Source organism: Candidatus Zymogenus saltonus (genome assembly GCA_016929395.1).
GTDB lineage: Bacteria > Desulfobacterota > Zymogenia > Zymogenales > Zymogenaceae > Zymogenus > Zymogenus saltonus.
Genome location: JAFGIX010000085.1, coordinates 1 through 57671, shown reverse-complemented (window position 1 = coordinate 57671; position 57671 = coordinate 1). Strand labels below are relative to the sequence as shown.

44 protein-coding genes and 1 pseudogene (1 of these 45 running past the window's edge) are annotated in these 57671 nt (G+C 52.1%); 29 read left to right on the top strand and 16 right to left on the bottom strand.

All coding sequences use genetic code 11. The features are described from left to right. The 8 genes and pseudogenes from nadC to JW984_15670 all read left to right on the top strand — a co-directional run. Nucleotides 1-481, top strand: partial view of a carboxylating nicotinate-nucleotide diphosphorylase gene (gene nadC / locus JW984_15705; GenBank protein MBN1574642.1) — the 3' portion only. Its footprint begins 377 nt before the window's first position; only the last 481 of its 858 coding nucleotides appear in the window; its start codon lies beyond the left edge, outside the window; the stop codon is at nucleotides 479-481. Continuing rightward, nucleotides 478-1272, top strand: coding sequence for a biotin--[acetyl-CoA-carboxylase] ligase (locus JW984_15700; protein ID MBN1574641.1), 795 nt, complete (start codon nucleotides 478-480; stop codon nucleotides 1270-1272). The genes nadC and JW984_15700 overlap by 4 nt, the downstream gene beginning before the upstream one ends. Nucleotides 1273-1279: 7 nt before the next feature. Further along, nucleotides 1280-2062: a type III pantothenate kinase gene (locus JW984_15695; GenBank protein ID MBN1574640.1), complete on the top strand. Its 783-nt coding sequence runs from the start codon at nucleotides 1280-1282 to the stop codon at nucleotides 2060-2062. A gap of 118 nt (nucleotides 2063-2180) precedes the next feature. Further along, the gene (fusA, locus tag JW984_15690; GenBank protein ID MBN1574639.1) at nucleotides 2181-4262 is read left to right on the top strand and encodes an elongation factor G; all 2082 of its coding nucleotides are present in this window, start codon (nucleotides 2181-2183) and stop codon (nucleotides 4260-4262) included. Between the two features lie 476 nt (nucleotides 4263-4738). Beyond that, nucleotides 4739-5398 (top strand): SPOR domain-containing protein, encoded by a 660-nt coding sequence (locus JW984_15685; protein MBN1574638.1) that lies wholly within the window; start codon nucleotides 4739-4741, stop codon nucleotides 5396-5398. Continuing rightward, the gene (locus tag JW984_15680) at nucleotides 5395-6480 is read left to right on the top strand and encodes a hypothetical protein (GenBank protein ID MBN1574637.1); all 1086 of its coding nucleotides are present in this window, start codon (nucleotides 5395-5397) and stop codon (nucleotides 6478-6480) included. The genes JW984_15685 and JW984_15680 overlap by 4 nt, the downstream gene beginning before the upstream one ends. A 13-nt stretch (nucleotides 6481-6493) precedes the next feature. Beyond that, nucleotides 6494-7069: pseudogene (locus JW984_15675) on the top strand (GTPase domain-containing protein). A 1156-nt stretch (nucleotides 7070-8225) separates the two neighbouring features. Beyond that, entirely contained in the window at nucleotides 8226-11159 is a 2934-nt protein-coding gene (locus tag JW984_15670) for a PAS domain S-box protein (protein MBN1574636.1), read from the top strand. A 250-nt stretch (nucleotides 11160-11409) separates the two neighbouring features. Here the strand turns inward: JW984_15670 and JW984_15665 are convergent, their stop codons facing one another. Next, nucleotides 11410-12906 (bottom strand): aldehyde dehydrogenase, encoded by a 1497-nt coding sequence (locus JW984_15665; protein ID MBN1574635.1) that lies wholly within the window; start codon nucleotides 12904-12906, stop codon nucleotides 11410-11412. A 747-nt stretch (nucleotides 12907-13653) separates the two neighbouring features. Beyond that, nucleotides 13654-15189, bottom strand: a complete 1536-nt coding sequence (locus tag JW984_15660) for an NAD(P)/FAD-dependent oxidoreductase (GenBank protein MBN1574634.1) — start codon at nucleotides 15187-15189, stop codon at nucleotides 13654-13656. Between the two features lie 218 nt (nucleotides 15190-15407). Here JW984_15660 and JW984_15655 point away from each other — a divergent pair, with 218 nt between their 5' ends. Continuing rightward, nucleotides 15408-16136, top strand: a complete 729-nt coding sequence (locus JW984_15655) for a DUF2461 domain-containing protein (GenBank protein MBN1574633.1) — start codon at nucleotides 15408-15410, stop codon at nucleotides 16134-16136. 53 nt (nucleotides 16137-16189) lie between these two features. Continuing rightward, nucleotides 16190-16675 (top strand): HD domain-containing protein, encoded by a 486-nt coding sequence (locus JW984_15650; protein MBN1574632.1) that lies wholly within the window; start codon nucleotides 16190-16192, stop codon nucleotides 16673-16675. 104 nt (nucleotides 16676-16779) lie between these two features. Here the strand turns inward: JW984_15650 and JW984_15645 are convergent, their stop codons facing one another. Next, a complete protein-coding gene (locus JW984_15645; GenBank protein ID MBN1574631.1) occupies nucleotides 16780-17856 on the bottom strand; it encodes an SMP-30/gluconolactonase/LRE family protein in 1077 nt (358 codons plus the stop codon). Nucleotides 17857-18111: 255 nt separating this feature from the next. On the opposite strand from JW984_15645, the gene JW984_15640 reads away from it, so the two are divergent. Continuing rightward, nucleotides 18112-18912, top strand: a complete 801-nt coding sequence (locus tag JW984_15640) for a hypothetical protein (GenBank protein ID MBN1574630.1) — start codon at nucleotides 18112-18114, stop codon at nucleotides 18910-18912. A 105-nt stretch (nucleotides 18913-19017) separates the two neighbouring features. On the opposite strand, the gene JW984_15635 is transcribed toward JW984_15640, so the two are convergent. From JW984_15635 to JW984_15625, 3 genes are all read right to left on the bottom strand, one after another. Further along, complete coding sequence (locus tag JW984_15635; protein MBN1574629.1) at nucleotides 19018-20184, bottom strand: VWA domain-containing protein; 1167 nt, start codon at nucleotides 20182-20184, stop codon at nucleotides 19018-19020. Then, entirely contained in the window at nucleotides 20185-21042 is an 858-nt protein-coding gene (locus JW984_15630) for a MoxR family ATPase (GenBank protein MBN1574628.1), read from the bottom strand. A 172-nt stretch (nucleotides 21043-21214) separates the two neighbouring features. Next, nucleotides 21215-22066 (bottom strand): glucosamine-6-phosphate isomerase, encoded by an 852-nt coding sequence (locus JW984_15625; GenBank protein MBN1574627.1) that lies wholly within the window; start codon nucleotides 22064-22066, stop codon nucleotides 21215-21217. A gap of 208 nt (nucleotides 22067-22274) precedes the next feature. Between JW984_15625 and JW984_15620 the strand changes: the two genes are divergently transcribed. Further along, on the top strand, nucleotides 22275-23894 hold the full coding sequence (locus JW984_15620; GenBank protein ID MBN1574626.1) for a sulfatase: 1620 nt from the start codon (nucleotides 22275-22277) through the stop codon (nucleotides 23892-23894). A gap of 395 nt (nucleotides 23895-24289) precedes the next feature. On the opposite strand, the gene JW984_15615 is transcribed toward JW984_15620, so the two are convergent. Then, nucleotides 24290-25063: a hypothetical protein gene (locus JW984_15615; GenBank protein MBN1574625.1), complete on the bottom strand. Its 774-nt coding sequence runs from the start codon at nucleotides 25061-25063 to the stop codon at nucleotides 24290-24292. A 476-nt stretch (nucleotides 25064-25539) separates the two neighbouring features. Between JW984_15615 and JW984_15610 the strand changes: the two genes are divergently transcribed. The 7 genes from JW984_15610 to JW984_15580 all read left to right on the top strand — a co-directional run bounded on the left by JW984_15610 (nucleotide 25540) and on the right by JW984_15580 (nucleotide 34065). After that, nucleotides 25540-26514, top strand: a complete 975-nt coding sequence (locus JW984_15610; GenBank protein MBN1574624.1) for a nitronate monooxygenase — start codon at nucleotides 25540-25542, stop codon at nucleotides 26512-26514. A 47-nt stretch (nucleotides 26515-26561) separates the two neighbouring features. Beyond that, on the top strand, nucleotides 26562-27554 hold the full coding sequence (locus tag JW984_15605) for a nitronate monooxygenase (protein ID MBN1574623.1): 993 nt from the start codon (nucleotides 26562-26564) through the stop codon (nucleotides 27552-27554). A 61-nt stretch (nucleotides 27555-27615) separates the two neighbouring features. After that, on the top strand, nucleotides 27616-28425 hold the full coding sequence (locus JW984_15600) for an enoyl-CoA hydratase/isomerase family protein (GenBank protein ID MBN1574622.1): 810 nt from the start codon (nucleotides 27616-27618) through the stop codon (nucleotides 28423-28425). 58 nt (nucleotides 28426-28483) lie between these two features. Continuing rightward, nucleotides 28484-28963 (top strand): YiiD C-terminal domain-containing protein, encoded by a 480-nt coding sequence (locus JW984_15595; GenBank protein ID MBN1574621.1) that lies wholly within the window; start codon nucleotides 28484-28486, stop codon nucleotides 28961-28963. A gap of 102 nt (nucleotides 28964-29065) precedes the next feature. Continuing rightward, complete coding sequence (locus tag JW984_15590) at nucleotides 29066-31111, top strand: FAD-dependent oxidoreductase (GenBank protein ID MBN1574620.1); 2046 nt, start codon at nucleotides 29066-29068, stop codon at nucleotides 31109-31111. Between the two features lie 271 nt (nucleotides 31112-31382). Beyond that, nucleotides 31383-32891 carry an NAD(P)/FAD-dependent oxidoreductase gene (locus tag JW984_15585; protein MBN1574619.1) on the top strand — a complete coding sequence of 503 codons (1509 nt, stop codon included), beginning with the start codon at nucleotides 31383-31385 and terminating at the stop codon, nucleotides 32889-32891. Between the two features lie 13 nt (nucleotides 32892-32904). Then, complete coding sequence (locus JW984_15580; GenBank protein MBN1574618.1) at nucleotides 32905-34065, top strand: 2Fe-2S iron-sulfur cluster binding domain-containing protein; 1161 nt, start codon at nucleotides 32905-32907, stop codon at nucleotides 34063-34065. A gap of 485 nt (nucleotides 34066-34550) precedes the next feature. On the opposite strand, the gene nagA is transcribed toward JW984_15580, so the two are convergent. The 7 genes from nagA to JW984_15545 all read right to left on the bottom strand — a co-directional run bounded on the left by nagA (nucleotide 34551) and on the right by JW984_15545 (nucleotide 41916). Then, the gene (gene nagA, locus JW984_15575; GenBank protein ID MBN1574617.1) at nucleotides 34551-35711 is read right to left on the bottom strand and encodes an N-acetylglucosamine-6-phosphate deacetylase; all 1161 of its coding nucleotides are present in this window, start codon (nucleotides 35709-35711) and stop codon (nucleotides 34551-34553) included. After that, nucleotides 35692-37002 (bottom strand): hypothetical protein, encoded by a 1311-nt coding sequence (locus JW984_15570; GenBank protein MBN1574616.1) that lies wholly within the window; start codon nucleotides 37000-37002, stop codon nucleotides 35692-35694. Before JW984_15570 ends, nagA begins: the two co-directional genes overlap by 20 nt. Beyond that, entirely contained in the window at nucleotides 37002-38066 is a 1065-nt protein-coding gene (locus JW984_15565; protein MBN1574615.1) for a hypothetical protein, read from the bottom strand. Before JW984_15565 ends, JW984_15570 begins: the two co-directional genes overlap by 1 nt. A gap of 6 nt (nucleotides 38067-38072) precedes the next feature. Continuing rightward, on the bottom strand, nucleotides 38073-39419 hold the full coding sequence (locus tag JW984_15560; protein MBN1574614.1) for an MFS transporter: 1347 nt from the start codon (nucleotides 39417-39419) through the stop codon (nucleotides 38073-38075). A gap of 47 nt (nucleotides 39420-39466) precedes the next feature. After that, entirely contained in the window at nucleotides 39467-40267 is an 801-nt protein-coding gene (locus tag JW984_15555; GenBank protein ID MBN1574613.1) for a hypothetical protein, read from the bottom strand. An 85-nt stretch (nucleotides 40268-40352) separates the two neighbouring features. After that, nucleotides 40353-41087, bottom strand: coding sequence for an SIS domain-containing protein (locus JW984_15550; protein MBN1574612.1), 735 nt, complete (start codon nucleotides 41085-41087; stop codon nucleotides 40353-40355). A gap of 19 nt (nucleotides 41088-41106) precedes the next feature. After that, complete coding sequence (locus JW984_15545) at nucleotides 41107-41916, bottom strand: AAC(3) family N-acetyltransferase (protein ID MBN1574611.1); 810 nt, start codon at nucleotides 41914-41916, stop codon at nucleotides 41107-41109. A 487-nt stretch (nucleotides 41917-42403) separates the two neighbouring features. Here JW984_15545 and JW984_15540 point away from each other — a divergent pair, with 487 nt between their 5' ends. Continuing rightward, the gene (locus JW984_15540; protein MBN1574610.1) at nucleotides 42404-43087 is read left to right on the top strand and encodes a PHP domain-containing protein; all 684 of its coding nucleotides are present in this window, start codon (nucleotides 42404-42406) and stop codon (nucleotides 43085-43087) included. Between the two features lie 183 nt (nucleotides 43088-43270). Here JW984_15540 and JW984_15535 read toward each other — a convergent pair whose 3' ends face one another. Beyond that, a complete protein-coding gene (locus JW984_15535) occupies nucleotides 43271-44848 on the bottom strand; it encodes a DUF2330 domain-containing protein (GenBank protein ID MBN1574609.1) in 1578 nt (525 codons plus the stop codon). A 209-nt stretch (nucleotides 44849-45057) separates the two neighbouring features. Here JW984_15535 and JW984_15530 point away from each other — a divergent pair, with 209 nt between their 5' ends. Continuing rightward, nucleotides 45058-46713 (top strand): thiamine pyrophosphate-binding protein, encoded by a 1656-nt coding sequence (locus JW984_15530; GenBank protein ID MBN1574608.1) that lies wholly within the window; start codon nucleotides 45058-45060, stop codon nucleotides 46711-46713. A 234-nt stretch (nucleotides 46714-46947) separates the two neighbouring features. Then, nucleotides 46948-48264, top strand: a complete 1317-nt coding sequence (locus JW984_15525) for a TIGR00341 family protein (protein MBN1574607.1) — start codon at nucleotides 46948-46950, stop codon at nucleotides 48262-48264. A gap of 262 nt (nucleotides 48265-48526) precedes the next feature. Here JW984_15525 and JW984_15520 read toward each other — a convergent pair whose 3' ends face one another. After that, nucleotides 48527-49276 (bottom strand): response regulator, encoded by a 750-nt coding sequence (locus JW984_15520; protein ID MBN1574606.1) that lies wholly within the window; start codon nucleotides 49274-49276, stop codon nucleotides 48527-48529. A 128-nt stretch (nucleotides 49277-49404) separates the two neighbouring features. Between JW984_15520 and JW984_15515 the strand changes: the two genes are divergently transcribed. From JW984_15515 to JW984_15485, 7 genes are all read left to right on the top strand, one after another. Next, nucleotides 49405-50346: a lysophospholipid acyltransferase family protein gene (locus tag JW984_15515; protein MBN1574605.1), complete on the top strand. Its 942-nt coding sequence runs from the start codon at nucleotides 49405-49407 to the stop codon at nucleotides 50344-50346. A gap of 55 nt (nucleotides 50347-50401) precedes the next feature. Next, nucleotides 50402-51847: a B12-binding domain-containing radical SAM protein gene (locus JW984_15510; GenBank protein MBN1574604.1), complete on the top strand. Its 1446-nt coding sequence runs from the start codon at nucleotides 50402-50404 to the stop codon at nucleotides 51845-51847. Nucleotides 51848-52182: 335 nt separating this feature from the next. Then, nucleotides 52183-53346 carry an aminotransferase class I/II-fold pyridoxal phosphate-dependent enzyme gene (locus JW984_15505; GenBank protein MBN1574603.1) on the top strand — a complete coding sequence of 388 codons (1164 nt, stop codon included), beginning with the start codon at nucleotides 52183-52185 and terminating at the stop codon, nucleotides 53344-53346. Between the two features lie 61 nt (nucleotides 53347-53407). Then, the gene (locus JW984_15500; protein ID MBN1574602.1) at nucleotides 53408-54751 is read left to right on the top strand and encodes a homoserine dehydrogenase; all 1344 of its coding nucleotides are present in this window, start codon (nucleotides 53408-53410) and stop codon (nucleotides 54749-54751) included. Beyond that, nucleotides 54738-55808 (top strand): threonine synthase, encoded by a 1071-nt coding sequence (locus JW984_15495; GenBank protein MBN1574601.1) that lies wholly within the window; start codon nucleotides 54738-54740, stop codon nucleotides 55806-55808. Before JW984_15500 ends, JW984_15495 begins: the two co-directional genes overlap by 14 nt. 97 nt (nucleotides 55809-55905) lie before the next feature. Further along, the gene (locus JW984_15490; protein MBN1574600.1) at nucleotides 55906-57105 is read left to right on the top strand and encodes a cofactor-independent phosphoglycerate mutase; all 1200 of its coding nucleotides are present in this window, start codon (nucleotides 55906-55908) and stop codon (nucleotides 57103-57105) included. Nucleotides 57106-57404: 299 nt separating this feature from the next. Continuing rightward, nucleotides 57405-57671: tetratricopeptide repeat protein (locus tag JW984_15485; GenBank protein MBN1574599.1), on the top strand; the 267-nt coding region annotated here is incomplete at its 3' end.

Genomic DNA, 57671 nt, shown 5'->3' with positions numbered 1-57671 from the left:
GCTGGGCAAGAGCGGCGTCAAGGTGGTCGACACCAGAAAGACGACGCCCGGATGGCGCTACCTCGAAAAATATGCGGTGAGGGTGGGGGGCGGACACAACCACCGCTTCTCGCTAACAGACGGCGTCTTGATCAAAGACAACCATATCACCGCGGCCGGGGGAATAACGGGGGCCGTAAAAAGCGCAAGGGAGTATGTCCCCCATACACTGAAGATCGAGGTGGAGGTGAAAAATCCAGAGGAGATCGAGGAGGCGATAAATGCCGGGGCGGACGTCCTTCTTTTGGACAACATGGATCGGGGGAAAGTGGAAGACGCCGTGAAGCAGATCAGCGGCCGCGCCCTGATAGAGGTGTCCGGCGGAGTTACCCCGGAGAATATTAAAAATTACGACGTTGACGGCGTTCATTTTATATCTATGGGTTATCTGACCCACGGGGCCAGATCGGTGGATATCAATATGAAGATAGAAGTTCCATGATCGAGAAACTCTCCTTTTTTATGAAAGGCAGGCTCAAAACCAGTATTGTGGGGAGAGAGGTCATCTACATGGACGAGACCGACTCCACCAACGAGGATGCCTACAGGCTGGCTGTGAACGGGGTTGACGAAGGGTGGGTCGTGATAGCGAGAAACCAGAGAAGGGGAAAGGGGAGCAGGGGGAGGGTCTGGTCGTCTCCCGGCGGGCAGAATGTCTACCTTTCGCTGGTTTTGAGGCCCAAGGTCTCGGCGGAGAAGGCCTCGCTCCTTACGATACTCTCGGCCCTGGCGGTTGCCGAAACCGTAAACGACTATGTTTCAAAGGGGGTTTCTATAAAGTGGCCCAACGACGTCCTGATTGACGGCAAGAAGGTATCGGGAATATTGTTGGAGATGGGAACGGACAGAAACGGAGACCGTTTCTTCGTGGTAGGAATCGGGATAAACGTGAACAGCACCAAGATGGAGATTCCAACCGTCTTGACGGATACGGCGACATCTCTCTATCTCGAAATCGGTTATGCCGTATCAGTCAAGGATGTTATTTTCAAGCTGTTTTATCGTCTCGATTCTTGGTACGAAAAGTACAATAATCAAGGCTTCGAGGAGATAATCAAGAAGTTCAGGGCTATGTGCACTACAATAGGGAAAAGGATTTCGGTGGTTGTGGAGGAGAACAAAGTTGTCGACGGGCTTGCCCTGGGGGTTGACGAGGACGGCTTTCTGTTGGTAGAAGATGAGAAGGGGGCCGTTAAAAAGGTGATATCGGGCGAATTGAAAACCTATTCATGAGGACGAGATGTTGCTTGTTTTGGATGTAGGCAATACGAACACAGTTATCGGGGTTTACAAGGGAGACGAGCTGATCAGTAACTGGCGGGTGCTTACGCGGCCGGAGCAGACGTCGGACGAATACGGCGTACTCCTGCAGAACCTCTATTACTCTTCGAGGATCAGCCCCGGCGAGATAAAGAGCGTTATAGTCTCCTGCGTTGTGCCGCCGATGGTCGGTGTGGTCGATGAATTGTGCAAAAAGTATTTTAATCTGATCCCGATGCATATAGAGCCTGGGATAAAGACGGGAATGCCGATAACTTACGACAATCCGAGGGAGGTGGGGGCAGACAGGATCGTCAACGCCGTGGCCGCATATCATAAGATAAAAGGGCCCCTGATCGTAGTAGATTTCGGAACGGCAACGACCTTTGACTGCGTCAGCAGGAAGGGAGAGTACATAGGGGGGGTAATATCTCCGGGGCTTACTACTTCGAGCGAGGCCCTATTCTTGAAGGCGAGCAAGCTTCCCAAGGTCGAGCTTATAAGGCCCAACTCCGTTATAGGCAAAAACACCATACACAGTATGCAGTCGGGGATAATCTTCGGTTATGTGGACCTCGTTGATGGGATTGTGAGGAGGATATCAAAGGAGATGAAGGAAGAGCCTTACGTGATAGCCACCGGCGGTCTATCGGGAATAATCGCCAAGGAATCGACAACCATCAATGAGGTGGACGGCTTTCTCACCCTCAAGGGGCTTAAGATCATTCATGACATAAACCGCCCGCGAGAAACGAATGTTTAAAATTTTTTTTCTGGGTAAACAAGGGACGAGATTAACGGTACGAAACTGAAACTTTCCTTGACATTTCCTATAAATAAAATATATGATTAAACATTATGAGAAACAGGGGAGACTCTAAATGAAATTTGAAACTTCCGATATCAGAAATGCCGCACTGGTTGGTCACGGCGGTTGTGGAAAGACGAGCCTTGCCGAGGCGATACTGTTCTATGCGAAAGCCATCGATCGTTTGGGAAAGGTGGATGATTCCAACTCCACAATGGATTTCGATCCCGAGGAGACCAAGAGAAATATATCCATAAGCTCTTCATTTTTCGATTTTGAATGGGAGAAGAAAAAGGTCAACCTTATTGACACGCCCGGGGACGCCGATTTCAGCACGGAGGCCCAGATCAGCCTTTCGGTCTCGGATAACGCCGTTGTCGTTGTGGATGCGGTAGGCGGCGTGGAGATACAGACTGAGAATATGTTCAAGAGGGCCGAGGAGTTCGGGATCCCAAGGATGATTTTTATATCCAAGCTGGACAGAGAGAGGGCGGATTTCGACCGTACCTTTGAGGCGATAAAAGGGGCGTTCAAGGGGAGGTTCGCGGCGATGACCTACCCGATCGGGAAGGAGGCGGCGTTTTCGGGGGTTGTGGATCTGATAAGCGGAAAGGCGTTGAACTACGCCAACGATACATCCGGGAAGTTCACCGAGGACGAAATCCCGGCGGAGCTGTCTTCTGTTATCGAAGATCTTAAGGGTGAAATGATCGAGTCGATTGCGGAATCGGACGATTCCCTGCTGGAGAAATACCTCGATACGGGGCAGCTCTCCCAGGAGGAGCTCTCAATGGGCCTCAAGGAGGGGGTGAAAAACGGGAATCTGGTGCCGGTATTCTGCGGGTCGGGTCTGAAAAATATCGGGGTAAAGCCCCTCCTCGACTTCCTCGCAAATATCGCCGCCTCTCCAATGGAGAGGAAGCCCTTTAAGGCAAAGGACTCGGTCTCCGGGGGGGATGTCGAGGTCAAGGCAGATCCAGACGCACCGGCGGCTGCATTGATCTTTAAGACGATCGCCGATCCTTACGCCGGGAAGCTATCCGTGTTCAGGGTGGTCTCCGGAACGATAAAGGCGGACTCGACCATCTTCAACAGCACCAAGGGATCGAAGGAGAGGATCGGGCAGATCATGCATATGAGGGGGAAGGAGCAGAAGCCTACAAATACCGCGCCGGCGGGGGACATCGCCGCCGTCGCAAAGCTCAAGGATACCGTCACGGGAGATACCCTTGTGGATGAATCCAGGAAGGTGGTGTTCCCCGGATTCAAGATTCCCCCGCACATTATGTCCTTTGCCCTCGTCCCGAAGAGCAAGGGGGACGAAGACAAGATCATGACCTCCATCCATAGACTCATCGAGGAAGACCCAACGCTGAAAATACACAGAAATGACGAGACCAGAGAGCTCCTCCTGTCGGGTATGGGACAGGTTCATCTCGAGGTAATCATCGCGAAGCTGAAGAGTAAATTCGGCGTGGATGTCGACCTTCTTGTGCCGAAGGTTCCCTACAAGGAGACAATAAAGGGAAAGGCCAGGGTACAGGGAAAATACAAGAAGCAGACCGGCGGGAAGGGCCAATATGGAGACACGTGGATAGAGATAGAGCCGCAGCCCAGGGGGAAGGGCTTCGAGTTTGTGGACAAAATAGTCGGCGGAGTGATACCGAGACAATATATCCCGGCATGTGAAAAGGGAATAGTGGAGGCGATGGCGGGGGGTGTAATCGCCGGTTATCCCGTGGTCGATGTGAAGGTGGGGCTTGTCGACGGCTCCTATCACAACGTTGACTCCTCCGAGATGGCTTTCAAGATCGCCGCCTCTCTCGGATTCAAAAAGGGCTTCAAGGAGTGCAAGCCGGTGATACTGGAGCCTATAATGAAGATGGAGATCGTTGTAAGCGAGGACAACGTGGGCGATGTCATGGGCGACCTTAACAGCCGCAGGGGCAAGGTTGCCGGCGTCGATTCAAAGGAGGGCATCCAGATTATAACGGCCTTTGTACCCATGGCCGAGGTGTTGAGTTATGCACCCGACCTCAGATCAATAACGAGCGGTCGGGGCACCTTCACGATGGAGATAGATCACTACGAAGAGGTCCCCGCGCAGCTTATGGACAAGATTGTAGAGGCGGCCCAAAAAGAGGGGGAAGAATAAGGGGGTAGGAGATTTTTTTGACGGGAATTGACGGATTAGGCTTATATCTGCGTGTGGGGTCGGTGGTGATTGACGGATGAGGCCTTGATCTGAGTGCGGGCCGGTGGGGGTTGACGGAAAAGACCTTAATCTGTGTGGGGGGCAGACGGGCATCGAAGGATTAGACCTTGATTTCTGTGCGGAGCCGTACGGGAAATCAAGTTAAAGTATAGATAGAGGCAGAATTATTAGCTATTTTCTTCACGAAGTCCTTTCTTAAGGAATCTCAATTTCAATATAGATTTCAAATCGGATTTTAGTGTCGGGTTTAGGGTATCACTTAAATGGATTCGGATGATTCATTTATAAAAGGGTACAGCAGACAACCGAGTTTTTCTCTTATGTCGATGCTGTTTCCCCTTCTCATGTTTTCAGTATTTGTTTTTGTCGTTGCATTTTCCACCGGGTGCAGGGAGAAAAAAGAAAAAGAAGGACCTATGCCCAAGACTCCCGTGGAATTTGACGATAAATCAACAAAAGTCGTTTTAGATAGTATACTTACTCCGATAATGATCGAATCGGAGCCGACCTGGGACGCGGGAGATGAAATTCATCCCGTCTCACCCGGCGAGCTCATTGATTTTGGGAAGGGCGATAGAGGTGAAATGGAGGTTGGGGAAAACACCGGTCGGACTGAAGAAGTATTTACAATTCAGCTGGGGGCGTTTATTTTCGACAAAAACCTTGACAGGGTCAGGGACGGTGTCTCCACGCTCGGCTACTCCCCTTACATCAAGGAGATAAACAGAGAGATAATCATGTACTGCCCGATTATCGGGCGGCACCTCAATAAAAAGGAGGCGGAGGCCTTGATAATAACGCTCAATTCGGAGGATTTCGACTCCGTTTCAATAAAGGGCAAGGCCGGTCTCTTCGATGTGGCCTCGGGGCTCTTCTATTATGAGGAGGATGCGAAGGCGTCATTAAAGAGGCTCGAAGAACTCGGTTACAATGCCGAGATTGAGGGGAGAAAGGTCGAAGTTACGTTAAAGCGCCTGAGAATCGGGAGCTACTATGATATCGAGGACGCGAAGAGGGATATGAACGCATTGGTGGAAAAGGGATTTACTCCCATCATTGTAAACAAGGAACAATGAGAGTAAAGATAACAAAGGATATAGCGAAGTTCGTAAGTCCACAGTCACCAAGAAATGTGAGGCTGATGGCCGCCAACGGCGCCATACCGCTTCCACCGGCGGATTTGATTAAAATACTCTATATCCTCTGTTTCGACAGGGACACCGAGGTCAAAAAGAGGGCCCAGGGAAATTTCAAGGAATTCTCGACGGATATTATAGTCGAGCTGATAAACAAGGATATCGAGCCCGGAGTGATAGACTTTCTGGTTCGATATCACAAGGACAGAAACAAGCTCATCAAGGGCGCCATTCTAAACAAGAACACTCCCGATGACACCATAGCCTATCTCGCCAGGGCAAAAAGCACGGCCATTGCCGAGATGATAAGTCAAAACCACGAAAGGATTTTTCGTTCAGATAAAATATTTAACGCCCTCATGGGCAATCCTATGTTATCGGTCGCAACAAAGGAGAGGTTGAGAGAATTAAGGGATAGGTCTGAAGCCGCCTTCGGTCAAAGCGATGATTCCGAGGTTGTAGTTATGGGCGTCGTGGATTCGGACGGGGGAGGGGCCGGGGGGGCCGAGGTCGGGACGGGTTACGGTGGAGCCGGGAGGGTTGCGGTGCCGGTATCTTCGGCGGGAGTCGACAAGGCGAAAACCTCCTCTGAAGAGGAGGAAGAAACGGGCAATGCGGCGAAAAGAATTATGAAGATGAATGTGTCACAGAAGATAAAGCTCGCTACGATCGCGGAAAAAGAGGAACGAACAATTCTCCTCAGAGATTCGAGCAAGATCGTTGTGGCGGCCACGATAAAGAGCCCGAAGATCACGGAAGAAGAGATACTCAATGTCGCCAAATCCAAGCAGGCGAGCGACGAGGCGATAAGGTTGATCACCTTAAACAAGGAATGGATGAAGACATACTCCATTAAGCTTGCCCTTGTCAATAATCCTAAGACACCGCCTTCGGTGGCGATGAGGCTCATGAATACATTATCCAAAAAGGACATCAGGGACATCTCAAACAGCAGGAACGTTTCGTCGCTTATTTCCAACAACGCGAAAAAGATCTTGTACGCAAGAGAAAAGCGTAGTTAAAGGGGGATTAGTTATGGCCCTGATTAATTATGCAAATAAAGAGATAAACGCGAAGATAGTATATTATGGGCCCGGACTTTCAGGAAAGACAACCAATATCCAGTATATATATCAGAAGCTCAGGCCCGAGCACCGCGGAAAACTTATTACCCTCCCAACCCAGACCGACCGGACCCTTTTCTTCGACTTTCTGCCGGTGGAGATCCCGGACGTAAAGGGATTTACGACGAGGTTTCACCTCTACACGGTCCCGGGGCAGGTCTTTTACAACGCAACGAGAAAGATGGTTCTAAAGGGCGTTGACGGTGTTGTGTTTGTGGCCGACTCGCAATTGGAAAAACTGGATGACAACATAGCAAGCATAAAGAACCTCGAAGACAACCTCATGGAATACGGAAAAAGCATAAAGACCCTCCCGTTTGTTTTCCAGTTCAACAAGCGCGATCTCAAAAACACCTGTGAGGTGAAGGATATGTTGTCAAGCCTCAATAAGGAAGGCTATCCATATTATGAGGCGATCGCGACCCAGGGGCCAGGAGTGATGTCTACGCTTACAGGGATATCGAAGATGGTGTTGCGGCATCTCAAGGATTCTTACGAAGCCCAGAAGATCCTCCGGTACGAGTCAGGCTTGGATGTGGATGAGGCTCAAAAAGGCGACTATTCCTCCGAGGAGGAGGTAATGACCAGGGAGGAGGAAGAGATATTGGGAAGCTCGGAGGAGGAGGTCCTCGGGTCGGAAGAAATCGTGACTTATACCGGCGAGGAGATGGGGCCGGAGACCGACGACCTGGGCGTAATGGGAGAGTATGACGATGCCGATAGAGGCAAGGGTGGTGGTGAAATCGAGATCGAGCACGGGGAGGCCGAAGAGATCGAGGTGGATCTCGACAGCAGAGATTTTTCCGGAAGGTCGGATTCGAGGTCCGAACAGATGGAGATAGAGGTCGGGATCGAAAAAGACGTCTCGTCTCAAAGGCCGGATGATGTTGAAATTACAGCCGCGGATCGGAGGCCTGCCGAAGTGGAGCTTGTCCTCGGGGGCGAGGTGGAGAGGCTGGGCGCGACCGCATTTAAGATACCCCTCACGTTCAGGCTGAACGATATAAAAAAGGACGTCCAGTTGAATATCAGCTTCAAGATAAGCGACAGCGAAAAGGACAAGGATATATTCTGAAGACTAAAGCCTTCTCATTTTATATCTCCATCCACTTTTTTTCGCCTTTCCGGCATGGGGAGAAGACGATACAGCGGTCAATAAGGTTGAAATCCCGTCTGATCATATAAAAGTTCAAATTTCATCCCGTTCCAAATCCAAAGCCCTACAATCACCCTGCCGTATTTTTAGAAATCTTAGTCAGTTCCTTGCCGGATTGGATGCTCTCCTTGCTATGCGTGAGTCCTGACCGATCTATAAAGTTTCCGGTTTTTGTTTTAAGATGGCGTTTTGGCCAAAGTATAGTAACTTGACTGTTTCGTTTAATTTTGTTAAAATACATAGATACAATTCAAGGAAATGATAAAAAAACGTTAAAGAAGAGCCTTGGCAAATCTCGGTCTTATGGTAATGACACTTTTGAAAGTTTGGGGTTTTTACCGATAAAATAGCATTGAGACCATATTAATATGGAGTCGGTACTCATAAAGCACGACTACATCATGTTTTTAGATACGCCAAAATCCGTCAGGAAAGGCAGTTATAAGAAGCGTATTAACCGGGCTCTATAACAATTAGAGGTGTGGTTATGGGCACTGAGAAGAGACTAATTCTCCTAAGTGTTGTAACTGCAGTACTGATAGGAATACCCGCCTTTCATTTCAGCAGCGACCCTCCCCGTGAAGCCCGGCAAAACCATTTTTTTAAAGCCGATAAGCCCGTCCTTCTTGCCGCCGAACACGACGCGCCAGAAATATTTTTTCCCAATCCTAAAATAAAAACCGACAGCGTCGTAATCGTCCGGGAAGATCAGCCGGACGACCTGTCGAAAAATAACGACTACGGGTCTTACAACCGCACGGTACGTGTCGGCATTTACCAGAATCAGCCGAAGATATTCATTGACGAAGACAGCCGTCCATCGGGTATATTTGTCGATATTCTCGAAGAGATCGCCAGGCTTGAAAAGTGGAACCTGGTGTATGTTCCATGTGAATGGGCGGAGTGCCTCGATGCTCTTGAAAATGACCGGATTGATTTGATGCCGGATGTAGCCTATTCGCGGGAGCGGGACGAGAAGTATGATTTTCACAAGGCTCCGGTTGTGGACAGCTGGTCGCAGGTGTATGCGAACAAATCTATTCCGATGACAACACTTTCGGACCTTAAAGGACGACGTATAGCCTTGCTTAAAAGGGGTATTCAGGAGACAGTTTTTAAACAGATGATCAGCGGATTTGGTTTCAACGTAAATATTGTAGAGACCAAAACATACGAGGAAGGATTCAGGCTGGCCGGTAAAGGCTCTGTTGATGCGGTGATTTCAAACCATCTAATTGGAAACTACTTTTTCGAAAAGTACGGATTGATAAAGACTCCCATAGTTTTTAATCCGGTGTCATTGTATTTTGCTACCGCACAGGGGCGTAACTTAGAGCTTCTTGATGCCATTGATTATCATTTGAATTCTTGGCAAGTTCAGCCCAATTCCCAATACTACATAACAATGGCTCGATGGATGGAAAAGCCCCCGAAAAAGGTTGTGCCGCGTTATCTTAAATGGATTATCTTTGTTACTCTGGGGTTTTTAGTTTTATCGCTCGGAGTTATTCAAATCCTGCGCCTGCAGGTCGGGGCCAAGACAAGGCATCTGGTCGAGGCGAACGAGCTGCTTCAAAAGAGCGAAGAAAAATACAGATTACTCGTGGAAAATCTCAATGATGTCATCTTTAACCTCGATGCAGAGGGCAATATTACCTATATGAATCCTGTGGCAGAGAGAATTTTCGGCTACCGTACCGAAGATATTATCGGAAATTCATTCTCCAAATATGTCCATCCCGATGATATTGGGGGCCTTATGGGAAGCCGTGAAGAAACTATAGGTGGTGTTTTGAATCCTTATGAATTTAGAATGGTAGATAAAAAGGGTTCCATTCATCACGTTAGAACTTCCAGCAGACCTATTAAAAAGGATAGTCAACACGTTGGGATGATAGGCGTATTGACCGACATCACAAAAAAGAGGAAGGCCGAAGAGGCGCTGAGGGAGAGCGAGGGGAAATACCGTACGATTATAAATACTATTGAGGACGGCTATTTTGAGGTCGATCTGAAGGGCAGTTTCACCTTCTTCAATGAGTCAATGATGAGGATGCTGGGGTACGATAAAGAGAAGATGTTGGGACTCAACTATCGGAAGTATATGACTAAGGAAATTGCGGATAAGGTCTATTTGACATTCAATGAGGTGTTCCGCACAGGAGTCCCCGCCAAAAACGCGGACTGGCGGCTGATCAGAAAGAGCAAGGAGTTAATAGATATTGAGACTTCCATATCTCTCAAGAGGGACGATTCGTATGGGCCGATCGGCTTTTTCGGCATCGCCCGGGATGTCACCGAGAAGAAGAAGATGGAGTTCCAGCTTTTGCAGACCGAAAAGCTGTCAACGATGGGCACCCTTATGTCAGGCGTTGCGCATGAGCTCAACAATCCGCTGACATCGATCATCGGTTACGCCCAGCTGTTATCGAAAAGAGATGTGCCCGATGAGATCAAGGAGAAACTCGATGTCATATTAAGAGAGTCCATTAGATCATCGAAGATAGTCGGCGGCCTGCTCGCTTTCGCCAGGGAGCACAAGCCTGAACGGAAGACGATCAATATCAATGATGTCCTGATGGAGTCGATCAAGCTCAGGGAATATGATCTTAAGGTCAGCAATGTTGATATAAGGACTTCACTTTCAAGAGATCTGCCTCAAACATACGCCGATCCCTATCAGCTTCAGCAGGTTTTTATAAATCTGATCAATAACGCCCGAGATGCCATCGAAGAGCAGGATCAGGGAGTGCTTTCCATCAGCTCGTACAGAGAGAATGACAACATTGTTTTGGAGTTCGAAGACACCGGCCCCGGTATTCCCGAAGAGCTGGTAAATAGAATTTTCGACCCGTTTTTTACAACAAAGGAGGCGGGCAAAGGAACCGGCCTGGGACTAAGTATGGCTTACGGTATTATAAAGGAACACAACGGCACCATATCGGTGGAGAGTAAACCGGGTATCGGCACGAAGTTTATCATTTCAATTCCGATAGTCAAAAACGCTAGACCAATAATGGATGAGGTCAAAGCTCCCATTAAGGCGCCTGACGGCGTAAAGAGTATCCTCATCGTCGAGGACGAGGCATCCCTTAGAGACCTTCTCTACAACGCACTGACCGAAACAGGGTACTCGGTCGAGATAACGTCCACCGGTGACGAAGCTTTAGACATTCTCGGGGCGAAAGAATTTGACGCCGTGATATCGGATATAAAGATGCCGGGGATCAACGGGAAGGAGCTCTACCTGCACCTGCAGAAGAGTCACGCCGATATTGCGGACAAGATAATATTCATTACCGGCGACGTCTTGAACAAGGAGACGCAGTCGTTTCTGCAAAACACGAATAACAAGTTCATTGAAAAGCCGTTTAACGTCGATGTCTTGGTTTCAATGCTGAATGAAGTTTTGTCCGAGTGATTTTTTAAATGTATAGAATATTGAATACCGCTCTATTCCCAAGGCGGAGCGATAAAAAAACCACTGACTGATGGAGTTGATGACAAAAATGCTGCCGGGCGTGGGCAGCGCCCACGCCCAAACATAAACGCCGAGATGCTTTTCAAAAACCTCTCGCCACATTAAAGCTGCAAGTGCCGGCATGTAAGGCGGCATTTAACAATATTACAATAAGACAAAATAACGGCAGCCTGCTGACAAAAACGTGCTCCTAATTGGGGACCACCAGATAGTACCAGAAGCGCTGCTCGCGCGTGTGTCCCAGGTCGATCTGCATGCTCTTCACCTCGGTGTACTCGTTTAGGAAGCCGTGTATCCCCCTCTCCCTTCCGATCCCGCTCTGCTTTACGCCGCCGTAGGGGAGGTCGAGGCTCTGGAGGTGAAAGGAGTTTATCCAGACGTTTCCGACCCTGAGCTTCTCGCCGATACCTATTGCCCGGTCTACGTTGCCCGACCAAACAGCGCCGAGGAGCCCGTACTCCGAGTCGTTGGCGATCTCGACAGCCTGATTGTCGTCCTCGAACTTGATGACGCACATTACCGGGCCGAATATCTCCTCCTGGGCGATCTTCATCTTATTGTCCACGTCGACGAAGACGGTGGGCTCGAAGAAGTAGCCCTTCTCGAGACCTTCGGGCCGGCTGCCCCCGCAGGCGAGCTTCGCCCCCTCATCCTTTCCGATCCTGACGTATTTTTCAACCGTATTTCTCTGACCTTCGCTGATTAGAGCTCCCATGTCGGTGGCGAAATCAGTCGGATCGCCCACCTTTATCCTCTTGACCTTTTTGATCAACTTTTCCACAAAGGCGTCGTAAATCGAGGCGTGGACGAGTACCCTCGTCCCGGAGTAGCAGATCTGGCCGGCGTGGAAGAAGCAGCCGAATATGGCGCTGTCCACGGCCAGGTTCAGCTCCACGTCGTCGAGGAAGATATTAGCCGATTTTCCACCCAGCTCCATCGTCACCCTCTTGAGACCGTCGGCTGTAAGGGAGCAGACGCGCCTACCGGACTGGGTGGAGCCTGTAAAGGAGACCTTGTCGACCTCCGGATGGGAGACCAGCGATTCCCCGACCGACTCGCCCGGGCCGACGATCACGTTGACCACCCCCTTGGGTATCTCCGATTCGGAAACGAGCTTCGTGAACTCCAAGAGCGATAGGGGGGTCAATGTCGCGGGCTTTACCACCACGCTGTTTCCCGCGGCTAGGGGCGCGGCGATCGCCCCCACGCCCCCGACGAGCGGGGCGTTCCAGGGGACTATCTGGGCGCAGACGCCGATAGGCTCCCGCCTGATGTAGGGAAACGCGGCCGCCGGAAACTTGAAGATCGGCATCGCCTCCTCGAATACCCGGTTGGCCGCCTTGGCGTACCACTCGAACCTGTTCTGGGCCGACGACACGAAGCTCCCGCACTGCTTTGCGGCGGCGCCGCTGTTGGCGATCTCGATAGGCAAGATCTCCTGGGCGCGCTCCCTGAATTTACTCAGGAGATCGAGCATTATCCGGGATCGCTCGGAGGGATCTTTTAACCGCCACTCGCCTCTCTCGAAGGAGTCGCGGGCGGCCTTAACGGCGCGCTCAACCTCCGCCTTTCCCCCCAGGGCCGCCTCGGCGATGACCTCCTCGGTGGCGGGGTTTACGACCTTCGTGGTCTTTCCGTCCGAGGCGTCGGCCCACTCCCCGTCAATGTACATTCGGTACTTTTCCATCTAAAACCTCCTAGATTTTTCTCAAGACAATGGTCGGAATTATTTCAAGGCCTAAAATCAAACAAAAAGGGCAAAAAGGGGCCTTCAGTGAACAAGTTGTTTATCGTATGTGGAGTTTCATTATATGCGTAGGCTGTGAATGCTCGAGGTATATACAAAGTATATATATACTATAGATATACCGAAATATGTCAAGAACTATTTGTATAAAGGTTAAAAGAATTGGCGAAAATTTTTGTGAGGTTCCTAACAGGATTCAATCGATAGCCCTGATGAAGCCTTAGCAGAGGATAGAGTCTAATTAAATCTAATTCGAAGATGCGGTTCTTAAGGCTGCAAAAGGAAGGAGGCGATGGCCGATATTGAGAGGGCCATAGGTATTGACCCGAATTACTATTGGGCCTATTACTATTACACGAGGGGGTTGATCTTTGATACGATGGGCGATGCGAAAAAGGCCGTTGTAGACTTTAAATAAGCCTGCGACAACGGGGAGGTGGAAGCGTGTGAAAAGTTAAAGTGAGTTTTAGGCTCTAGCTCACATCGTAACATCTTGAGGCAGGGTTTTATCCGGTTGGATATTTTTCTTACCGTTTGAGAGTGATAACTAGTATATTCCCTATATATAAAAGGAACGGCAAATTCAACTCCAAAGCGCAACTTATATGACCGGGCATGTCGATTTATTGACTTGAAGCTTCCGCAGTGTGCCATGTCATCAAAATGAATTAGCTAAAGATTGTTTCTCTAAACCTCCCTCTTTGCCATCTTGAATATCCGCTTGGCGTTGATGATCTGGGCCGGGACGCTGGCGCCCGCCTCGCTCTGGCTCCCGATGAACCAGAGGTTCTTGAAGGGAGTCCTGAACTTCGGGGCCTCCTTTCCCATGATTGGGCACATCCCGCCGAAGGAGTGGTGATCAGGCATATAGGTGATCCTCTTGAAGTCGTCCGGCGTCAGCGTGATCTTAACCTTAACGCTCTTCCTCAACCCCGGGATTGTTTTCTCCACCTCGACTAATAACTTTTCGGTCATCTCGTCCTTGACCGCCTCCCAACCCCCCTCGATCTCGCTCGGGGCGATGGTGTAAATCGTTATCGAGTGCATGCCTTTCGGCGCCATCTCCGGCGTGTGGAAGGAGTTGATGTAGACTACGAAGCCCTCCTTCCCCTCGTGGTACTCGCCGTCCCGGGTCAGGTAAACGCCCCCCTCGATGTCGTAGGTGTTGATGTAGTAGACGACCGGCCTGTCCTGGTATGGGGTTGGGTCCATGTCTACGCCCAGCTGCACCATGAAGACCGACTCCATCAGCGGAACGTCCTCGATCTTTGCCGCGAAGTCGGTCGGGAGGCGGTCCTTGCCGATGAGTTTAAGGAAGCACTCCCTGGCGCCGCCGCTTACAAACACCATGTCCGCCTCGACGACCTTACCGTTTTCAAGCTCGACGCCCGTGACCTTTTCCCCCTCGGTCAATATTTTCTTGACAGCTTTATTCGTGTGTATTTTCCCTCCAGCCTCGGTTACCGATTTGGCGACCGCATCGACCATCTTCCCGATGCCCCCGGCGACGTAGTAAAACTGCACCCTCTTGGGCCCTATGCCGAAGACCCTCTTTGCGGGGATCCTGTAGTCGTAGGCGGTCTCCGGATTGAAGAAGGGGACGCCCAGCCCGATAAACTCCGAGGGGAGCACGACGAGGTCGGCCAAAATTGCGGTGAAGAAGGCCTTTATCTTCTCGTCGGTGAAGTAGAGGTCGAGGAGCTCCTTCGCCGAGAGCTTCTCGTATTTTTTTATCCTGAGATAGAGGATCAGCATCCCGATCTTGTAGAAGAATGCGCGAACCGGCCCCCTCACCTTAGCCATCCTGTCCAGCGTGACGAGGTCGGTTACGATGTCGCAGATATTGTAGAAGCGGTCTATACCGTCGGCCTCATCGGGAAATATCTCCTTCAACAGATCCTTTCTCCAGTAGGGCCCGCTGTATTTCTCCGGTTTTCTGACGGTGTAATCGGGAAAGGCCACAACGCGGTCTCCCATGATCAGCTTAAACCTGTCGGCGGCACCTATCTCCTTAAGCACGACTCCCCCCGGCTCGCCGGGACCAACGGCCTCGATTATCATCGGCCCGATGTCCCACGTGAATCCCTTCTCCTTCATCGACATCGTAACCCCGCCGATGAAATCAGACTGCTCGTATACGTCAACATCCATCCCGTCCCTTGCGAGATACGCCGCAACGGTGAGTCCCGCCATTCCCGCTCCGATCACTACCGAATTTGTCATGGTCAGCTCCTTAACCGGATAGAGTAAAACAGAATATTTATACGGATTTTGGATTTTATCAGAATCGGGGCCTAAAGACAAGTAAGAATGGGATGGAATAGATGAATAAATTGAAAAATTCCTTTGCACGGAAATACATTGTCCTTGATAAATCCCGACATATAAAGTAGACTATTATTAGGCACTAAAATAGTATTGAGTTTAAGGAGTATATAAGGATGGGGGACAAAGGGAGATTCACGGGCTTCAGCGATGATACGTTGAAGTTTTACAGGGGATTAGCTGTGAACAACAAGAAGGTGTGGTTCGACGACCACAGGGGTGATTTCGAGGATCACGTCATGGCGCCGGCCAGGGATTTCGTCGTCGACATGGGAGAGAGGCTTGAGCTTATCGCCCCGAACATCATCGCCGACCCGAGGGTCAACAAGTCCCTTTTTCGGATAAGCAAGGATGTCAGGTTCAGCAAGGACAAGTCCCCATACAAGACCCACCTGGCGATATTATTCTGGGAGGGGAGGAGGAAGAGGATGGAGTGCTCGGGGTTCTACTTTCACGTGGAGCCGGAGCTCCTTCTGATCGGCGCGGGAATATACATGTTTCCCAAGGAGCACCTGGACGAGTACAGGAGATCGGTGGTTCACCCCACCCACGGCCCTAAGCTCGCCGAGGCGATAAGCGAGGTCGAGGGAGGCTCTTCCGTCAAGGGTGACGGTAGGTGCGGGCTCTACGGCGGGGAGCGCTACAAGAAGGTGCCCCGGGGCTACGACCCGGATCACGAGAGGGCTGGCCTCCTTTTGAACAAGGGGCTTACCGCCTTTGCCGAGTCGCCAATTCCTCGGGAGTTCTACTCGGAGGCGATGGTCGACTACGCCTTCGAATATTTTGTAAAGATGGCCCCCCTCCACCGGTGGCTCGTTGAGATGGTCGAGAGGGTGGGGGAGTAATCTCCCCTGAGATTTATTGATTTAATGGGATGGACGGAAAGGAGGCTTTCGATATGTTATTGGAGGATAGGTTGATCGAGGAGGTAAAGAGACTGTTCGGAGACGATCAAAAGAGGATCGACCACGCCCTTACCGTATTCGGGTATGCCTCTGAGATAATGAAAGCGGAGGGGGGCGACCCGAAGGTCGTGGTCTCCGCCGCGCTCCTCCACGACATCGGCATCAAGGAGGCGGAGAGGAAACACGGCTCCTCCGCGGCCAAGTACCAGGAGATGGAGGGCCCGAGGATCGCCGAGGGGATAATGAGGGATGTGGGCCTCGACGCCGACACGATAGACCACGTGTGCCGGATCGTGGGGAGCCACCACAGCGCGAGGGATATCGACACAGTGGAGTTCAGGATCATCTGGGATGCGGACTGGATAGTCAACATCCCGGATTTGTATGACGTTGAGGACAAGGGAAAGCTCGCGGGTGTGATAAAAAAGCTTTTCAGGACGAAGAGTGGAAGGGAGATCGCCGAGGGGAAATATCTCTAAACAGGAAAGGCTTTCAAGTAGAAAGGCGGCGGGAGAGTCGGATAAATCCGGCATCTCCCGCCGTCGTCCTTTATGTTTTAAATCCTCTCGATCATATATTCTTTCTACTCCGAGCAGCAGGGACAGGAGAGGAGGAAACCCTCGAAGACCTGTCCGATGTAGAGCCTGCCGTTAATGACGCGTCCCACGCTCCCCGCCGATATTTCCTGACCCTTGTTGGCGTAGATTTCCTTGACTTCGCCCGCCGGAGAGACTACCAATATCTGCGTGGGGGAGATGTTTGCGCCGTCCTTGGCGTGTTTCAAGAAGATAAACGAGTTGAAGTGACATGCCGCGTAAATGGTGCCGTCAGGCTCGATTTCGAGGTTGTCCGGCATCGTGCCCAGGTCGACCTTCGAGAGGTATTTCAGCCCGGTGATCTTGCCTTCGGTCCTTATGATCTCGTATTTCTTGACCGACTTGTCCATCAGAGCCGCGCGGTACAGATACTCCGCCCCGTCCGCTTTAAAGTAGTTGATACCGTTTCCGTAGGACTCCGGGTTGCCGAAGTCGATATATTCCGCACCGTCGTAGTAGATGATGTCGCCGTTTTTTATCTTGAAGAGGGCCTTGATCTTCTTGATGGTGTTTCCTCCCTTGCCGGAGTCGTTGGAGACGAATAACGTCCCGTCGGGCAGCGCCACGAGGTCGTTCGGGCTCGTGTAGAGCTCGCTCTTAAGCGTCTCGACGTGCTTCCACTCCCTGTTGTTTCCACTGCCCGTCATGTCGAAGACCTCTACGGTGTGCAGCCCCTCAGCCGGATTCGGGTGGGAGATGACGAAGAGCCTTCCGCCGGTATCCGTGGTTATGTAGCTGACGCCGTGGGGCTTGAAGCTATCCGGGTACTCGATGTCGATCGGATTTCCCACCTGCTCCTCGGGCGGGAGGGCAAGGTCGATCCAGAAGAGCTTTCCGTCTTTCTCATGGTTTCTCCTGTCGTCGCTGGAGACGACGAGGATATTCTCGCTTGCGATGTAGGCGAAGTCCTCCGGCCCCGGCATCCCGGTGATTCTGATGCAGTTGTCGATGGGAATCTCCGTCTCGATGTTCTTTGCGCACCCGGTGGCGAGGCATAAGGGTACGGCCGTCAGTAAAATTAATAAGACTTTCAGCCCGCTAATATTTTTCGTTTTCGCAGACATTTCATTTCCCCTTAGAAAATTTAGGATATTTTCACTAATATATATAGTATTTATCAATTTTGCAAGGGGAAAGTTGGGGGGGAGGGCCATAGAAAATGTAATAAAGCCTTTTAAATTTCATTATAAAAATTCAAAATTTTTATTATCATTGTTATAAGTTCTCTTTGACATAATACAAATATTTATGATTTAATATGCCCTTGGTTGTTTAGCGGATTTAAAACTAAAAAGAGATGATTTAAAAAGGTTTTTTCAATGGTCAGAATAATGTATTTTAGACTGGTCACTTTTCAGGTTATTCTTCTTATTGCTTTATCGATAAACTTGTATGCTAAAAACAGAATAGTGCTTACAGGTGGTGTTTTGGCGGGGCAATCATTGTCTGAATCGAAGTGGACAATTTATGTGGAGCCGAAGGAATACATAGAAGGAAATATTGAGTGCAAAACATATAACAGCAACAGCCCAGATGCCGTAGTACCTTTCGGATATACCTGGACTTGGGGTAAACGTGAAAGTTCAATAGTGACTATTGATAAATGGATTCCGACAGGCGGTAGAAATTGGGATATCCCGATAGATTTGAAGGCTCCTTCTGAACCAAAAACATATTACGTAATTTTTGGCACAAACGGTGAATTCAATATGGAACAGGTTTTCTCTTCGACAAGTTGGGTTTATAGAAAAATCGTTTGGTATGATGGTAATGATTTTCACGATATGGATGATAAAGTTTTGTTTTTTGCACATGAAAATGGATATATTCAGAATTGGCCGTACTTAAATGATACAGGATATCATGTTGATGACGTTCCAGTAATGCCTATTAAGGTGATTGTAAAACCAAAGATAATTGAACCAAAAGTGCTTGAAAAAAAACCGGAAAATAAGCCCAAAATAATTACCGAAACCGAAACCAAGACAATAAAAACTTCTCCAACCTTTAGTGAAAAGGATGATTCTGATTTATTATCAAATCCATGGTTTATAGGTTTAGTTACCACAATTATTGGCGGGATAATAGTCTATATTATTACAAGGAATTTCATCTTTTGATAGACCTATTCTTAATTGGGTGAGAATCAGATAAAGGAAAGCAGGAAAAGTAAATTTTAATAATATTGAATACTGAATACACCTATAAACTAAAGCTCCCCCCCCTCACCTCATCAGATACTTCACCGCATCCGTAATCCCCTCGAGGGTCATCTCGTACATCGGAAAGACCTCCTTGACGATCGGGATCGTGTCGGTGTGGGGCCAGATACGGGCGGGCCTTGGGTTCAGCCAGACGCACTTTCTGAAGTGGTCCTTGACCATCTTCAGCCAGTGGATGCCGGGGGTGTCGTTTCTGTAATAGTAGTAGATGGCGCCGTCGACGTTGAGAAGCTCCGAGGGGGCCATGTCGGCGTCACCCACGAGGATAGCTCTGTAGTCGCTCCCGTACTGCCTCAGGACATCGATGGTCTTTGCCTTCTCCCTCTTCATGAAGTCGCTGTACATCTCCTGGTAGATGCAGTTGTGGAAGTAGAAGTACCTGAGGTCCCTGATCTGGCTCTTGGCGGCGGAAAAGAGGCGCTCCACCGTCTGGACGAAGGGGTTCATCGACCCGCCGGAGTCCATGAAGAGGAGGACCTTTGCGGCGTTGGTGAGGCTTCTTCCCCAGACGAGGTCGATCTCGCCGCCGTTCCTGCAGGTCTTGTCGATGGTCTTGTCGAGGTCGAGCTCGTCCTCCGGCCCCCGGGGGAGGAGCGTCCTCAGCCTCGACAGGGCGACCTTGATGTTCCTCGTGTCGAGGATTACTTCGGACGAGTAGTTCTTGAACCTCCGCTCCTCGGCGATCTGGACGGCGCGCCTGTGGCGGGAGCCGTCCTGGCCTATCCTCACGCCGGTGGGGTGAAAGCCGTAGGCCCCCTGGGTAGACGTCCCGCCGGTGCCTATCGCTCTGTTTCCTCCCTTGTGTCCCTTGTAGCGTCCCTCCCCCCACTGGCGCTCGAAGTTCGCCCTGACCTCGTCGAGATCGAGGGCTTCAAGGAGGGCCATCTGCTCCGGCGTGAGGACGAGCGCATCAATTCTCTCCAGACCTTTCAGTATCTCGGCGACCATCTCCTCCGGGGTCTCGATCCCCTTGAAGTAGGAGGCGAATGCGATGTCGTATTTGTCGTAGAGGGCCTCGTCCTTGACGAGAACCGCCCTAGCGATGTAGTAGAAGCGATCGAGGCTCGTCAGGTTGAGGTTCTCGGAGAGGACCTTGTGTAGCACGATCCACTCGGTTAGGGAGACCGGCACTCCCCTCGATTTTAGCTCGAAGAAAAAATCGATGAACATCTACGCTCCTCGTCCGTTTCTCTGGCGGTAGCCCTGATAGCTCTTGTCGTAGTCCTTGTGCCTCTCGACTGTGATGTAGTCCTCGTTTTTCTTCATAAGGGTTCCCAGAAACGGTATCTCGGCCTCCACCCGGTCGGGGTCTATCCCCCCAACGATGAGCGCCTGAACCCAGTCGATAAGCTCCGAGGTAGAGGGCTTTTTCCTGAGCCGGTTGAGGGACCTTATCCAGTAGAACCTGGCGATGACGGCGTCCATCAGGTCTCTTTCGATATTCGGGAAGTGGACCCTGATTATCCGTTCCATCAGCTCATCGTCCGGAAACTCGATGTAGTGGAAGACGCACCGGCGAAGGAACGCGTCCGGGAGCTCCTTCTCGCTGTTGGAGGTGATGATGACGATGGGCCTGTTCTTCGCGGTGATCGTCTCGTCCGTCTCCGGTATGTGAAAGGACATCACGTCCATTTCGTTTAGGAGGTCGTTGGGAAACTCGAGGTCGGCCTTATCGATCTCGTCGATGAGAAGCACCACCTGCTTATCCGTCGTGAAGGACTGACCGAGCTTTCCGAGCTTGATGTAGCGCTTGATGTCGGAGACGTTCCCCTCGCCGAAGCGGGCGTCGTTGAGCCTCTGCACCGTGTCGTATACGTAGAGGCCGTCCTTGGCCTTGGTGGTCGATTTGATGTTCCAAACGATGATCTCCTTTTTTATACCCTCGGCAATGGAGTGGGCGAGAAGCGTCTTTCCGGTTCCCGGCTCCCCCTTGACCAGGAGGGGCCTGCTTAAGGCGATGGAGACGTTTACCGAGTCCATCAGGTGTTGGGAGACGATATAGCTTTCGGTTCCGCTGTAATCTTTCATTTCTATATCCAATATCCAAAAAGTGAAAAAGAACTGTAGGGTTTTAAAGCATTAAATAATTAGTATAGTTTATTTGCGGGGGAAGGTCAAGGGAAAGTGGTTTAAAAATTTGAATTGCCATTTTGTTATTCAGGCTGATTGTGACGCAATGTAGTAATGTGAAGTCACCCGGCTACCTTATCTCAGGCGCAGGCGGAAGGGCCACCTCTTCGGTAATCACGAAGGCGACATCCACGTGCCTCCTGACCAGAGAGGCCGGAAATATGGGGGAAATCTCCCCGTAGAGCGCCCTCCTGACTCCGTATTTCTGCCAATCCCTGTTCATGTATATCCTGATTTTTTTTGCCGAAAATATCTCCCTCATCCCCACCGTCACTGCCCTCTTCGGGATGTAGTCTATGGCGCCGCCGCCCGCAGTGACCGAGTTTATCGTCCTCGTCTCGCGCGACAGGGATAGGACCCTGGTGGGGAGGTTTAAAAATTCCTCGATATCTACCGGCATATCAGGAGGCTCGTTGAAGGCGAGGTGGCCGTTTATACCGACGCCGGCAAAGGATACCTCTATCCCGCCGGAGTCCTCTATCAAATTCCCGTACGCCCCCACGTCTGCCGGATTGGGGAAGTGGACGCTCTTTGGATCGAATCCCGCCCTTCCGGTCAGCCGCTTCGTTAAGGTCTCCTCGACAAATGCCCTAAATGAGAGGGGATGGTTTGTGGAAATGTAGCGGTCGTCATCGGTCAGGTACTCGTCCATGAAGAAGAAGGAGGATCGCGAGAGGTCGATCCCCTCATCGATGGCGATATTCACGAACGGCTCGTACTGCCCCTTCGGCCCCACCGGGAGGATGAAACTCGTTTTTTTATCGGTATTGTTGTTTTTCTCTATCTCGTCCGCCATTGTCCTTGCGAAGTTTTGGGAGAGGGCCTCGTCGTATTTAACGATAGTCACGGGGATGTCGCCCCCGATATTGATCCCCCTTGCCAGCTCCGCCGCCGGAATCGACATAAGCTTTTCGGTTTCCATATAGATGTCATCCTTTTATAATGTGCGGTTTCAATCAATTGATGGCAATGTGATTGTGAAAGTCGATGTTATCAAATTGGGCAGGAAAGTTCAAGTCCATTGAGGATAGAAAAAAAGGATTTTTTTATCTGAGCCGTATTACGCTTGACAAAGATTTGCGGGTTTTCTATTCTTAAAAAATGCTTAATATAGTTATTGAGGTGATAAAATGGGAGACAAAGGATTCTATAATTATTCCTTTTTCGGCAAAGGGGATTGGAGTTTCTCAAGGTTGAGGCGCAGGGACTTCATGAGGATAAGCGCGCTGACTGGCGCCGCCGCTCTGGGAGGGTTGATGACCGGCTCCCTGTACGGCTGCCGCGGCGGCGATGCTCCCAAATCGTCCGTGTTAGATAAATATCAGCTTGACGTTAGTAAGTTGATCACAAAGTCAGAGCCTATTCTCGGTTACAGGCCGAATATCGTCATAATAAACGCCGACGACATGGGCTACGGCGACCTCGGCTGCTACGGCGGCGGGTCAATCAGGACGCCGAATATCGACAGGCTGGCGGGGGAGGGGATTCGATTTACCGACTTTTACTCCTGCAACGCATTGTGCTCGCCTTCGAGGGCCGGACTCCTCACTGGGAGGTACCCCCAGCGCTCCGGTGTGACATGGCCGATATGGCCGAAGGATGAGTCGTTCAAGAGGTCTGCGGTTCAGAAGCTGGGCCACACGATAGGCAAGCTGGGCGTTACCGACATGGGGTCTCCCAGCACACTTGAGGGGATTCCCGATGAGGAGATCACCCTCTCAGAGGCGCTGAAGCTGGCCGGATACAAGACCGGGATGGTGGGCAAATGGCACCTGGGTGATCTGAGCAAACAGCCGGAGTACAACCCCCTCGAGCACGGCTTCGATTTCTTCTTCGGGCTGCCCCACAGCAACGACATGTTTCCCTGTCCCCTCTACAGCAACAGGGAGGAGATGGAGGCGGACATAGGGCTCGATCAGGCGAGGCTCACCGGGCTTTACACCGACAAGGCGGTGGAGTTCATAGAGGGCTCCAAGGACGCCCCGTTTTTCTTCTACTTCGCACACACGTTTCCCCACCAGCCCCTTTTCGCATCGGAGCGGTTCAGGGGGAAGTCCCTCGGCGGGATATACGGGGATACTGTGGAGGAGGTCGACTGGAGCGTGGGCGAGCTCCTCGATTGTCTGAAGAGAAACGGCCTCGAAAAAAAGACACTCGTGATATTCACCAGCGACAACGGCCCCTGGTTCGAGGGGAGCCCCGGCGGACTGAGGGGGAGGAAGGGTCAGAGCTACGAGGGCGGATTCAGGGTCCCCATGATCGCCAGGTTCCCAGGGCATATTCCTGCCGGGAGTTTATGCGAAGAGCCGGCCATGAACATAGACATCTTCCCCACATGTCTTGGGCTGGCGGGACTCAATCCCCCAGTCGACCGCGTAATCGACGGCGTGGACATGAACGGGCTTTTAACTGGAAGGTCAAAATCGTCTCCCCACGAGGCGCTTTTCTTCTATCACCAGGACGAGCTTGAGGGGGTGAGGATGGGTAGGTGGAAGTACTTCCGCAACATCCATCACTACGTCTATCCGATGCCGGTGGACAAGGAGACCAAGCCCCTGGGGAAGATGGGAAGGGGGAGGCTGGGCAAGTGGCCCCTTCTGTACGACATGGACAACGACCCTGGCGAAAACTACAACGTGATCGACACCTATCCAGAGATAGGCCGCAGGCTCCTTGAGGAGATGGAGAGGTGGGAGGGTGAGATGGCGGCAAACCCGAGGGGATGGATTGGTGGAAAGGGCGTAAAATAATATCTTTTTGGTGGTGTTTTAGGTGGCGCCTCGGGTGGATGGGGACGTTAATATTTCTTCTTTTGCAGGGATATTTAATACGGATGATTCGGCGGGCCGAATGTTAAGTATATTTAACTATTTACCGCTCATATAGAAAACCGGTCTCGGCTCCATCAAATCAGTAATACAATGGGGTAAGGGCCATTGAAAACGGCGCTCTCCGACGTCTCTTGGATTGGGCGGAACCGCCGCCGATTTGGGGATCGGTAGGGCCGGCTTGCAGGCGGGCATCCATCGCGTGTTTCCGTCGATATTTATCAAATTCGATTTCCACCTTATTACCACTCATTGGCCGGCATTGACAGGATATGCTTTTTGCGAGAATCCCGGCCCCGCTATCGACTCCCGCCGCTCTATTTGGTGGAGAGCTCCCTTGCCCTTTCGTACTCCTCTCTCGCCTTCAAGGGACATGCGGTGAGGTCCGAGACCGATGAAAGGACGAGGTGGAGGAGCGCGGATTTCGGGTGCTTTTTAATCCCGTCAGAGAGGAGCTTCACCTCCTCCATGTAGAGCCGGTGCCTTTCGAGGACAAGTCCCCTAAGGGCGATGTCCACAGGCGAGCCCCCTGTCCCCCGTGAGGCAGAAAGCCTCGCGACAGCTATGATCTCCCTTTCGACGGCCCTCTCCTCGTCCGTGGTGATGATAAAAAACTCGGGGCGGTCAAAGGCGTTTGAAGAGAGGGGGAGGTTGCAGATATTCACGCAGCAAGTCACATCCCACGTGTAGAGGGCCCCGGGGATAAATTCCACTGAATCTTTCAGATTGATCGTCCTTTTGCCGTTTCTCGGGGTCTCGACTATCTCCGCGCCGTCCTTGTAGAGGTGAAAGACGTAATTCGATCCCCCAACGGCCCAATTCCACCTAAATGTCCCGTCCCAGAGGCTACCCCTGACAGCCGTGTTCCTCGGCGAGAGGAGGTATATCTCGTCCGACGGACGGCCCTTCACGTTTTCGGCGAATACGGGAGTGGCCTCGATCTTCTTTTTGATGAGAGAATCGATCTCTCCGAAGAGGCCCTTGTCGTTGAACAGGCCCTTTCTCTCGTCTCTTATCTCGGCCCGGAGTTCCTCCCACGCCTCCGATCTCCAGTCTCCCCCATCAAAAGGCCCGATGATGGTGGAAATCATGGAACACGATACAAGATATATTGACAGCGAAATCGATATTGCGATTTTTAGTTCACGCCGCAGGATATTTTTTAACAGCATTTTTTGATGGTCACGGATAATCTATTTAAATATGTAAAGTTTATCCTTGAAAATTTTCCTCAGGGGCCTTTTGAATTCTATTCTCAAATTTTTTTGTGTCAAGACAAAAAGTGTGATATTAAGTTTATTCTGTTCTTTGAAAAAACCTCGAGTTTTGAGGAAGACAATAGTATGAAATAGTTTGTAAAATGGGAAAAATCTTTTACGAAATATGTTGACACGACAAAGATATTCTGGTATAAAAACGTAGCTTAAAGCTTAAAGTTATACTTTAAGATGGTGGTTTGGGCGGTTGTTAGATATGGCGTATTATTCTCTTAAGCCTGTAAAATCGGCTGGAGTAAGCTATAAGGTCAGGCGTATTATTCTGCTTTAATATTTGATATGGAGGGTTCATGTTTAAGACCAGAATTACCGAGCTTTTGGGGATCAAGTATCCGATCCTCATGGGAGGAATGCAGTGGCTGTCCTATGCCGAGCTCGTTTCGGCCGTCTCCGAGGCGGGCGGTATGGGATTTATCCCCGCGGCCTCCTTCGAGACTCCTGAAGGCCTGAGGGCCGAGATAAAGAGAACAAGGGACTTGACCGATAAACCTATCGGTCTCAACATATCGATGCTCCCCGAGTTCAGCGAGGGGGAGCTGACGATGGATTATCTCGCCGTCGGGATAGAGGAGAAGGTCAACGCCATAGAGACAGCGGGGCGCTCTCCGGAAGCCCTGGCCCCTTTGATAAAGGACGCGAGAATCCCCTTGATCCACAAGGTCCCGCAGGTGCGCTTCGCCAGGAAGGCGGAGAGCCTAGGCGCGGACGCCGTTACCATCGTGGGATTCGAGTGCGGGGGACACCCGGGCATGGCGGACGTGACCTCGTTGATCCTGATAAACAAGGCGTCCAAGGTCCTCGACGTTCCGGTGCTGGCGGCGGGGGGTATAGTAGACGGGAAGAGCTTTCTCGCCGCCCTGTCGCTGGGGGCGGAGGGGGTCGTCATGGGGACGAGGTTTATGGCTTCCAAGGAGTCGATCGTCCACAAGAATTTCAAGGACTGGTTCATAAACGCCACCGAAAACGACACCACGGTCCTCCTCAGGAGCATCTACAATCCGATGCGGGTCATGAACAACGAGACAGCAAAGAAGGTCAGGGAGATTGAGGCGCGGGGCACGACCCTGGAGGAGCTCATCACCTATGCCAGCGGCAAGGTGGGGAAAAAGGCCTACGAGACGGGCGACACGAAAATGGGCGTCATCGCCGTCGGGGAGTGTGTGGGGCTCATTGACGATATTAAGGGGATCAAGGAGATCGTGGAGGGGATGATAGCTGAGGCGGAGGGAGTTTTGAAGAGGCTTAATGGAATCTTTAACGGATAATAAGGTCACGGATAGTAAGGTAAATATTACAATTTCAGGAGGGAATTATGTTCCAAACTAAGATAACCAAGATGTTCGGCGTTAAATATCCGATATTTTGCGGCGCCATGATGTGGCTATCCATTCCGCCCCTCTGCGCCGCAATCTCCGAGGCGGGAGGAATAGGAAATCTCACCGCCGCGAACTACGAAACGGAAGACGAATTTCGGGCCGCTATAAACGAGGTTAGGAAGCTGACCGACAAGCCGTTCATGGTCGGAATAACGATCCTCCCCTCTTTGAGGATTACCGGGGAGCACCACGCCATGTACGTGAAGGTCTGCGCCGAGGAGAAGATCGCAGGGGTCGAGATCTCCGGCGCCCCCCTGGACAGGGGGTTGGGGATGGACGCGATAGAGAGCCTAAAGAAGGCTAATGTCAAGATGTTTCAGAAGGTGGGTGCCGTCCGCCACGCCGTACACGCCGCAAAAGTGGGCTACGACGGTATATACGCGGCGGGAATCGAGGAGGGAGGTCACCCCTTGAACGACGACGTAACTACGATGCTCCTGACCCCGAGGATAACCGAAGAGGTGGATATCCCTGTGGTCACGGTGGGCGGGATAGCGGACGGACGCTCGGTTGCGGCGGCTCTTACCCTCGGTGCCGAGGGGGTTATGATGGCGAGCCGCTTCATCGCCACGGTGGAGTGTCCCTGCCATAATAATATAAAGAACGAGCTTTTGAAGAGACAGGAGTTCGACACCACAATATTCGGCCAGTCGATCGGCCTACAGGGAAGGGCCTTGAAGAGCAAGGTTATAGAAGAGGTGATCGAGATCGAGGAGTCTGGAGGCGGATTGGAAGATCTGATCCCATTGATCTCTGGGCAGCGTATCAAGGAGGCGTGGGAGAAAGGAAACGTGGATTTTGCGCCCCTGATGGTAGGTCAGTCGATAGGCCTTATAAAGGAGATCGTGACGGTCAAGGAGCTTCTCGACAGAATGGCGAAAGAGGCCGTGGAAACCCTTGAGAAGACAAGCAAGAAAATAGTAAAATAATATTGATATGAGAGGTCAACTGTCAAGTTGATCGAAAAAGTTCTTTATTGGGAGGAGAGAGATGTCCGAAAACCACGTGCTCGGTGAAAAGAAGGGGAATATATATTACTTAACTCTCAACCGCCCCGAGAAGAGAAATGCCATCACGTTCGATATGCTGATCGACATCGCCGAAAAGGTCGAGAGCGTTGTAAATGATCCGGAGGTGAGGGCGATCATCGTCAAGGGGGAGGGAAAGCTATTCTCCGCCGGGGTCGATTTCAACTCCCTCGGGATGCTCGTGACGAGGTTTATGGCGGATTCGGCGGCTGGGGGTGCCACGATAAGGTCCGACATCCACAAGTACCAGCATTATCTCAACCGCCTCGAGGCGATAGAGGTGCCGATCATTTGCGCGATCCATGAGCGTATTTTCGGAATGGCCGTGGAGTTCACACTGGCATGCGACATAAGGCTTATGAGCGACGACTGCATGTGGGGAATGCAGGAGCTTCAGATCGGCGTTATCCCCGACCTTGGGGGAACGGCGCGCCTCTGCAAGCAGCTCGGCCAGCAGAGGGCGATGGAGATTCTGATGACGGGCAGGATGTACGACGCAGAGACCGCGCTGAAGTGGGGCCTCGTCAACCACATATTCCCCAAGGATCAGCTGCTAAAAGAGGCGGAAAACCTCGCCCAGGAAATCGCGAAGACGTCGCCCATCTCCGTGGGCGCGGTAAAGAGGATAGCCAAGCAGGGTGAGGGGGTGAATCTCATGACCCAGCTCGACATGGAGATAAACCTCCAGTCCCAGATATTGAGGTCGGAGGACTTCAAGGAGGGTGTGCAGGCAAAGATGGAGCGGAGGGAGCCGAACTGGAAGAGGAGGTAACCGGCGTCAGCGTTACATCCCGGATATTTTATGACAATCAAGCCAATGGAGGTTCAAGGTGATTGAGGAAAGATTCAGGCCGGCCGCGGAATTCGCCATAACCAGCATCGAGGGAATAAGGAGAACCGGCATAAAGATCCTGGAGATGAAGGAGAGGTACGCAAAGCTCCTGATGCCCCTGGAGGGAAACGTCAACCACATCAATATGATGTACGCCGGGTCCCTCTTTACCATCGGGGAGATAAACGGGGGAATAATCCACGTATGCTCCTTTGACGTGCACAAGTATGTCCCGATCGTAAAGGAGATCAACATCCGCTTTCGCCGTCCCGCTTTTACCGACATCACGGTCGAGGTGTCGATGGACAAACAGGAGGCGGACAGGATCCAGAAGGAGGCGGATGATAAGGGAAAGGCCGATTTCGAGATGGAGCTGGAGTTGAAAGACGCCAAAGGCGAGGTCGTGTCGATCGTAAAGGGTATCTGGCAGATCCGCCAGATGCCGGAGGGAATGGTGGCCCCCTTTCCGAAGACATAACACAAGGGCCTGTTCCGACCGACCGATGAATTGAGCGGACTCGCCGCCTAAAGGACTCGTTTGCTCAAAAACAAATCTGCACTCCTAAAGGAGGATTGACTCTTGGTTTTCGATAAAGCCTATAAGAGAGGCGACTTCAAGATTGTAAGGCTCTTCGAGAGGGTCAAGGTCGGCCCGATCGAGATAAAGAACAGGATAGTCATGCCGGCCATGGGGCTTGGCTATACGGACGATTATACTTTCACCGACCGCTTCAAGGAATATTTCAGGGAGAGGGCCGAGGGAGGAGTGGGGCTGATGCTGATCGGCCCGATAGCCATAGACAGAGTCGGAGCCGCCCCTTACGTGCCGGAGCTCTTCGACGACAGGAACGTCGAGGCGCTTAGCCGCTTCATAGAGGAGATAAAGAGGGACACCGGCGTAAAGGCGGGAACGCAGCTCTTCCACATGGGGAGGAACGCCTTTTCCTACTTCACGGGAAATACTCCTGTCGCACCATCCGCAATACCCGGAAAGCTAACCGGTGAGACCCCGAGAGAGATGACAAAAGACGATATCGCCGAGGTCCAGAGAGCCTTCGTTGACGCCGCCAAGCGGGCAGTGGAGGCGGGGTTCGACTACGTGGAGCCGGTGGGGTGCACCGGATACCTCATAAGCCAGTTCCTCTCGCCTCTGACCAACAAACGCACAGACGAGTACGGCGGCCCGATCGAGAACAGGATGCGCTTCGGGATAGAGATAGTCAAGGGGATAAAGGAGGCGGTAGGAGATACGGTCGCAGTGGGAATCAGGATTGCCGGAAACGACTTCATGGAGGGCGGGCACACAAACAAGGAGTCGGCCATCTTCGCCGCGGAGTGCGAAAAAGCGGGGGCCGACGCCATAAACGTGACCGGCGGCTGGCACGAGACCTACATCCCCCAGCTTACCACCAACGTCCCGCAGGGGGTGTACCTCTACCTCGCCAGAGGGATAAAGGAGAAGGTCAACATCCCGGTCTTCGCGTCAAACCGCCTCGGCAACCCTGAGGTGGCCGAGAGGGCGATCAGGTCGAAGGCCTGCGACCTCGTCTGCTGGGGGAGGCCCCTGATATGCGACCCGGAGCTTCCCAACAAGGTAAAGGAGGGGAGGTACGACGAGATCGTCCCCTGCATAGCCTGCAACCAGGGGTGCTTCAACGCGGTATTCGAGGGTAGGTCCGTCTCCTGCATCCTCAACCCGAGGGCGGGAAGGGAGCTCGAGTTCCCGAAAAAAGAGGGGAAGGCGAAAAAGAAGCTGAAGGTCTTGATCGCCGGGGGAGGCCCAGCAGGGATGGAGTTTGCAGTCACGGCGGGATTGTTGGGACACGACGTCACGCTCTACGAGAAGGAATCGAGACTCGGCGGGCAGATAAACCTCGCCATGTCACCGCCGGGGAAGAGAGAGCTTATGAACATCATAGAGAGCTTCGAGAACAGGATGAAGAAGTTCGGCGTTGAGGTCAGGCTCGAAACGGAGCTTACCCCTGAGATGGTGAAAAAGTCGAACCCGGACGTACTGGTCGTCGCCACCGGCGCCGAGCCCATAGAGATCAAGGTCCCCGGAATAAACAAGCCCCACGTTATAAGCGCCTGGGACGTCCTGATGGACAGGGTGACGGAGATCGGGGACAATATCGTGATAATCGGGGGGAGCGCTACGGGTTGTGAGACCGCCCACTACATCGCCGCTATGGGAACCCCGGACGCCGACACCATGAGGTTTATCCTGTACCACAACGCCGAGGAGATCGAGTTTGCAAGGGAGCTTTTGTACAAGACCGGAAAGACGATAACCGTAATCGACATGGTCGAGAGGCTGGCCGAAAACGTGGGGAAGACATCGAGGTGGTCCCTCATGAAGAGCCTGAAGCTCCTGGGCGTAAACCTCAAGCCCAAGACGAAGCTCGTCGAGATCACCGACGACGCGGTTATTGTGGAGTCGAATAACAGACAGTACTCGATACCGGCGGACACCGTGATTACTGCGGTGGGGGCGAAGTCGGTGAGGAAGCTTATGGACGCGGTATCCGGAAATGACATCAAGGTGATAACGATAGGTGATGCAAAAGGGCCGAGGAAGATCACCGAGGCGGTTCAGGAGGGATTCGAGGAGGCGTACAATCTGTAGGGCTTCCGGCTGAAGCGGGATTTGGACATTTAGGGGGGGTGGGGCATTAAAGGGGGTGGTCATTTGATGTTCAGGAGGGGGGGGAAGGAAGGGGGGGACAAAATCATCTTTGGGGGATTGGGGGGAGGGGGGTAAAAATTGTGGTGGGAGTCGGGATATCAAAGACCAAAGGCCAAGGGAGATCCATAATAATCGGTAATTGTAAATCTTAAATAGACTGGGCCGATGGTCCAATTTAAAAATTGCTACTGCAATGACAAGGAGTAATATCATGGCGAAGAAATACGATGCGGTCGTTATCGGGGCGGGGCTGGGAGGGATGTCCGCCGCCACGTTGATCGCAAAGCAGGGGAAAAGCGTACTCCTACTGGAGCGCCACAACATTCCCGGCGGGTACGCCACCTCGTTTTGCCGGGGCAGGTTCGAATTCGACGTGGCCCTCCACGAGCTTTCCGGGGTGAAGAGCCCGGAAGGGGTGCCGGGAGACCTCTACCAGTACCTGACCGCCATCGGGGTGGCCGACAAGGTCGAGTTTATCCGGATGCCGGATCTCTACAGGGTGGTGGACGACAACATCGACATGACCCTGCCGGCGAACCGGGACGAGTGCGAGGAGATGTTGATGGAGGAATTCCCTGGTGAGGCCGAGGGGATCGAGAACTTCTTCGATACGACGATAAACCTCATGAAGGACTACAAGGGAATTATCAACTCCGCGGCTGCCCGCTCGGACGACTTCTCCGTGGATAAATTCCCTACATTCGTAAAAAACGGGATGAAGACCTACGGGGAGGTCCTCGATACCTTTGTAAAGGACGAGAGGTTGAAGAGCGTACTATCCCCCTACTGGGGATACGCCGGCCTTCCCCCTTCCAAGGTCCCGTTTCAGCTCATGTCCGCCATATGGGACGCATTTCTCACAAACCCGCCCCACCACATAAGGGGGAGGTGCCAGGCGCTCTCCAACGCCTTCATGGACACCTTCTTCGAGAGCGGCGGCGTCGTAAAGTTCAACACCGGGGTCAAGAAGATAAACGTGAAGGACGGGAAGGTGACCGGCGTTGTCACCGACGAGGACGAGGAGGTGACGGCCACGGTAGTGGTGTCCAATGCCAACCCCCTCTCCACCATGATAAACCTTGTGGGACCGGAGAACACGCCGAGGGAGTTCCAGAGGGAGATGAACAGCAAGATAATCGGCTTTTCCACCGTGAACCTCTACATCGGGCTCGACTGCCCGTCGGAGACGATAGGGGCTACGGTCCACGAGAACTTCCTCAACATGGGCAGCGGCATAGAGGAGGCGTGGGAGAGGGGCTTCACCATGAAGCCGCCGGAGGGGATACTCTTTACCTGCTACAACGTGACCGACCCGCTCTTCTCGCCCCCGGGGACATCGGTGATCGTGATGACAGCGACCGCCTACGCCCGTCCCTGGTACATGATACCCCCGGACAGATACGTGGACGTGAAGAACCGATACGCAGAGGGTATGCTCGAGGTGGGGGAGAAATACTTCCCCGGATTGAGGGAGCATATCGAGGTGATCGAGGTGGCGACCCCGGTGACCAACATGCGCTACACCGGAAACCCGGGAGGGGCCATCTACGGCACCGACCAGTATCTGTCCGATTCCGGTCTTCTGAGGCTTCAGCACAAGGCCCCGGTAGACGGCCTGTTCTTTGCGGGCGCCTGGACGATTCCGGGAGGCGGATTTCAGCCGTCGATCGCGGCCGGCTCCATCGCCGGCGGCAGGGCCCTTGGCAAATTAATGAAATAGGGGGGAGACCAAAATGAATATTCAGGAGTTTTTAGGTAACGTCGAGGGATTCAAGGAGGCCATAGAGGAGAGGGAGATACTGAAAAGGGTCTTCGGTGATCTCACCCTCCCCAAGGATTTCGTGGAGAGCTTCGTTAGCCTCCTCCACCCGAAGTCGATAGACGTAAAGGCGGTCGATATTATTGAAGAGACCCCATCCACCAAGACAATAAGACTGTCGCCGAAGGACGGCTACCTTCCGCCGTTTCGGGCCGGCCAGTACGTGAGCCTCAAGGTAAAGATCGGAAAGGTCTTGACGGGGCGCTCCTTCACGATCTCGTCTCCGCCCCACACCAGGGGCTACTACGACGTCACGGTAAGGAGGATGGAGGAGGGCTTCGTCTCCCACTACCTTATGGACGACGTAAAGGTGGGGGACGAGTTTCAGATATCGGCGCCGTCCGGCTCCTTCTATCACGAGCCCTTGACCGACGGAAAAGACCTCGTCTTCATCGGCGGCGGCTCCGGGATCACCCCGTTTAGGAGCATCATCAGGGAGGTGATCGACCGGGGACTCGACTTCAATATCTGGTTGATCTACGGAAGCCGCACCACTGACGATGTGATCTTCGGCGACGAGTTCAAGGCTATATCGGAAAAGCACAAGAATATCAACTACCAGCTCGTTGTCTCGGAGCCGCCGGCCGGCTATAAGGGTGTTACTGGATTTATCACGGCCGATGTAATAAAGGACTTTTTGGGCAGCGTAAAGGGGAAGACCTTCTACATGTGCGGGCCGAACCTCATGTACTCCTTCGTGATGCCCGAGCTTGAAAAGCTGAAGGTCCCGGGGAGAAGGATCAAGAAGGAGGCGTACGGCCCGCCGGCGGACATCACAAAGGAGCCGGGCTGGCCCTCGGATGTATCTCCGGATAAGGTTTTCAAGATAAAAGTCAACGGCGAGAAGACGATAGACGCCAAGGCAGGAGAGCCGATCCTTAGCAGCCTCGAAAGGGCGGGGCTGGTGTCCCCCTACCTCTGCAGGAGCGGGGAGTGCAGCTACTGCCGTACGAAGGTCCACGTCGGCAAGGCGTTCATGCCGGACAGGGTTCCCATAAGGGAGTCGGACAGGTGGTACGATTACATCCACTCATGCATGGCCTATCCCCTGTCGGACATGGAGATAAGTTACTGATAGACTGGAGCAATTTTGAACATTGCGTTGCAGGTGTGGGGGTAGTAATATTGTTTGTTCTAAAGCGTAATGTATATACAGGGTCTGTTGTTTAGATGCCGGCGGTGTTTTGATCCCCAAAGGTTGATTTGAAAAGGCCCGGCTGACATTGTTGGTAAAAGGACAGGTGACATCGATAATAGTAGGGTTTGGCTGACATATTAGGGAAGAGCGGTGGTAAGGGGCCGAATGAAGTTTGTATAAACGAGGCCCCGACGAGACAGGAGCGAATGGGCCAAGGCTGATTGATTGATTTTTAAGGGGCCCCGATCGACCCGGATGAAATCCGGAGCGGTTCGGGGCCTTTTTGTTTATAGGAGCACTTACTCAGCTTTAACCAATCTGACTATCCCCTTGTGAAAAGAAATCCATCCCGCGAGATCCAAACCTGCGATATTTGGGATATATTAAAAGCTGATTACTGGCATTTCGGTTGAAGAGATAGACTAATATCTAATCTCCTTACCACTGACCCATACCCTGACGACGTCGAGCTTGTCATTCAACAGTATGACGCTGGCGTCCTTCCCGACATCGATGCTGCCCAGGCGGTCTTCAACGCCTATGACTTCGGCCGGTGTCAGTGTCGCCATCCGTATTATGTGAGGAAGGGGGATGATCTCCGAGGTCTTATGGAGGTTCTTTACGCCGAAGAGGAGGGGGCTTGCGCTCCCCGCCAGTATGTCGGAGTCCCCGATGGTGATCCTCCCGTTTGAGACCTTGCACTGTGTCCCGAAGAACTCGTAGTAGCCGTCCGGTATTCCCATCCCGCCCACGGAGTCGGAGACGAAAACCAGTCTCTTCTCACCCTTGAGTCTGTAGGCCATCTCGATTATGGGGGTGTAGGTGTGGAAGCCGTCCGCGATATACTCCGAAAAAAGATCGTCTGTAAGCATCGCCGCAACTATTATTCCCGGCTCTCTATGGTGGATAGGCCTCATGGCGTTAAAGGTATGTCCGGTGAGCTTGAGGCCGTGCTTCATCGCTTCTGTCGTTTGGTCGTACGTTGCGTCCGTGTGGACGGCGCAGGGTATAATACCCGCCTCCTTCAGGTCGGAGACGAGTTCCATTCCCCCCTCCACCTCCGGGGCGAGCCCCATGACGGTAAGGAGGCCGTCGGTCACTTTAATATACTCCTTCAGCTCCTCCTTGCTGTAGTTCCTTATGGCGTCTGCCCTCTGGGCGCCCGCCCACTTCGGGTTGAGGTAAGGCCCCTCCATGTTTATCCCGACAATCTCGGCCCCCTCTACCTTATCCTTTGCTCCGGCGATGATCTTGAGGAGCCGGACGGTATCCTCGTGGGGGGAGGCGCCTAGGGTGGGAAGGAAGGCCGTAGTCCCGTATTTGGCGAGGGTCAGGGATATTTTTTTCATTCCCTCGAGGGTTGCGATCTCGCACATCTCCCCCATCGCCCCGTGGATGTGGATGTCAAGAAAGCCGGGGGAGATATACAGTCCTCCGGCGTCTACGATCTCCGCACCCTCGGCCTTGTCGTGAAGCGCCCTGTCCACGGACGCGATCTTTCCCCCTGACAGAAGGACGTCCATGTCATCGAGGATCTCGTTTTCCCTGATCAGGCGACCGCCTTTAATCAAAACGTCTTTCAATGGCTTGTTCTCCTATAAGTTTCTCGGCCGTATTGATTATCTCTTTTATCGATCCGTCTGAGAGAAATGTTACGAACGACTCGTAATCTCCCTCACTGCTTTCGTCTTTCTCGACGAGGTAGCCCAGGTAATCGTTGGCGTATCCCACCACCATAAGTGGAAACTCCGACAAAGTCTTCAGCTTCATCGCCGTCTTGCTCATGACCTCGCCCGGTATAAAGAGGATTCCCATCTCCCCGATCATCAAAAGTTCGACCTCGGTTTCCATCTTCCTTTTGCCGATAACGGCCTCGATTCCCCCCAGCTTCGAGATCAGGAGCCTTGCCAGCGCCCCCTCCTTCAGGGACTCCAATTTTCTGATTTCCTCTTTGGAAAGCCCCGCCTTTCTTCCGCCGTCGAGCCTGCCTTTTATCTCATCGATGATCGCTTCCGATTGTTCGACGGCGGGCAGCTCCCGATAGGCGACGGGGACCGCCTCGGACCTTATTTTTATTTCATTCCCGGTGTGGGGTACAGCGGTCTTCTGCATGAAATTAGCGGCCTCAAAAAAAATGTCGCCGAGCCTCTTTCGCTCCTCCGACGTCCTGCCCCGTCTCGTGAACCTGGTGCTGACGTCACCGGCGGCCCCGTTCATGAAGATAGAGGCTCCCCCCCATTTGCCGTCGAGGAGGTCAAGGCCGTAGCCGACAAAGTCGCCCGAGAAGAGGAGGTTATCGGCGCCTAAAGCGGTGGGGTGACAGCCGTAGTTCAGAAGCCGCATAACCAGGTCGTCCCCCTCATCAAAAAAGTGGAGGCCCACCATGGTGTCGTCAAAAAAACCGTCCGGGTCGTTCCTGTTTGCCCCGATGCTCTCAATCCTGATCTTCCCCTTTTTTATGGTGACGAATCTGGAAGCGGAGCAGAGCATGACCGCGGCATTAATGAGTCTCTCCGGGACCTCCTTCAGGTACTCGCCGCTGCCGCCGTCTTCTACCGTGTGGAATGAACCGAATATCCCGGGGCCGGAGTGGGTGTGGGTTGCCGCTAAAATTACATTTTTGGAATCTATCCCGAGGGCTTCTCCGATCCCCTTCCTCAGGGAGCGGCCCCATCCGCCGAGTATGTAAATCCAGTCGAAGCCGACCATTACGATTGAAGACTTGCCGTCCGTGATGTATCCTATTCTTGCCTGGATTGGATCGAGGACACCGGTCGAGACCCCGTTTCGCATTATGTAGCCCCCCAGGGGAAAGCCTATCGGGGGGGTAATGTCAACGACAGCCGCCGATGCCCTTAATAAGTTCTCCTCCATCAGGCGACACCCCGGGCCTTCAGTTCCTCTTTGATCCTGTCGGCGGCGCTTGCGAAATCTATGCCGAGCCTCGTAAAGGCTACCCTGATTCCCCCGCCCACAGTGGGAAGAAAAGGCTCGATTACCTTCGCTTCCGGATAATCCTTCAGAATGTAGTTTGAGAAAGGCTCTAAGATTATCTTTCCCGCGTTAAAGACGCTTCCGGCGTATGAGACAACGAGATCGTCCTTAGAAATGGAGAGCTTTTTCGCCACCGTGACGACGCCCAGGGCGAGCTCCTCGGCAGCCCCCTTCATGACTTCTATCGCCACTTTGTCGCCTTTTTTTGCCTCTTCGGCAACCGCCACGGCGGCCCCGGCGATCTTCTCTCTGGAGAGCCCGGAGCTGACCGAGCTGTACTCGACGTCCGTGTCTCCCTTATCTATCTCCTCCCTCGTCATGATCTCGCCGAGGTATATCGGTATCTGAACCAGGAACATGTCGTCGACGCCGAAATACTTCGGGAACGCCGATGTTAGACTCGTGGGCCTGCCCCTTCCGTCGAAGGCCTTCGAGGCGGCCCTCATCCCCGAGACGGCGATGTCGTAGGCGCTCCCCTCATCCCCGATGATATGTCCCCAACCGCCGACCTGAAATCCCTCGCCCCCCTCGTTGAGGCCGTAGATGGAGGAGCCGGTGCCGGCGGTGGCCACAACTCCGCTCCTTCGATCTTTCGGCACTGCCCCGTAGAACCCGGCCACCATGTCCCCAACGAGATAGACCTCGGTGTCTGTAAAGACCTCGGACAGGATAGCCTCCACGTACTGGGCGCCCTCCCGCTGGTGGCCGATTCCCGCCGTGTCTCCGCATATGATCAGGAGGTCGCTCTCCACCAAGCCGGCGCTCTTGACGGCAAGGGTCACCGCCTCCCTCAACGATTCTCTCACTACCTCTATGGGGGAGAGGACGTGGTTTCCAGGGCCGGACATTCCGACCCCGACGACCTTTCCCTCACCGGTTACGGCGACGGCGGTGGTTTTGGTCCCGCCGCCGTCGATGGAGATGATAACGCCTCCACTCTTCACGTTAGATCACCTCTGCTTAATACCCATGATCTCCCTCGTCTCTTCGGGGGAGTCGCCAAGCTTGTAGCCGAAAAGCACAAAGAAGCCTATAAGGGAGACTACACTCAGCATAATCCAGACCAGCCGGATCCCCAAATCATTTCCGGGCACTGCTCCGAAAATATCAAAGAGGATCGGGAATGAAAAAACCGCAAAGGCGAATCCCACCTTTCGGGAGAAGCCGAAGACGCCGTAGTACATCGATTCACGCCTCTTTCCCGTGAGCATCTGGTCATAGTCAACGACGTCCCCCATCATTGCGTAGACGAGGATCATAAATCCCCCGAGGGGTATGCTCACAAACGGAAACACTATAAAGGGCTGGACGATAACCGGCACCCCGGGAATCATTCCCACAAAGAAAAACAGCGGGAAAAAGAGAGCCAACAATAAAGACACGACACGGAGAAGAGTTCTTTTCGCATATTTCTTGCTGAGCCACATCCAGAGGGGAACCGACGCCACCATAAAGAGTATGAACTCTATCTGAAGGTACATGACGAATTCCGGCTCCTTATCCAAAATTACATCGTTCAAATATGGGACGACCGGAATTAAAACCATATAACACATGTAGAGGAGGATGATGGCTATCCCGAAGAAGAGAAACTGCCTGTTGCCGAACGTGGCCTTTAAAGAGTCCCAGAGGCCGATCTTTTTATCGGCGCCGGAAAACTCCGCGGGAAGCTCCTTAATACCCGGAAGACACATATACATGGTAACAAAGCCGATGGCCCCCACGACAAGGCCCATCTTGAAGGGCCCCCAGTGTTGGTACATAGGAGCCGCGGCGGCGACCAGCATAAAGCCGATAATTGCGTAGACGAGCTTCCAGGAAGTTAGCTTTACCCTGTCCTCCGAGGTCAGGGCTATCTCGGCAAGGAGGGCGTCGTAGGGGATTCCTATGGCGGTGTAGAAGAGGAAGTAGATCAAGAACAGAACTCCCAGATAGAGGACGTTATACAACGACTCCCCGACCACGGGCGGTGTCCAGAAAAATATAAAGGCGATGATCATCAAGGGTGTTCCGAAGACGATAAAGGGCTTTCTCCGCCCCCACCTGCTCTTCAGATTGTCGGAGAAATTTCCGATAAGGGGATCGGTGATGGCGTCGAAAACCCTTCCCAGCGCCAGGATGATCCCAGTTAATACGATCGGTATATAGACGATCTGGCCCGGTTTGGGATCGGTTGGGGCGTAGAAAAACATGATCCACGCAAAAAGCACTCCTTCAATGAAGTTGAGGCTTATGGAGCCCCAGTTATAGAAAAATATCTCCTTGTTTGTGAGCTTCTTTGTAAACTTCTCTGCCATAATCTTCCCCTCTAAAAATATATAGGGTTACAATTCGCATATTATAACTATAATTTGGATTCAATGATACTGTTTTTTATCGACCATGATATTTTATCGCCGGCGGGAAGTGTTATATAGTAGAAGGGCTCCGGGGAGTAGGTCCTCGGCTCGTACCAGATTCTGAGAAAGGCGAGGGGAAAGTCCCCCTCGATAAGGAGGGCCGCTCTGTGGTTGACGTTCCCCACAGAAAACCTGTTCAGATGACCCATGTCGGCAGGGGTAAACTCCATGAGCTGTGTCTTTATCTCGCTGAAGTCGTCGGGGAGGCGAAGTCTGCCGGAGTCGTCTTCTGTAAGGGGTTTGATGAAGTCAAAGGCGGGTCTCAGTGTTTCCGGCAGGACTATATAGCAGTCGGCGCCCATGCCCCCCGGCGCCACAAAGGGGTGGTAATACCAGAGGGTCTGGATGGTCCGTTTTCTGGAGAGGTTTTTGAGCTCAAACGAGATTGTGAAGCCGGCCTCCCTTCCTGAATGGAGCTCGATCCTCTTTTCGAGCCTGTAACCTATTTCGTTCTCTATGAACTCCTGGATGAATTTTACGGCGTCTTTTTTCTTTTCTATGTTCCAGGGGAAAATCTCGATCAGTCCCGGCTCCTCGGTAAACCTGTAGCTTCCGAGCCTTAAGAGGTTGATCCTTCCGACGCCGATTTTAACCCCCTTATCGGCTTTTCCGGGATCATCGAGGGGAATAATCGGGCTTATAAACTCGTCCGGGAATCCAAAGCCCACAACCCTGTCTTTCGGAAAATCGTCGGAAATGAACGAGTAACCGGTTTTGTCATGAAAGTCGGCTATCCAACCTCCCAATACAAACCTTACGCCAAGACCTTCCGTTGTTTCGGGGACCGGAAGGATCGAAATGACCGTAGTATCGCTTTCAATTTGGATCGGATCAGAAATGCTTGATTCTCCCCTTGTATTTCATAAACTCTCTTGTAAGCTCTTCCAATTGATCGGTCTCTGCGTTAATGCTCTGAAATACCGCGGGGGCCTTTCCCTTTGAGGCGAGGATCGATACCGCTTCTATGATTATGGAATGAAGGAGTATAGAGCCTATAATTCCGGAAGTAGCTCCCATTGGGGCCTTTACTCCCGGCACCTGAAAAGAGGCATCGCCCCTTGGGCCCAAATTGTCCAACACGACATCGGCTATATCGTAAAGCTTTTTCTCGGAAGGATGACCGGACTTAACGCTTTCTGAATGTTTAAGGCTTGTGAGGGCTATTATGGACAGACCCATCTTTTTTAGTTTGAGGGCCATTTCTACCGGGGCTACATTTCTCCCCGAGTTTGAGATGATTATCGCCACGTCTCCGGACCTTATTGTATGGCCCTCTATCGCGGAGCTGGCAATGCCCGGGGTCCTCTCCATCGATGAGCTCCTGATCGCCCCGTAGGAGAGTAGAAAGCAAGGATCGAGAATTGCATTAACGGGGACTATTCCACCCGCTCTGCAAAATATCTCCTGAGCCAACAGCGATGAATGACCAGTTCCGAATGTATGAATGATACCTCCGGATTCGATAGCCTTTGCAACGAGTTCTGCAGATGCTTTCAAGTTGTTACCCTGCGAGTTTTTTACTTCGGTAATCATGTCCGAAATGTGATCGAAAAATTTTTCCCACATAAATTTCTGTTCCTCTAAATCATTTTGTTGAAGAAATTACCGCCCTTGCCCTGTGGCAAAAGGGGCATAAGTTCCAAGAACAAAGAAGAGCGTCCGGATTTTTGATCAATATATTTTTCAACAGGCTTATCAGTCCTTTCCCGTCGACCCTCTGAAAAAGCGCATCACCAACTCGCTGATACTTCAGAAGGCCGGCATTTCTTAAAGGGGTTTCTGCCGCGACGAAATTGATACTGCATCCAGGATTTTCCTTGGTCGGAACCTCTTTTATCGAACCATCGGCCGTCTTTACGGCCAGGGGTTTTGCATAGTCTTCACTGTAAGGGATATTGAGATATGGGACTTTTGCTATCGCCTCGGCGACGTGAATAGCAGAATTCGCCCAGTGTCCCACTCCCAGAAGTAATATATCCCCATGAGCCTCTATCAATCCGTGAACGGGAGAGCCGATTCCCAAGGCCGTGGAATCAAGATGGAGGTCGGCGTATTTTTCGCTGTCTTTTCCCCATACGGCCACCGAGTGAGATGGATGGAGGCTCCTTACTACATCTTCGTGTTTTCTAAAAGTTTCGGCTATTGCCCCGAGGGTAGTGGGGGTGGATTTGGGATCGAAAAGCTCTACTGGAGGAAAAGTAAAAGCCGGCATCATAATCGTCCCGGAAGACGTTACGAGCGACATCAAGGCATCGATTACAGCGTTTGCGCCCCCATTAACCCATCCCATCATCTTGAGACTGGAGTGAACTAAAAATTTGTCCCCGAGACCAATACCAAGGGTCTTAAGCCCTTCTTTTATCTCCTCCTTTCCTATTTCCTTTTTGCGCATCATTGTTCCAATATAGAATAACTATAATCTGTAAATATTATCAAGTCAAGGAATAAGGTTTTTAATGTGACTTTTTTTGTAAAAATATAGCCTTAACATAGACTATCTAAAATATACATTTATGATATTGAGAATATTTTATAAATTGTATATTACGGAATCTTAGTATTTTATAATTTCGTTAAAGTAATTTTAGAATCATCATAAAGACTTTATTTGGGTATAATCAATGTTGTCAAATAAAGCATATACGATTTTGACAGTACGACGCTAAATAAGGTGTTTAATACAAAAATATACGATAGTATATAATATCATATTAATATAATATAATAATTATACATCATAATTCGTTAAATAGGTATTTAATTGTAATTATAACACGCTTTTTAAGGTTTTTCTACCTGAAATCTATGCTAAAATGTAAGACACTTTATTTTTATATCTGCGCTGATTGGCCTAATAAGAAGCGAAAAGAGCCTTAAGATCTATGAAAGAGAAAAACGGAGAAAATATCGAAATTAACGATGATGAGACTTACCATGAAGAATACATCCATCGCTGGGATCTACATGTTCATACGGTAATCGGCTCTCCCTGTGCTAACTACGACTCCCTTCAGATTCCCCATTATGCCAACTTGGAAAACCTCGACGGTATCGTGATTACAGACCACAACTTCGGCTGGGCGGCGGACAATGTCACGGTTCAGAGATACGACAAGCTGTTGAAATCGTTTAAGGAGCACGGCGTTCTGGCCTTGATCGGCATGGAGGTAACGTGCGGACAGAATGACATTTTGATCTACCCGGAAGATATAACCGCATTTGTGGATAAGCTGCCGGGGGGATTGGGGAGGATGGACTTCGATGTGGGGGAGGTCGTTGAGACCGCTGATAAAGTGGGGGCATTGTCGGTTCTCGCGCATCCCCACAGTTGCCCGGGAAAAAATGAAGTTATGTTTGATGCCATAGAGCGCTACAACGGAATCAGGGGCGTCTTCCACAATCCCTACGGGATACCGGAGGTGGCCGGAAGCGACGCCCACTTCCCCTGGGGAGTGGGCAAGGCCTTAACCCTGTTCCCTGAGGAGATAGGTGAGATCTCAGACATCGTAAGGCTTGTCAAGGAGGGCAGATGTCGACCGACGAGAAAGGTGGGGTTAAACGGCTGAAGATTGAAGAGCTTTCTTTGAAAACTGTGAGTTGCTGAAGGCCCGTTTTTTTGGAAAATGGTATTGTGGTTATTAAATACAAATAGATCATAAACAATAATGTCCGTACCTCCCCATACCCCAGAGTTTTCGAACCATTTATCCCCGTTGTAGTTCGGTTTCGTAATTACCTGATTTTTCCCGTTAATCTATTCTCTTCTTTAAAAGTACCATGACCTCGAAGAGATAAATCGGGCTTGTGGATTCGGAATAGGGGTAGGTGATCTTTATATAGCGCGCCTTGAACCGCTTTTCGTTTAGCCTCAACCTCTTTGCGTTGTGATAGGGATTGTCGGACGAATAGGGGGTTGTGTGGCTCTCGAGGTAGGTAGTATTAATCCGTTTTTCTTCTCCTCCAAACTCCCCAGTATCGGAGCCGAAGAGGTAGAGGCTGTTTTTTGAGGGGTCGATGTCAGGGACCTTTACGGCCGCTAAGATTTCAACGGCATCGATCTCCGTCTCGGAGCCCAGGTCTATCCACCAGGACCCGCCTATGTTGAGCGTATAGGGCGTTTCAGGATCGCCGTCTATGGAGGCCGAAGAGGTGTAATCGTCCGAGCCGCCGGTCTTGAATCGATTCGACGGATGATCAAGAACGATGTCTTTATACCCCTCAGGAATCGAATTTTCAAAGCCCTCTCTCTTGGCTCTCGACCTCTCGGCGCATTCAAAATCTGAAGAAATGAAATCTTCCATGGAAAGCTCGAAATCGTACCTGAGATACCTCGGTGGGCCTTCGTAGTATACTACGGAAAAATACGCCCTGGTGTCGAAGCCGGATATAAGGGTCGCTATCGGGGGGGAGAGAAAAACCCTCTCGATCAAGCTTATGGGAAAGGAGATGGGGACCATCTTTTCCACGATTCTTTTGGTCTCCTTTTGATCCGGGATAGAGAGAACGTAGTTCTCGAATGAGAAGCCGCGGGGAAGGGACTTCTCCTTTGGAACTCCGGGGGTCACGAGGAATAGGGTTATCTTGGTGTCCCCTGCTATCCTTGAAGAAATATAGAGGGGATAGTAGAGGCGCTCCGTCCTGAAACGATAGAGAAGCGGCTTTACCGCCTCGGGATTCTCCTTTGCGTCCACCAGATCGAAGACGAAATAATTGATTCCCCTGTCAATGTAGGAGGATACTATTGACTTGAAGCCGGTCACTTGTCTTGGTGTTTCCGAAAACCCCTCCTTTTCAAAAAAGTTCTTTAACCATCTGTAGAAATCATCCACGTCTTCGACCCTGACCACGGTGACGTCGTGGGGGCCGATGGTCGTCTCCATCACCACTTCGATACCAGGGACCTTACCCTTGACTTCCCTGCCGTTTTTCGTTCCCCTTCCCAAATCCATTCTGGGAGCCTTTTTTATTATGAGTCTCAAAGCCCTCTCAAAGGTCTTCTCGGGGGCCTCCTCGACCGCCGTGGGTTTTGCCGGAAGGGGGATAAATTCCAAGATCTTTCCACTTTTTGACGTGTGAGAATCGGTGGTGAGTATCAATATCTCCTCGACACCGTTCCAGGCGATGACGGCGTTTTGGGAGGGCTCGAAGACCGATGAATCCACCTCCGCCGTTACCGCGATTGACCCCCTGTCGGCCGAGGCCCGTGAAATGGGGATTGTAAGGGAGAGGGTCAATAATATAAAAAGGAGTATAACGATTCTTGTATTTTTGGATACTTTTTTGTCAGGAGAATATAAAACTTCCTCTATTTTTAAATAATATTTCATTAAATGTCTCATTATTATACCTCAAATTAGCAAAGTTGTTATACTTTTATCTCAAATTCATATTATAAGCGATTTTATGTGGCGGTGTCAAGGAATTGGTTCTGTTTTATCGATTTACGAAAAAATTTTACTAATAATTTTAGTTTGACCCTAAAACTATATCGTGATATAGATTTTCCATTGATTTATTAGAAAATAAGGGGGGAAATATGCCTGAAGTACATGGAGGTCAGCTGGTTGTAAAGGCCCTCGAAGAGGAGGGGATAAGCTATATTTTTACGCTGTCGGGCGGGCACATAGATAAAATATACGATGCGTGTATCGACAGCAAGATCAAGGTCATCGACGTAAGGCACGAGCAGGCTGCGGCGTTTATGGCAATGGGATGGTCGATCGCGTCTGACCAGCTCGGCGTTTGCCTCGTCACCGCCGGGCCGGGCCTTGCCAACGCCGTAACGGGTGTCATGGATGCCCAATGCTCCCACATCCCTATGCTGGTTATTGGGGGAAGGAGCCCAAGGAAGGAGAACGATCTCGGGGCGCTCCAGGACGTAGACCAGATGGCGATCATGCGGACGGTGGCGAAGTCTACCTTCCTCGTAAACGACGTGGAGCGAATTCCCGAGTATATCGGGGTCGCCTTCAGGCACGCCCTGAGCGACCGCCCCGGGCCGGTCTATCTTGAAATCCCAGTCGATATTCTGAAGGAGAGGGTGGATCTGGATACGATCAAGTTTCCCCGCCCGAACAGGGCCGAATACAAACCGGCGGGCGACCCAAAGGCTATTGATGCAGCGGCAAAACTCCTTCAAGAAGCGAAAAAGCCGCTCATTATCGGGGGGGGAGGGGTAAGGTGGGGAAACGCCGGCGAGGCACTTACGAAGCTCGTCGAGAAGACGAATATCCCGTTTATCCTCTTCAACGAGGGGAGGGGGATGGTGCCGGATACCCACCCGATGAGTCTCTGGGACGGCGGGCTGATGGGCCTGACCTTTGCCGCCGCTCAGGCGGACGTCATACTCGTCCTTGGCCTAAGGATGACTTGGCTCGCCTCCTACGGGGCGATATATCCTAACGCGAAGATCATAAGGGTCGACATCTCGGGAGACGAGGTGGGGAAAAATGTCCCCCACGAGGTGGGGATTGTCGGTGACGTCGGAATGGTTACGGCGGCGATAGCTGAAAGAATCGGAAAGTGCGATCACTCCGCCTGGGCCAAGGAGGCGATCGATACAGGGGTCGCTATGATGGCGGAGGAAAACAAGCTGAAGGACTCCGACGCCTCCCCGATCCACCCGGTGAGGGCCGTGAGCGACGTCTACAAGACGTTCGGGAATAAGGCCACCTATTCCGTCGATGGGGGCGACGTTTCCTATTTCGGCGCCGTTCATCTGAAGGCGGGCGGCCCCGGGCAGATGCTTTCAAACGTGGGAAACCTCATGGGCTGCCTCGGAAGCGGAATCCCCCTGAACCTCGCGGGAAAGCTCGCGAGGCCGGACAGGCAGGCGGTTGTGGTCACAGGGGACGGCTCCTTCGGGCTTAACGGAATGGAGATCGAGACCTCTATTCGCCACAATATCCCGATAATCATCGTGATCTTGAACGACCAGGCCTGGGGGATGGTGAAGCACGGACAGGAGCTCCAGTACAACAGGGTCGTGGGGACAGACCTGGGGCCGGTACGCTACGACCTGATGGCCCAGGGTCTGGGCGCCCACGCAGAGTACGTCACGGAGGCAAAGGAGATTATTCCGGCCCTGAAGAGGGCTCAAGATTCAAAGAAGACGGCGGTGGTAAACATCATAACCGACCCGACGGTAACAAGCCCCATAACCTACATATTTGTGGCGGCGTTAAACGTGTAGACTGTTCGGGATTTAATCTTAGTTGGATATTGGAATGGGTGGTGATTGACTTAAAGGGGAGGGGGATGAGTGGGAACGGCAATTTTCGGTCGTTTTCTGCAGGACGTGGCTGGATCGAGGAGGAAGGGGGGAGAGGGGGAGAAGGGGAGAAGGGTAATGAAAGTTCATCTTGCATTCTACTGCTTGAGTTAGTATTTTACATCCGTTGGTTTAGCTTTAAAGGATGTCTAAATCTTGAAAAAGCCGGGAGACTTAAAATCAACGGGGAAGTGGAGCGAGGAAGAAAGGGAGATAACCGGGCCGGAGGAGACCGGCCGGGAGAAGCTCCCCCTCTATTCAAGGTTGATGAGATATTTCGGCCTCGACGATGGCAAAAAGCATAGAGAGGAAACACCGAATGCCGATGACCATAAAAACAAGGGTCATCACGAAAACCATCCCGACAAGGAAGACGAAACCACCCTGGCGGAAAAGATCACGTCCCAGACCAAAGAGGTCAGGGAGATAATAGACCACGTAATTAATCCGGAGGAGAGAACCCTAAAGAACTATCTCAGCGTCAACTTCTGGAAGAAGAAGCGTGAGGAGTACAAGAAGATAAAGGAGAAGGAGGCCGAGGATTTCAACGTCCATCGGATGCTCTCCGAAGGCGCCACGCCAACAATCGAGTACTACATCCTGACCACGCTGTCGGCGATAATAGCGACGGCGGGGCTGATTCAAGGCTCCACAGCAGTAATCATCGGGGCGATGATCGTGGCGCCCCTAATGACGCCCATCCTCGCCTTCTCCCTCGGCGTGATATGGGGCGACCTGAATCTCATCAGAAACTCAACGGTTTCGATCTTGAGGGGTACCGTGCTAGCCGTGCTCATCTCCGCCGGCATAGCGTTTTTTACACCGATTTCGGGGTACTCGGCGGAGATACTGGCCAGGACCCGCCCCGATCTCTTCGACGTTATTATAGCCATTGCCTCCGGAACGGTGGGCGCATACGGCAACGCCAACAGGAAGGTCAGCAATACCCTTGTGGGAATCGCGATTGCGGTGGCCCTCATGCCCCCGCTCTGCACCATCGGTATAGGGGTCGGGACGCTGAACCTGGACATAACCCTGGGGGCGATGACCCTGTTTCTTATAAACCTCATCTCCATATCTTTGTCCAGCGCTGTGATCTTCTGGATCATGAGAATCCATCCCGTCTTTGCGGACGTGGAAATGGTCAAGAAGCGCGCCATCCGTCAGATAATAGTCTCCGTTGTAATCCTGACCGCCATAACGATCCCTGTGAGTTATTTCATGTGGGAGCGCTATTCTGACGAGAAGATAAAGAGCCGGACGAACGCCTATGTGGAGAAAGAGCTTTCCAATACTACGGTTTACAATATGGAGATCAAGAAGGACGACGAAGGCAGCGTTTTGTACCTTACGCTCAAGGGGGGGACCCTCCCGAAGAAGTATCAAATAGAGGATCTAAAGAAGACGATACTCGGCAAGCACCACAAGCTGTCCGACATCAAGATAGAGTTTATCATTACCGTAAACCTGTAACGGTTGGAATGGTTTGGGATGTGGGGGATTAATCCGGCGAAGATAAGTGTAGCAAAAGGCTCCGGTATTATTCGGGCTTGAGTTCTGGGACCGCTTGTGCCTTCAGAAGGATGGAGTCCGGTATAAAGATATTGCTTCCTTTTGGTCGTGTTCTTTTTAACATTCTGCTTGGGTGATTTTGGGATCGGGAAGGAAGGAAGCTTTCTAAAATTCCTCATTTATCCCGCCGAATCAACCCGAAGGGATCGGGGAGAGCCTGTCGTCAAATGAAGTGGATGTTGTGATTGTTGTCCAAGAGGTCGTGTTTCCTCATCTTGAGGGCGTTATCGATGTATTGCTCGATGTATCTCCTGTCCTCCAGGTCAAGGTTTAAAAACTCCACAGCCATTCCGGGGAACACCCCGAAATTTTCCATATCTTCTATCGTCAGGATACGGCTTACTCTTCCCTGGGTCCGAACATCCCTCTTCGGCATCGGGATGGTGAAGTGGAGGGTGACGACATCGTTAGGGATTAGGGGATCTGTCGATTCGAGGAAGATCCCTGTCACCGAGATATCCACGCTGAGGTATTTATCCACCTCGTCATTAAACTTGACGTAGACCTCCCCCCTCATGGCGGCCCTGGGGTAGTAGAGGGAGCTCCTGACCTTGAGGAGCTTGCTGACCGCCTCGACGAGCTCCTTCTGGTCCACCGGCTTGGTGAGGTAGCAGTCCGCCCCGGCCCCCATGCATTTGAGCTTCGCCTCCTTTCCGGCCTTGCTGGATGTTATGATAATGGGGATATCTTTGTAGCGGGGGTCCTTCTTCAGTATTTCGCAGGCCTTGTCGCCGTTGAGATCCGGCATCTCATAGTCCAGAAGGACAAGCTGGGGCTTGCTTTTCTTGATTATCTTCAACGCCTCGATCCCGGATCGGGCCGTTAAAATATCGCAGTCCACCTGGGAGAGCATCGATCTTTGAACGTCCAGGAAGAACCTCAAGTCGTCTACTATAAGTATTTTACTCTTCATAATATCAACCTCTTTCGTGATGCTAAAATAGCATATCTTTTAGGAGATGTAAATAGCCAGTTCAAGAAGATTCGTTCCTTCTTGAAAAAGGCTTGATTTTCGGCCGTTTTAAGGATAGCATAAAAACAATGGAAGACGAGAGAGAAAGAAGCTCGGAGCAGTCCAGGTTTTTTTGGTGGTACCACAATTCTATAATAGTGAGGTTCCTCCTTTCGATTACACCCTGGTTCATGGCGACCTTTCCGAGGTGGGTTCCCCACGTTATCCGTTACCTTTTCGCCCTTTTCTATTTCATCGTTGGGGGGAGGTTTAGAAGGGCGGTCGAGGGAAACCTGAGAGTCGCACTAAAGGATTCCGCCTCAAGCTGGGAGATAAAAAAGCTCACGTGGAGGGTCTTTTTAAACGTGACGAAGTCTTTCGTGGATCTCTTTTACACCGCCTCAATCCCGGACGAGAGAAAGAACGAGATTGTGGAGCGGCCGATAGGCTGGGAGAATGTGAACAGGGCGCTTGATGCGGGGAAGGGGGCCATCTTCGTAACGGGGCATATCGGCAACTGGGAGGTGGGGGGGATTGCGCTTGCAGAATCGAAAAAGAAGGTCCATATGGTCTATATCCCGGACAGGTTTGAGGCCTTCGAGAGATTCAGGGGAAAGACGAGGTCTACAAAGAACGTTGAGAGCATACCCATGGGAGGCACTTACGAAATATCCTTGAAGTTGATTCGCCTCTTGAGAGAGGGGGAGATAGTGGCGATGAAGGGGGACAGGGTGATCCTCGGAGAGGGAATCACGATCAAGTTCTTCGGCAGGGACACCGAATTTCCCCTGGGGCCCTCTCTGATCTCCCACATCTCCGGTGCGCCCATAGTCCCGACCTTTGTAGTGCTGAACGGGGAGGGGAAATATCAGCCGATCGTGTGTGAGCCGATCTTCCCGGAAAAGAGCGGAAACAGAAAGCTGGACATCGAGAGGAACGTGAAAAAGGTGGCCGAGGTGGTAGAGAAATTTATCAGAGAGTACCCCGACCAGTGGTACATGTTCTATCCCTTCTGGAAAGGGGGGAGCTGAAGGGTGGGAGCCATTGAATGCCAAAAACCATTATAAGAGAGAGTAAATATATATAATGAAGATGACGATGATATTTCCCGATTTCGAGGGGCTCCCCTTGAAGTATCGGGCCTTCATAGCTCCGCTGGGGTTAATAACTCTGGCGGCTAACACCCCCGAAGGATATGACATCGAGTTTATAGACGAGCGTCTGGAGCCCGTTCCGGATGACCTCGAGGCCGATATGGTCGTCATCTCCGCGATGACCCCGCAGGCCGAGAGGGCCTATGAGCTGGCCGACGGTTTTCGGTCGAGGGGGATCAAGGTCGTGCTCGGCGGCGCCCACCCCTCCCTCCTCCCCGGGGAGGCGATGGAGCACGCGGATGCGGTGCTCGTGGGAGAGGCTGAGGGGCTGTGGGAGGGGCTTATCAAGGATCTCGAGGAGGGGCGGTCGAAGGGATTCTACATATGCGAGCACAAGCCTGACCTGACGGGGCTTCCACGTCCCCGGTACGACCTCCTGAAGGAGGAGAACTACCTTCCGATCCGTTCGATACAGATAACGCGGGGATGCCCTCTGAACTGCGAGTTCTGCGCGGTCCCGAAGAACTTCGGCAGGAAATACAGAATCCGCTCCATGGAAGAGGTGGTATCGGACCTCGAGGCGCTCCCCTCCCACGTCTATTTTGTCGACGACAACATCCTGATAAAGAAGAGAAATTTCACCGAGCTCTTCAAAAGGATGTCGAAAATGGACAAGAAATGGACGGGGATGGCCCCCCTTCACATAGCGTCGGACAAGGACTACGTCGACCTGATAAGGAGGTCAGGCTGTTGGTCGATGTACGTCGACATAGGACCCTCCGTCTCCTTCGGACTGAAGAGGGATATATCCTCGTATAAAAGCACGGTCGAGAGATCGATGGAGCATATCAAAAGGCTTCAGGATGCCGGCATCAAGGTAATGGGGTCGTTCATATTCGGCTTTGATCACGACGACGAGTCGATCTTTGAGAGGACACTTGGATTCATCGAGAGGAGCGGCCTGGTGGAGCCGGAGTTTCTCATATTGACCCCTTACCCCGGGACCCCCCTCCATGATAAGCTTACGGCTAAGGGGAGGATAATAGACCGCGGCTGGTCCCGCTACAACACCACCCACGCCGTCTTTACCCCCGAGAAGATGACCCCCGAGGAATTGGAGGAGGGGGTGAGGTCTCTGTGGGAGGAGTTTTACGAGAGGAAGAATATAGTTGAGGAGAGCCTGGGAGCGAGGGATGAAGTTGAGTCGCTCCATAGGAGGCTTCTGAAGATGATCCCAAACCTCTTCAGACACAAGTCCCACGACCTGGTGGTCAGGGGAATATCCGAGATGGAGGATATTGAAAAGGGGATTAAGCTTGTCGATATTACGGCCGATGATCTGATCGCGATCTGGCTTAAGGCGAATCCCCCCGTGATAAGGAGAATCGTCTCGGATACCATAAGGGAGCTGGGATACGGCCGCCAGCTTGAGGATTGATATTTTGGGAGAGAGAGGTTTGCAGTCCTGTTTTTTTGGGATGGGGAATAGAGGACGGTCCGAACTGGGGGTATATTCCAATTGCCGGGTTTTGATGCGGCTCGTCATATGGGGTAACAGCCGCTTTGGGCCGTGCTCGGTCAATATAGTAAAACCGAAGTATAAAATTGAGACGAAATGGTTTGACACCGATTTTCCGTGTGATAGAATAACTGAAATTTATTAAGCCGAAAGTGTAAATCATCGTTTGAAACGCATTTATTTGAACGATGTCAAACACGAAGATGGAAATCATCGCAGTTTAAGGTGTGCAGGTAAAGGAAAACGACAAAGATATGGATTTTCACAGGATAAAGAGGCTCCCCCCCTACGTCTTCGCCGAGGTGGACGCCCTGAAGATCGAGGCGAGGCGAAAGGGGGATGACATCATCGACCTCGGGATGGGAAACCCCGACAAGGCTACGCCCCCCCACATAGTGGAAAAGCTTGTGGAGGCGGCCGGCAATCCGAAGAACCACCGCTACAGCTCTTCTCGGGGGATCTACAAGCTGAGGGCGGCCGTGGCGGAGAAATACAGGCGGGAGTACAACGTAGAGCTTGACCCTGAGGAGGAGATCATCGTGACCATAGGGGCAAAGGAGGGCATCTCCCATTTCGTCCTCTCGGTCGTGGAGCCGGGAAGCTCCGTCTTCGTCCCGAATCCAACATACCCCATTCACACCTATTCGGTGATAATCGCCGGCGGTGATATAAGGAGCATCCCCTTGAGTCCCGACAGGGACTTCTTTACGGATCTTATGACGGCGATGAAGCTGATATGGCCAAAGCCGGTGATGATGATCATCTCATTTCCCCATAATCCGACGACCAGAGTTGTGGACAAGGGCTTCTTCGAGGAGGTGGTGAGCTTCGCCCACGAAAACGACGTCATAGTCGTTCACGATTTCGCCTACTCGGATATCGTGTTCGACGGCTACAAAGCGCCGAGCTTTCTCGAAGTGGACGGGGCAAAGGAGGTGGGAATAGAATTCACGTCGATGTCCAAGAGCTACAACATGCCCGGGTGGCGGGTTGGCTTCGCCGCCGGAAATAAAAAACTTGTCTCCGCCTTGGCGAGGATGAAGAGCTACCTCGACTACGGCGTATTCCAGCCTATTCAGGTCGCTTCGATAATAGCCTTAAACGAGGATCAGGATTGCGTGGAGGAGGTAAGGGCCAACTATAAAAAGAGGAGGGACGCCCTCATAGACGGCCTCTCGAGGGCAGGCTGGGAGATAGAGCCGCCCAAGGCCACAATGTTCGTCTGGGCGAAGATCCCCGACGAGTTCAGAGAGATGGGATCTCTGGAGTTCTCCAAGCTCCTCCTGAGGGAGGCGAAGGTGGCCGTATCCCCCGGAGTCGGCTTCGGCGCCCAGGGGGATGACTACGTCAGGTTTGCCCTGGTGGAAAATACCCACAGGATCAAACAGGCGGTGAAGGGGATAAAAAATGTCCTGTAAATAAAAAAATCCGGTTTACTATTTGAGTTTCTATTGAGGCGGAGTTATGGCGGATAAAAAGTTGGATTCAATAAAGGTTGGTGTAATCGGTTACGGCACCGTCGGCACGGGGGTCGTTAAAATCTTGAGCGAGAACAGCAACCTGATTAAGAGAAGGCTTGGATATGACATTACCATCGAGAAGATCTGTGACATAGATATTAAAAGGGACAGGGGCGTGAATATCGACAGGTCGGTTCTTACCACCGACATAAAGGAGATAATCGACAATCCCGACATATCGATTGTGGTGGAGACCGTCGGGGGGATCGATATCGCCCAGGAGCTGATTCTCTCGGCCATAAAATCTGGCAAAAACGTGGTCACCGCCAACAAGGCGCTTCTGGCGGAAGCGGGAGAGGAGATATACAAGGCGGCCCACGAGGTAGGCGTCGACATAAACTTCGAGGCCTCGGTGGGGGGCGGAATCCCAATCATAAGGACACTGAAGGAGGGCCTTGTCGGGGACAGGGTCGAGTTCATCTTCGGGATTACAAACGGAACCTGTAACTATATCCTGACCAGGATGACCGACGACAAGATGGCGTTTGCCGAGGCCCTAAAAGAGGCGCAGGAGCTCGGCTACGCGGAGGCCGACCCGACCCTTGACATCGAGGGGATAGACAGCGCCCACAAGCTTGCCATAATTATCCCCATAACCTACGGCGTTAAGGTGGACTTCGAGGACATCTACATCGAGGGCATCTCGAAGATAGATCCTATCGATATCAAGTTCGCCGGCGAGATGGGCTACAAGGTAAAGCTCCTGTCGATCCTAAAGGACACCGAGGACGGCATAGAGGCGAGGGTTCACCCGACGTTGATACCCTTCAGGTATCTCCTCTCCAACGTCAGCTTTAACCTGAACGCCATCTACATCAGGGGGAGGGCGGTGGGGACGATCCTCCTCTACGGTCAGGGGGCCGGAATGATGCCGACAGGGACGGCGGTGGTCTCGGACGTCATCGAGCTTTCGAGAAACGTCATATCGAAGACAAAGAAGAGGGTCCCGCCCCTCTCGTTTGACTACGCCGATATCAAGAAGGTAAGGCCGAAGCCGATGGAAGACGTCGTTACCAACTACTACCTCAGGTTTTCGGCCTTGGATAAGCCGGGCGTCCTCTCGAAGATTTCCGGAATTCTCGGCAAGTTTAATATCAGCATAGCCTCGGTGATCCAGAAGGGGAGGGCAGAGGGACACGAGGACGTCCCAATAGTCATGATGATCCACGAGGCGAGGGAAAAGGACATTCGCGTGGCGCTAAAAGAGATTGACGCTCTCGACGTTATAAGCAGGCCGTCGATTTTCATAAGGATCGAGGATACGGCGATGAAAAAGGGAGGGAGAAAAGATGAGTGGCGATAGATATTCGGGGCTTATCGATAAATATTGGGACAGGCTTCCCGTTAAAAAGAGGGAAAACGTAATTACCCTGATGGAGGGTAACACCCCCCTAATTAGGGCGAGAAACATCGAGGCGGAAATATTCGGCAACGAAAAGAAGGGGATCACTCTCTACTTCAAGTACGACGGCATGAACCCCACCTGCTCGTTTAAGGACAGGGGGATGACCGTTGCGGTGACGAAGGCGGTGGAGGAGGGATCGACCGCTGTGATCTGCGCATCGACGGGAAACACCTCCGCTTCCGCCGCCGCCTACGCGGCGAGGGCCGGGCTCAAGGCCTTCGTCTTGATACCGGAGGGGAAGATCGCCCTGGGGAAACTCTCCCAGGCAGTGATGCACGGGGCGAAGGTCATCGAGGTCAAAGGAAACTTCGACGAGGCGCTCGCCCTCGTCCGTGACATCTCGGAGAACCACCCCATAACGATGGTCAACTCCCTAAACGAGCACAGGATTGTCGGGCAGAAGACGGCGGCCTTCGAGATAGTGGAGGCGCTGGGAGACGCACCAGACTATCACTCCCTTCCTGTGGGTAACGCCGGGAACATCACCTCCTACTGGATGGGATACACCGAGTATCACAAGGATGGGATCGCCAAGAAGCTCCCCAAGATGATCGGCTTTCAGGCTGAGGGGGCGGCGCCGATAGTGAGGGGCGAGATAGTCAAGAACCCGGAGACCGTGGCCACCGCCATCAGGATCGGAAACCCTGCATCGTGGAAGAGGGCGGAGGCGGCCCGGGACGAGTCGGGGGGGCTGATCGATATAGTAACGGACGAGGAGATCCTCGAAGCCTACCGGCTTGTCGCATTCAGGGAAGGGGTCTTCTGCGAGCCGTCATCGGCGGCGTCTATCGCCGGTGTTATAAAGAAGAGGGACATGTTCAAGCCAGGCGATACGATCGTCTGCACGCTCACCGGCCACGGCCTCAAAGACCCGGACAACGCGATAAGGGTCGCCCCGGAGACCACATCGGTCAAGCCGGACATGGCGGATGTCCTCAAGGCGATGGGTCTGTAATTCAACCCTGAATTCTATCATCTCCTTGAAGCTGCACCGGGGGGATTGGCATATAATCAATAGTTTAATTTAATATTGGTATGAAGCGATGAAATCTATAAAACACATCGTACTTCTGGGGGACGGGATGGCCGATGAGCCTGTCGATGAGCTCGGCGGGAAGACGCCCCTCCAGTACGCGAAGACGCCCAACATGGACGAGATCGCGAGGGGCGGCGTCTCGGGGCTGGTGTCCACCGTACCCGATGGCTTCGAGCCGGGCTCCGATGTGGCCAACATGTCGATTATGGGCTACGACCCGGCCGAATTTTACACAGGAAGGGCGCCCATCGAAGCGGCCAGCATGGGGATCGACCTCTCGCCCACCGACATCGCCTTTCGGATGAATCTCGTTACGTTAAGCGAAAAAAGAGGCAGGAGGCGGATGGAGGATTACTCCGCAGGGCGCATCACGACCGAGGAGTCGACAAAGATCGTGGAGTATATCGAAAGGGAGTTCGGAAACCACGAGTTTTCGTTCTATCCGGGCAAGAGCTACCGCCATATAATGGTCTGGAAGAACGGCATCGGTGGTATAGTCACCACCCCCCCCCACGATATCTCCGGCGAGGAGATCGGGACATACCTCCCCCACGGAGACGGGGCGGGTAGGATATTGAAGCTGATGAGGGACTCCCAGCGGGAACTGCCGGATCATCCGGTAAACGGGGCACGGGTGTCGAAGGGGGAGAGGCCGGCGAACTCCATCTGGTTCTGGGGACAGGGGACAAAGCCTGCCTTTCCACCATTCGGGGAGCGCTTCGGGATAGGGCGGGGCGCCGTGGTAAGCGCGGTCGATCTCGTTCAGGGGCTCGGGGTCCTTATGGACCTATCGATTATCAAGGTCGAGGGGGCGACCGGCTGGATAGACACGAACTACGCGGGGAAGGTCGAGGCGGCCTTGAACGCGCTCTCCTCCGGGGCGGATTTCGTCTACCTCCACGTGGAGGCGCCGGACGAGGCGGGGCACGAGGGGGACGCCGCGATCAAGGTCAGGGCCATAGAGGAGTTCGACAAAAATATCGTAGGCCCGGTGCTCTCCGGATTGAAGAAGTTCGACAAATACAGAATTCTCCTCATGCCGGATCACCGCACGCCGGTGAGGATAAAGACCCACGACACAGATCCGGTTCCATTCTCGTTTTTCGGAACCGGATTTAAAAGTAACGGCGCTGTTGGTTTCTCAGAGTCCGCATGCGGAAAGACCGGCCTCTTTGTCAATAAGGGCCATGCGCTGATGGGGTGGCTCTTCGGTTGACGTCGGAGTGGAGGGTGCCTGCGTGGAGCTGAAGAATTAACGAAATAATATTTGTCATTCCCTTGGGAATCGGGAATCCAGAATTATATGTCATTCCCGTGAAAACGGGAATCCAGATAGATATTTTTCCCCCGCATACGCGGGGACAGGCTGGATTCCCAATCAAGTTGGGGATGACAGAATATTTATTCTATCTTTCACCCCTTTTTGTCATTGCAAGGAGGACGGAACAATATATGTCATTCCCGTGAAAACTGGAATCCAGATTAATATAAAAATCATTAACATGAGGTTCAAGAATGAAAAATTTAAGACTGACCGTGATTTTGTTTATTGTTGGCGCCTTTCTTTTGGCGCAGGCTGTGGTAAGCGCACAGAGCGATGCCGCGAAAGAATGGGCGATAAAGGGATATAAAGAAACAGATCCCAACAAGCAAATCGAGTATTACACCAAGGCAATAAGTATCGACCCGAATTATGCCTGGGCCTACAACGCCAGGGGGAGTGCATACACGGCTTTGAAGAAATACAACGAGGCGATAGCGGACTATACCAAGGTGATAAGT

What these genes read in the sequence shown, in the direction of transcription:
- JW984_15700 (MBN1574641.1), top strand. Translation starts at nt 478, where the DNA reads ATGATCGAGAAACTCTCCTTTTTTATGAAAGGCAGGCTCAAAACCAGT.
- JW984_15695 (MBN1574640.1), top strand. Translation starts at nt 1,280, where the DNA reads ATGTTGCTTGTTTTGGATGTAGGCAATACGAACACAGTTATCGGGGTT.
- fusA (MBN1574639.1), top strand. Translation starts at nt 2,181, where the DNA reads ATGAAATTTGAAACTTCCGATATCAGAAATGCCGCACTGGTTGGTCAC.
- JW984_15685 (MBN1574638.1), top strand. Translation starts at nt 4,739, where the DNA reads ATGCCCAAGACTCCCGTGGAATTTGACGATAAATCAACAAAAGTCGTT.
- JW984_15680 (MBN1574637.1), top strand. Translation starts at nt 5,395, where the DNA reads ATGAGAGTAAAGATAACAAAGGATATAGCGAAGTTCGTAAGTCCACAG.
- JW984_15670 (MBN1574636.1), top strand. Translation starts at nt 8,226, where the DNA reads ATGGGCACTGAGAAGAGACTAATTCTCCTAAGTGTTGTAACTGCAGTA.
- JW984_15665 (MBN1574635.1), bottom strand. Translation starts at nt 12,906, where the DNA reads ATGGAAAAGTACCGAATGTACATTGACGGGGAGTGGGCCGACGCCTCG.
- JW984_15660 (MBN1574634.1), bottom strand. Translation starts at nt 15,189, where the DNA reads ATGACAAATTCGGTAGTGATCGGAGCGGGAATGGCGGGACTCACCGTT.
- JW984_15655 (MBN1574633.1), top strand. Translation starts at nt 15,408, where the DNA reads ATGGGGGACAAAGGGAGATTCACGGGCTTCAGCGATGATACGTTGAAG.
- JW984_15650 (MBN1574632.1), top strand. Translation starts at nt 16,190, where the DNA reads ATGTTATTGGAGGATAGGTTGATCGAGGAGGTAAAGAGACTGTTCGGA.
- JW984_15645 (MBN1574631.1), bottom strand. Translation starts at nt 17,856, where the DNA reads ATGTCTGCGAAAACGAAAAATATTAGCGGGCTGAAAGTCTTATTAATT.
- JW984_15640 (MBN1574630.1), top strand. Translation starts at nt 18,112, where the DNA reads ATGGTCAGAATAATGTATTTTAGACTGGTCACTTTTCAGGTTATTCTT.
- JW984_15635 (MBN1574629.1), bottom strand. Translation starts at nt 20,184, where the DNA reads ATGTTCATCGATTTTTTCTTCGAGCTAAAATCGAGGGGAGTGCCGGTC.
- JW984_15630 (MBN1574628.1), bottom strand. Translation starts at nt 21,042, where the DNA reads ATGAAAGATTACAGCGGAACCGAAAGCTATATCGTCTCCCAACACCTG.
- JW984_15625 (MBN1574627.1), bottom strand. Translation starts at nt 22,066, where the DNA reads ATGGAAACCGAAAAGCTTATGTCGATTCCGGCGGCGGAGCTGGCAAGG.
- JW984_15620 (MBN1574626.1), top strand. Translation starts at nt 22,275, where the DNA reads ATGGGAGACAAAGGATTCTATAATTATTCCTTTTTCGGCAAAGGGGAT.
- JW984_15615 (MBN1574625.1), bottom strand. Translation starts at nt 25,063, where the DNA reads ATGATTTCCACCATCATCGGGCCTTTTGATGGGGGAGACTGGAGATCG.
- JW984_15610 (MBN1574624.1), top strand. Translation starts at nt 25,540, where the DNA reads ATGTTTAAGACCAGAATTACCGAGCTTTTGGGGATCAAGTATCCGATC.
- JW984_15605 (MBN1574623.1), top strand. Translation starts at nt 26,562, where the DNA reads ATGTTCCAAACTAAGATAACCAAGATGTTCGGCGTTAAATATCCGATA.
- JW984_15600 (MBN1574622.1), top strand. Translation starts at nt 27,616, where the DNA reads ATGTCCGAAAACCACGTGCTCGGTGAAAAGAAGGGGAATATATATTAC.
- JW984_15585 (MBN1574619.1), top strand. Translation starts at nt 31,383, where the DNA reads ATGGCGAAGAAATACGATGCGGTCGTTATCGGGGCGGGGCTGGGAGGG.
- JW984_15580 (MBN1574618.1), top strand. Translation starts at nt 32,905, where the DNA reads ATGAATATTCAGGAGTTTTTAGGTAACGTCGAGGGATTCAAGGAGGCC.
- JW984_15570 (MBN1574616.1), bottom strand. Translation starts at nt 37,002, where the DNA reads ATGGAGGAGAACTTATTAAGGGCATCGGCGGCTGTCGTTGACATTACC.
- JW984_15560 (MBN1574614.1), bottom strand. Translation starts at nt 39,419, where the DNA reads ATGGCAGAGAAGTTTACAAAGAAGCTCACAAACAAGGAGATATTTTTC.
- JW984_15550 (MBN1574612.1), bottom strand. Translation starts at nt 41,087, where the DNA reads ATGTGGGAAAAATTTTTCGATCACATTTCGGACATGATTACCGAAGTA.
- JW984_15545 (MBN1574611.1), bottom strand. Translation starts at nt 41,916, where the DNA reads ATGATGCGCAAAAAGGAAATAGGAAAGGAGGAGATAAAAGAAGGGCTT.
- JW984_15540 (MBN1574610.1), top strand. Translation starts at nt 42,404, where the DNA reads ATGAAAGAGAAAAACGGAGAAAATATCGAAATTAACGATGATGAGACT.
- JW984_15535 (MBN1574609.1), bottom strand. Translation starts at nt 44,848, where the DNA reads ATGAAATATTATTTAAAAATAGAGGAAGTTTTATATTCTCCTGACAAA.
- JW984_15530 (MBN1574608.1), top strand. Translation starts at nt 45,058, where the DNA reads ATGCCTGAAGTACATGGAGGTCAGCTGGTTGTAAAGGCCCTCGAAGAG.
- JW984_15520 (MBN1574606.1), bottom strand. Translation starts at nt 49,276, where the DNA reads ATGAAGAGTAAAATACTTATAGTAGACGACTTGAGGTTCTTCCTGGAC.
- JW984_15515 (MBN1574605.1), top strand. Translation starts at nt 49,405, where the DNA reads ATGGAAGACGAGAGAGAAAGAAGCTCGGAGCAGTCCAGGTTTTTTTGG.
- JW984_15510 (MBN1574604.1), top strand. Translation starts at nt 50,402, where the DNA reads ATGAAGATGACGATGATATTTCCCGATTTCGAGGGGCTCCCCTTGAAG.
- JW984_15505 (MBN1574603.1), top strand. Translation starts at nt 52,183, where the DNA reads ATGGATTTTCACAGGATAAAGAGGCTCCCCCCCTACGTCTTCGCCGAG.
- JW984_15495 (MBN1574601.1), top strand. Translation starts at nt 54,738, where the DNA reads ATGAGTGGCGATAGATATTCGGGGCTTATCGATAAATATTGGGACAGG.